The sequence below is a fragment of the bacterium (Candidatus Blackallbacteria) CG13_big_fil_rev_8_21_14_2_50_49_14 genome (assembly GCA_002783405.1).
Lineage (GTDB): Bacteria > Cyanobacteriota > Sericytochromatia > UBA7694 > UBA7694.
This window is the reverse complement of record PFGG01000060.1, coordinates 78,007-120,986: the sequence shown is the minus strand read 5'-3', so window position 1 is coordinate 120,986 and position 42,980 is coordinate 78,007. Positions and strand designations below refer to the sequence as shown.

38 protein-coding genes and 3 tRNA genes (1 of these 41 running past the window's edge) are annotated in these 42,980 nt (G+C 47.6%); 13 read left to right on the top strand and 28 right to left on the bottom strand.

What is annotated here, in order from left to right; genetic code table 11:
* The 3 genes from COW20_14805 to COW20_14795 all read right to left on the bottom strand — a co-directional run.
* Positions 1–1,047: hypothetical protein (locus COW20_14805; protein PIW46880.1), on the bottom strand; the 1,047-nt coding region annotated here is incomplete at its 3' end.
* Positions 1,044–1,814 (bottom strand): transcription antitermination factor NusB, encoded by a 771-nt coding sequence (gene nusB / locus COW20_14800; GenBank protein PIW46879.1) that lies wholly within the window; start codon positions 1,812–1,814, stop codon positions 1,044–1,046. The genes COW20_14805 and nusB, both read right to left, overlap by 4 nt.
* Positions 1,807–2,277, bottom strand: a complete 471-nt coding sequence (locus tag COW20_14795) for a hypothetical protein (GenBank protein ID PIW46878.1) — start codon at positions 2,275–2,277, stop codon at positions 1,807–1,809. The genes nusB and COW20_14795 overlap by 8 nt, the downstream gene beginning before the upstream one ends.
* A gap of 259 nt (positions 2,278–2,536) precedes the next feature.
* Between COW20_14795 and COW20_14790 the strand changes: the two genes are divergently transcribed.
* On the top strand, positions 2,537–5,152 hold the full coding sequence (locus tag COW20_14790) for a hypothetical protein (protein ID PIW46877.1): 2,616 nt from the start codon (positions 2,537–2,539) through the stop codon (positions 5,150–5,152).
* A 4-nt stretch (positions 5,153–5,156) separates the two neighbouring features.
* On the opposite strand, the gene COW20_14785 is transcribed toward COW20_14790, so the two are convergent.
* The 12 genes from COW20_14785 to fsa form a co-directional block, all read right to left on the bottom strand.
* Positions 5,157–5,381, bottom strand: a complete 225-nt coding sequence (locus COW20_14785; GenBank protein PIW46876.1) for a hypothetical protein — start codon at positions 5,379–5,381, stop codon at positions 5,157–5,159.
* 4 nt (positions 5,382–5,385) lie between these two features.
* On the bottom strand, positions 5,386–5,592 hold the full coding sequence (locus COW20_14780) for a hypothetical protein (protein PIW46875.1): 207 nt from the start codon (positions 5,590–5,592) through the stop codon (positions 5,386–5,388).
* Positions 5,593–5,631: 39 nt separating this feature from the next.
* Positions 5,632–7,122, bottom strand: coding sequence for an NADH-quinone oxidoreductase subunit N (locus COW20_14775; GenBank protein ID PIW46874.1), 1,491 nt, complete (start codon positions 7,120–7,122; stop codon positions 5,632–5,634).
* 12 nt (positions 7,123–7,134) lie between these two features.
* Positions 7,135–8,667, bottom strand: a complete 1,533-nt coding sequence (locus tag COW20_14770; GenBank protein PIW46873.1) for an oxidoreductase — start codon at positions 8,665–8,667, stop codon at positions 7,135–7,137.
* The gene (locus COW20_14765) at positions 8,667–10,667 is read right to left on the bottom strand and encodes an NADH-quinone oxidoreductase subunit L (protein ID PIW46884.1); all 2,001 of its coding nucleotides are present in this window, start codon (positions 10,665–10,667) and stop codon (positions 8,667–8,669) included. The genes COW20_14770 and COW20_14765 overlap by 1 nt, the downstream gene beginning before the upstream one ends.
* A 13-nt stretch (positions 10,668–10,680) precedes the next feature.
* The gene (locus COW20_14760; protein PIW46872.1) at positions 10,681–11,007 is read right to left on the bottom strand and encodes an NADH-quinone oxidoreductase subunit NuoK; all 327 of its coding nucleotides are present in this window, start codon (positions 11,005–11,007) and stop codon (positions 10,681–10,683) included.
* Positions 10,997–11,602, bottom strand: a complete 606-nt coding sequence (locus tag COW20_14755) for an NADH:ubiquinone oxidoreductase subunit J (protein PIW46871.1) — start codon at positions 11,600–11,602, stop codon at positions 10,997–10,999. Before COW20_14755 ends, COW20_14760 begins: the two co-directional genes overlap by 11 nt.
* A gap of 82 nt (positions 11,603–11,684) precedes the next feature.
* Positions 11,685–11,757, bottom strand: a tRNA-Thr gene (locus COW20_14750).
* Positions 11,758–11,764: 7 nt separating this feature from the next.
* Positions 11,765–11,847 (bottom strand) — tRNA-Tyr (locus tag COW20_14745).
* 15 nt (positions 11,848–11,862) lie between these two features.
* A tRNA-Thr gene (locus COW20_14740) sits at positions 11,863–11,937 on the bottom strand.
* A 313-nt stretch (positions 11,938–12,250) separates the two neighbouring features.
* On the bottom strand, positions 12,251–12,685 hold the full coding sequence (locus tag COW20_14735) for a hypothetical protein (GenBank protein ID PIW46870.1): 435 nt from the start codon (positions 12,683–12,685) through the stop codon (positions 12,251–12,253).
* A complete protein-coding gene (fsa, locus tag COW20_14730) occupies positions 12,685–13,335 on the bottom strand; it encodes a fructose-6-phosphate aldolase (protein PIW46869.1) in 651 nt (216 codons plus the stop codon). Before fsa ends, COW20_14735 begins: the two co-directional genes overlap by 1 nt.
* Positions 13,336–13,752: 417 nt before the next feature.
* Between fsa and COW20_14725 the strand changes: the two genes are divergently transcribed.
* The 4 genes from COW20_14725 to COW20_14710 are packed head-to-tail and all read left to right on the top strand — an operon-like array spanning position 13,753 to position 18,979.
* Complete coding sequence (locus COW20_14725; GenBank protein PIW46868.1) at positions 13,753–14,397, top strand: hypothetical protein; 645 nt, start codon at positions 13,753–13,755, stop codon at positions 14,395–14,397.
* A gap of 44 nt (positions 14,398–14,441) precedes the next feature.
* A complete protein-coding gene (locus tag COW20_14720) occupies positions 14,442–16,298 on the top strand; it encodes a hypothetical protein (protein PIW46867.1) in 1,857 nt (618 codons plus the stop codon).
* An 18-nt stretch (positions 16,299–16,316) separates the two neighbouring features.
* Positions 16,317–17,522, top strand: a complete 1,206-nt coding sequence (locus COW20_14715) for an L-2-hydroxyglutarate oxidase (protein PIW46866.1) — start codon at positions 16,317–16,319, stop codon at positions 17,520–17,522.
* Positions 17,501–18,979, top strand: a complete 1,479-nt coding sequence (locus COW20_14710) for a hypothetical protein (GenBank protein PIW46865.1) — start codon at positions 17,501–17,503, stop codon at positions 18,977–18,979. Before COW20_14715 ends, COW20_14710 begins: the two co-directional genes overlap by 22 nt.
* Positions 18,980–19,028: 49 nt before the next feature.
* On the opposite strand, the gene COW20_14705 is transcribed toward COW20_14710, so the two are convergent.
* The 4 genes from COW20_14705 to COW20_14690 form a co-directional block, all read right to left on the bottom strand.
* The gene (locus tag COW20_14705; GenBank protein PIW46864.1) at positions 19,029–19,445 is read right to left on the bottom strand and encodes a CBS domain-containing protein; all 417 of its coding nucleotides are present in this window, start codon (positions 19,443–19,445) and stop codon (positions 19,029–19,031) included.
* A gap of 98 nt (positions 19,446–19,543) precedes the next feature.
* Positions 19,544–20,665, bottom strand: a complete 1,122-nt coding sequence (locus tag COW20_14700; GenBank protein ID PIW46863.1) for a hypothetical protein — start codon at positions 20,663–20,665, stop codon at positions 19,544–19,546.
* The gene (locus tag COW20_14695; GenBank protein PIW46862.1) at positions 20,649–22,082 is read right to left on the bottom strand and encodes a proline--tRNA ligase; all 1,434 of its coding nucleotides are present in this window, start codon (positions 22,080–22,082) and stop codon (positions 20,649–20,651) included. The genes COW20_14700 and COW20_14695 overlap by 17 nt, the downstream gene beginning before the upstream one ends.
* Positions 22,083–22,174: 92 nt before the next feature.
* Positions 22,175–22,729 carry a peptidylprolyl isomerase gene (locus COW20_14690; GenBank protein ID PIW46883.1) on the bottom strand — a complete coding sequence of 185 codons (555 nt, stop codon included), beginning with the start codon at positions 22,727–22,729 and terminating at the stop codon, positions 22,175–22,177.
* 2,510 nt (positions 22,730–25,239) lie between these two features.
* On the opposite strand from COW20_14690, the gene COW20_14685 reads away from it, so the two are divergent.
* Positions 25,240–26,916, top strand: a complete 1,677-nt coding sequence (locus COW20_14685) for a glutamine--tRNA ligase (protein PIW46861.1) — start codon at positions 25,240–25,242, stop codon at positions 26,914–26,916.
* Between the two features lie 68 nt (positions 26,917–26,984).
* Here the strand turns inward: COW20_14685 and COW20_14680 are convergent, their stop codons facing one another.
* The 4 genes from COW20_14680 to COW20_14665 are packed head-to-tail and all read right to left on the bottom strand — an operon-like array spanning position 26,985 to position 30,700.
* The gene (locus COW20_14680; GenBank protein PIW46860.1) at positions 26,985–27,614 is read right to left on the bottom strand and encodes a hypothetical protein; all 630 of its coding nucleotides are present in this window, start codon (positions 27,612–27,614) and stop codon (positions 26,985–26,987) included.
* On the bottom strand, positions 27,611–28,396 hold the full coding sequence (locus COW20_14675; GenBank protein PIW46859.1) for a metal ABC transporter permease: 786 nt from the start codon (positions 28,394–28,396) through the stop codon (positions 27,611–27,613). The genes COW20_14680 and COW20_14675 overlap by 4 nt, the downstream gene beginning before the upstream one ends.
* Positions 28,393–29,286, bottom strand: coding sequence for an adhesin (locus COW20_14670; protein ID PIW46858.1), 894 nt, complete (start codon positions 29,284–29,286; stop codon positions 28,393–28,395). Before COW20_14670 ends, COW20_14675 begins: the two co-directional genes overlap by 4 nt.
* A gap of 16 nt (positions 29,287–29,302) precedes the next feature.
* Positions 29,303–30,700, bottom strand: coding sequence for a hypothetical protein (locus COW20_14665; protein ID PIW46857.1), 1,398 nt, complete (start codon positions 30,698–30,700; stop codon positions 29,303–29,305).
* A 323-nt stretch (positions 30,701–31,023) separates the two neighbouring features.
* Between COW20_14665 and COW20_14660 the strand changes: the two genes are divergently transcribed.
* From COW20_14660 to COW20_14650, 3 genes are read left to right on the top strand one after another with little or no spacing between them, the layout of a single operon-like run.
* The gene (locus tag COW20_14660) at positions 31,024–32,424 is read left to right on the top strand and encodes a hypothetical protein (GenBank protein ID PIW46856.1); all 1,401 of its coding nucleotides are present in this window, start codon (positions 31,024–31,026) and stop codon (positions 32,422–32,424) included.
* Positions 32,425–32,874: a hypothetical protein gene (locus tag COW20_14655; GenBank protein PIW46855.1), complete on the top strand. Its 450-nt coding sequence runs from the start codon at positions 32,425–32,427 to the stop codon at positions 32,872–32,874.
* A 7-nt stretch (positions 32,875–32,881) separates the two neighbouring features.
* On the top strand, positions 32,882–34,219 hold the full coding sequence (locus COW20_14650; GenBank protein PIW46854.1) for a hypothetical protein: 1,338 nt from the start codon (positions 32,882–32,884) through the stop codon (positions 34,217–34,219).
* Between the two features lie 53 nt (positions 34,220–34,272).
* On the opposite strand, the gene COW20_14645 is transcribed toward COW20_14650, so the two are convergent.
* From COW20_14645 to COW20_14625, 5 genes are all read right to left on the bottom strand, one after another.
* Positions 34,273–34,833 (bottom strand): hypothetical protein, encoded by a 561-nt coding sequence (locus tag COW20_14645; protein PIW46853.1) that lies wholly within the window; start codon positions 34,831–34,833, stop codon positions 34,273–34,275.
* Positions 34,834–34,840: 7 nt separating this feature from the next.
* The gene (locus COW20_14640; protein ID PIW46852.1) at positions 34,841–35,326 is read right to left on the bottom strand and encodes a hypothetical protein; all 486 of its coding nucleotides are present in this window, start codon (positions 35,324–35,326) and stop codon (positions 34,841–34,843) included.
* 97 nt (positions 35,327–35,423) lie between these two features.
* The gene (locus COW20_14635; protein PIW46851.1) at positions 35,424–35,975 is read right to left on the bottom strand and encodes a hypothetical protein; all 552 of its coding nucleotides are present in this window, start codon (positions 35,973–35,975) and stop codon (positions 35,424–35,426) included.
* Positions 35,975–36,595, bottom strand: coding sequence for an adenylate cyclase (locus tag COW20_14630; protein ID PIW46850.1), 621 nt, complete (start codon positions 36,593–36,595; stop codon positions 35,975–35,977). Before COW20_14630 ends, COW20_14635 begins: the two co-directional genes overlap by 1 nt.
* 101 nt (positions 36,596–36,696) lie before the next feature.
* Positions 36,697–38,958, bottom strand: a complete 2,262-nt coding sequence (locus COW20_14625) for a hypothetical protein (GenBank protein ID PIW46849.1) — start codon at positions 38,956–38,958, stop codon at positions 36,697–36,699.
* A gap of 240 nt (positions 38,959–39,198) precedes the next feature.
* Here COW20_14625 and COW20_14620 point away from each other — a divergent pair, with 240 nt between their 5' ends.
* The 4 genes in view from COW20_14620 to COW20_14605 are tightly spaced (at most 57 nt apart) and all read left to right on the top strand, a layout consistent with a single transcriptional unit that may run on beyond the window.
* Positions 39,199–40,188: a hypothetical protein gene (locus COW20_14620; protein ID PIW46848.1), complete on the top strand. Its 990-nt coding sequence runs from the start codon at positions 39,199–39,201 to the stop codon at positions 40,186–40,188.
* Positions 40,158–41,747: a hypothetical protein gene (locus COW20_14615; GenBank protein PIW46847.1), complete on the top strand. Its 1,590-nt coding sequence runs from the start codon at positions 40,158–40,160 to the stop codon at positions 41,745–41,747. Before COW20_14620 ends, COW20_14615 begins: the two co-directional genes overlap by 31 nt.
* Complete coding sequence (locus COW20_14610) at positions 41,711–42,562, top strand: hypothetical protein (GenBank protein PIW46846.1); 852 nt, start codon at positions 41,711–41,713, stop codon at positions 42,560–42,562. Before COW20_14615 ends, COW20_14610 begins: the two co-directional genes overlap by 37 nt.
* A 57-nt stretch (positions 42,563–42,619) precedes the next feature.
* Positions 42,620–42,980 carry the beginning of a hypothetical protein gene (locus COW20_14605; protein PIW46845.1) on the top strand. It continues 2,210 nt past the right edge of the window, so only the first 361 of its 2,571 coding nucleotides appear in the window; the start codon lies at positions 42,620–42,622; its stop codon lies off the right edge, out of view.

Below are 42,980 nucleotides of genomic sequence, written 5' to 3'. Positions count from 1 at the left end.
GTCAAAAACAACAGCGGCAGCATCTGCGCCTTCATTGTGTCGAATCACAGGGCAGCCGACACGGTTGCCCCAAACAGCCAATTGATCAATCGCTGCAGCACGGAAAGTGTCACCGGCAGCCAACATCACCTTGTAGCCACTGATCTTCAATTTGGCAGCTACTTTGCCCACAGTGGTCGTCTTGCCTGTGCCATTGACACCGACCACCAAAACAATATTCAATTTGCCTTCTTCTACCCGGAAAGGTTCGCTCTGCATTTCTTCTTCAAGATATTTCATCAGGGCAGGAACCACTTCACTGGGCAAAAAGCGACGTTTCTTGGCTTCAGCACGCAGAAAGTCCAGAATGCGATCCGTTGTAGCAATGCCCATATCACTTTGCAGCAGAATTTCTTCAAGCTCTTCAAGCATATCTTCATCTACTTTGGTACGCCCTTTGGCAAGACGGTGCAGATTATCTGCCAGATGATTCCGACTTTTGCTTAAGCGTTCACGAAATCGGGCCAGCCAGGATTGCTTTTCCTGTTGCGGAACACGCGGCTTTTCTTTGCCAATGCCTAACCACAACATGCCTTTAAAACTTTTGAGCCAGTCTCCCTCTTGAGGTTCAGACTCAGAAACCTCTTCGGCAGCTACCACTGTTGCTTCTGATTCTTCTGAAACATCGGGTTCTGACGCAGGGGCACTGAGATCCTCAGCAAGAGCTTCGGACGTCTCGCTGAGAGCATCCGGAGCGGCATGCGTTACAGACGCTTCAGGCGCAAGATTTTCGGCAGGAACAGGCGCTTGTTCAGGCCTTTCAGATTGAGATTCAGAAAGCTCTGTTGCCTGCAAATCAAGCGGGGCTGCTTCAGTTTTTAAAACAGGCGCAGTTTCAACCCGCGCAGCGGGAGCCTCACTTTGAGGCTCTTGGCTTACGCTCTCTGTGGTTTCTGCGGATTCTGCAGCGGCAGGGTCGACCCACCCATCCTCTTTAAACAGATCTTGAACGGGCGTGTTCAAGATTTTCCAAAGACTTTTTTTACGGGGGCGGACGTCTTCACTCATGCGCGATAACTCCGGCGTAATTCTTCGGCCTTTGAAATCAGGTTGCGCAAAACACCGTTTACAAAACGATGAGAATCGCCTGTTCCATATTTTTTCGAAAGCTCAACGGCTTCATTAATCACCACCGGCAAAGGTGTAGAATCACCACCGATCTGATGCACGAAAGGATCATAAAACATTTCTGCCGCAGCCACCCGAATCAAATCCCGGTCAATGCTGTTCATGCGCTCCAAAGGCCATTCAGGAGAGATCGCATCCACCTCGGTATCAATCTGCACCCGGTGTTTGCGATACTGTGCAGCCAACTCAAGCGCAAATTCGCGAATTTGCGGGGTATCCGCCAAAATACGCAAAAGCGGGATCTGCATCGACTCTTCCATAAGATGGCTGGCCCTCTCCATCTGCTCTGTCTGCAGCAGGAGGGCGGCCTGAAAAGCTTTCATTTCTTCAATCTTCTGACGAATCTGACGTTGAGGGTCCTTCGCTGAAAGAACTATTTTCTCCTCCAGTTCAAAGGAAGACAGTTTTTCGTGTACTTCCTGAAGCGCTTTTCCAGAGGTCAAGAGCGCGTCTTCTGCTTCTGAAAGCAAAACCCTGACTGAACGCTCTAAAAGTTCTTCCAGTAAAATCTGATCTGCATGTTCTTCTTGGGATTGTTGCATCAGAGAAGAAACTGTTAAAAAAGCCAACTCACGCCCAATATGTCGGGCATAGCTCAATGTTTTGTGAGGGGGATGAATAGAAACCATAAATTTAAATTTAACCAACCGTTGCAATCGTAGATGTCATAGTCTCCTGGTTTTGTACTGAGGGGGCAGAGGGTTTACGAAAGGTCCAGAATTTATTCAAACCAAAATTCCAAACCAAAACAAGCATCGAGGTCAAAGCCTTGGCCAACATATACCAAACGCCAAGCAAAGAAACAAAGACCCACATCAAAGCCTGTGTGAGCGCCAAACCGCCAAGTGAAACCAGGAAAAAGCGAAAAAATTCAGAGGATACTTGATTGCCTCTGCTCTCGAAGGTCCAGAGACGGTTGAGAATATAGTTATTCACAACCGCAAAGAGAAAAGCCAAAGTCACGAAAAATGGAAAAAGCCAGCTTTTGCGGGGATCTATTCCACTCAAATGCGTAAGCAGATAAAGGGTTCCCAGATCGACTGCTGTTCCTAAAATACCCACAGCAACATAGCGAAAAAAAGTTGTCTGGCGTTTTAAAAACTGCAGCATGAAAATGACGCCTCTTTGTCAAGGATCAAGATAAAAACCGTATACATCATACCATTCCCCTCAAATGAAGGGATATGTTTTAGAGCGCTCTTCTTTTTATATCAAGAAACCTAAATCTTCAAAGCAGATCCTCAAATTTGAACTGCCTAAACCCCCTGTTTTCAGGTAACATAGTAAGTGCAGTTCACAAGCCACACCCGCTAGACGCCACGGCTTGCATCGATTATCAGAACTACCAGTCAGAGGGAATTGAAGCATCATGTCATCAGAGACCGCAGCGGCAGGACTTACTCAACTTTTTGAAACCACATTCAAAAATCAGCCTGAATTTCGCCTCTATATTTCAAGTTATCTTGAATTAATCAAGCAAAGCAACAGTCATTTTGACGAAGCACAGATCAGCCTTGCAGAACAGAATCTTTGGGCCGAATTCTACCGGCAATGCCTGCAAGCGATGGGTGAAGTTTCCTTTGACTGTCTGGTCATTTTAGATGCTTCTGGAAAAATTCTCGGTCTGAACAAACTGGCTGAACGCGTTTTAGGGCGTCCCTCGAGAGACTTAATTGGTGTTTCTGCTTTTGAAAAATTCTTTCCCACAGCCCAAGGCCAGGAATATTACCAATGCGTTCAAGAAGGACAAAAAGACCCCAATACCAATTTATTCTCACGCCGCTGGGACATTGTACTGAATCGCGCCAATGGCTCGATCTTTCCGATTGAACTGCGCCTCAACCGCTTGAAAATTTTTGGAAGTTCGGTGCTTGTCGCGAGTTTCAATGACGTCACCAAACAAAAATGGACCTTTGATGCCCTTCATTTTAATGAAGAACGCTACCGTAAAATAGTCAATGAAAATGCTGATGCTGTGTTTCTGATAGACCCCCAAACAAAAAAGATCACAGAAGCCAACCCTGCTTTCAATGTCATGTTGGGTTATAACGCTGATGAAATGTTCTCCCTGACGCTTTACGATATCATGGAAGGCGAGCCGCTTAAAATTGATGAATGGATCGATTTCCGACGTTTTCGGGGAACTGAACTTTTGGTTCGGGATGAAGCTCGTTTTTTAAACAAAGCCAATCAATGGCTGGAAGTTGAAGTCAGTTGCTCTGTTTTTGAACAGCGCGAAAAACATGTTGTCTGCCTGATTGCCCGTGACACCTCTGAACGAAAAATCTTAAAGCGGCCCCGGCTGCTGCTCGAGAAATTGCAGAGTTCCGGTCTCGAAACCAGCCTGGGAGAGATCAGCCGCCTGATTCAGGAATTGGTGCCTTCCAAAGGCCAAAAAGAAAAATTGTCTGAGCTTAGAACCCTTCACCAACACGTTTGTGAACTGATCGAAGGCGCATTGCCCCCCGAACCTGTCAAAGGACTGACCCAAAATGCCCAGAATGGAATGGTTCTTCCCACCCAGCCCTTCAGCCTGCGCGCGGTCGTCAACTCACTCAAATTCCTCTTTCATCAAACCGCTCAAACCCGTGGATTACAGATTTTTCATTCCGTTGAAGATGATGTACCCGATGCATTTTCAGGTGAGCCCAACCGTCTTCAGCACATTCTTTACCAACTCTTGGACAACGCCCTGCGCCATACGGAACAAGGGAATATTCTGGTCAAGGTACGCTTGGCAGAACAAGACGACCATTCCGCAACCCTGCTGTTTATGATCCGGGATACGGGCCATGGCATTGACGAAACGACCCAGGAAGGCATCCGCCGTCTTTTTGAAACGGGCGCACTTCCCAAAGGACTGACCTTCAAGGGCTTGACACAAGCCAAACAGTATATCAATGATTTAGAGGGAAAAATCTGGTTTAACAGCTTGCGGGATCAAGGCAGCACCTTTCTTTTCAACCTCAAACTCGCATTTTCAAACGAAGAACCCCGTCATATTCCGGATTTTGATCCAGAAACGCCTGCCCCTGCGTTTCTCCCAAGCGCTCCTGAGCCTGTTCAGGAAAAAACCAATACCTCACGGATTCAAACCATTGCCAATGATGAAATCGCTGAAGAAGCAGAGGCAGAAGAAGAGATCCCTGAAGAGACAAGAACCCAGCCGGTAAATGAAAGCGCTCAAACAGAAGCCCACGAGCATTCAGCCGTGCCTGCACTTCCTGTGAATTTTAATCCTGAATTTTTAGAAGGGCTCGAACCCTGTGCGATTCTCTTGGTCGATGATGATCTTGAAACCATGCTTGAATTTCAACAGTTTTCATCCGGTTATCCTGTGATTTTTAGTTATGTAGACAATGGCAGAAAAGCAATTGAAATGTTTAAAGAAAAAGCCTTTGATCTGCTCTTGATGGATTTGAATATGCCCGTGATGAATGGTAGAAAATCAACCGAGCATATCCGGAACTGGGAGAAAAAAGAAGATCGGGGTCAAACGCCGATTGTTGGCCTGCTCTCAGAAGGCGACAGCCCTGAAGACCAGGAGGGATTTATGGCCCTGGTCAAAAAACCACAAACCAAAGAAGAATTACTTTCGGTTCTGGTTCAACACATTCCCCTCTGGGCAGATCAAATCTCCCTGCTTCAGCCTACAGAACCAGAGACTCCAGACTCCAGTTCAATGGAAGCAACGATCGTACACATTGGAGCAGATATGGCAGAACATGCCCCTGCTTTTCTTGAAAAAAGACAACAAGATCTGGTAAGAATCGAAGAAGCCTTAAACAATGGAGACTTTGGCTTGATCCGCGTCCTGGGCAAAAGCATGAAAAGCGCTGGCGGCATTTTTGGCTTCACCGGCGTTACTGAAATTGGAGAAGCCCTCGAAAAAGGTGCAACCGGTTCAAATCAGGAGCTAATCGCAGAAAATCTCATCAAGCTACGCAGTTATTTGGACTCTGTTCAAATTGTGGTGGACAGCTAAAAATTTACGCTTCGGTATCAGTGCCCTGCACTTTGGTAAGTATGCCAATCGGCTGATCAGCAGGGCGCAGAAACAAGCGGGCCAGGAATAAACCCAGCCCGCTTAAAAAGGGAACTGAAAACAAAGCGAAAACCAAAGCTTGCTTGAGTACATACCAGTGCGTTACAAACATCGGAGCCGGGTTTTCGCCCGACTCCACTTCAAAGCCTTGGCGGCGACTTTTTAACATCCGCCTACATTTTAATCATCATATCATGAAGTTTTTCATGTACCCGTTGCAGAGAATCAGACAATCTTTCGGCCTGGGCAATCTGGCCGCATTTGCCATAAAGGTCATCCCAAAAAGCACATTTATCACCTACACAAGGAACTGCCGCATCCTTTGAAAAAGAAGCACGAAAACTCATGATGGGGCATAAGCCCCCTTTTTTTTCAGCCATTGAGAAATTCCCCTCGTTTACCTTAATCGAATTATAGGATTATAACAAGCTATGAATAGATGCGAGAAAATTCAGGACAAAACTTGGAAACAGGAACAGTCCCAGTATACCCACAAGCCCCAAAATACTCGCCATCATCAAGGCCGGATGAGATGATTTTTGTTCAAACTCGGCAGTACTCTGTCCAAAATAAAGCATGCGAATTACGCGGCTGTAGTAATAGAGAGAGACCACGCTATTCAAAACGGCCACAAGAACGATCCACAGGTAACCCGTTCCCATTTGGGTAACAGCCCCAAACAGATAAAATTTACCTGTAAAACCGGCAAAAGGAGGAAGTCCGGTAAGAGACAGCAGACACGCGCTTAAAACAAAGGCAAACCAAGGATAACGGGCACCCAATCCAGAAAAGTAAATAATTTCTGTGCTGCCCATTTGTTTTGAAAGATGGGTAATCGCTGCAAAAGCGCCCAGATTCATAAAGACATAGACCAAAAGATAGAACAAAAGTCCTGAAATCGCCATGTCACGGGAACTTAAATTCGACAGGGCGGCCACCCCTAAAAGCAAGTAACCCGCTTGGGCAATACTGGAATAGGCAAACATCCGTTTGATATCCCGTTGTGCAATCGCCAGGATATTGCCCAAGGACATCGACAGAATCGCCAAGAGAAATACCAGACGCACCCAGACAGGGGTTAGAGAATTATTATCCAGCATTTGCGTCATGCGAATCAGGGCGGCAAAGCCTGCAAGTTTTGAACTGACCGACAGGAAAGCAGTGACAGGCAAAGGCGCACCCTCATAGACATCGGGCGCCCACATATGAAAGGGAACAGCGGCGACCTTATAACCCAGCCCCCCCAAAATCAAGAAAATAGCCACCATCGGTTGCAAAGTCAGATAACCATTTGAATCCAGCAGGCCTTGGGTAATTTGAGAGAAATAGGCATTGATCTGGGCATACTGAATACTGCCAGTCATGCCAAAAATCAGAGAAAGGCCATACAAAAGCAAGCCTGAAGAAAGGGCTCCAAAAACCAGATACTTCAAAGAGGCTTCTGCAGATTTGGGGTTGTCTTTGCGCAAAGCCACCAGCACAAAAGAGGAAAGACTTAAAAGTTCAAGTGAAAGGTAAAAAGTAAGCATTTCGGTGGCCGCAGAAAGAAACATTGCGCCCAAAGTCGCTAAACAAATCAAAGCATAAAATTCAGCCGCATGGCGGATCTTATCCTGAACATATTGCACCGAAAGCATGATCGTCATCAACGCCGAAAGCAAAAGTGCAAAGCGGAAAAACAAACTCATATGATCAGGTGCAAAGGCTCCGTAAAAACGCTCAAGGCCAAAATAGCCCCCAGCATGGGCCCCGACCAGAACCCCCAGGGCAATGCTTAAACCCGCAGCAGAAATAAAGGCCATCACCCCACGTCTCCGGCGTTCGTCCTGATCATTGAATAAATCAGCACCAATCACCGCCAATGCGGTCAGGCAAACTAGAATTTCAGGTATGATGACGGTAAAGTCCACTACTCAACTCCTTCATTTCGGCAAAAGGGATATCAACTGCTCAGCGGCAGGGTTGATCATATCCATCAACAGAGCCGGGTAAAAGCCAAGTGCAACCACCAAGAGGGTCAAAATCACAACATTAAACAGTTCAACTCGGTTCATATCCGTCAGCTCTTGCCAGCGTTGGGGCAAACTGCCAAAGAAAACGCGCTGGGTCAACCACAGGGTATAACCCGCCCCCAAAATAATCCCCAAAGCAGAGCCTACGGTAAACAATTGAATCGCAAAATGGGGAATGCCTTTCAGATGGTTGCCATAGCTGCCAACAAAAATTAAAAACTCACTGACAAAGCCACTCATGCCGGGTGCCCCGACTGAAGCCAAGGCCGCCATCACAAAGAAAGCTGAAGCCAGAGGCATTTTCGCGCTCAAGCCCCCCAAATCAGCAATCACACGGGTATGGGTTCGATCGTAAACCACCCCGACAAAGATAAATAAAAGTGCTGTAATCGTGCCATGGGTAAACATTTGCATAATCGCGCCATCTAAACCCATGGGGTTCATTGCAGCCAATCCCAGGAGCACAAAGCCCATATGGCTGACGCTGGAATAGGCAATCACCCGTTTCATATCTGTTTGCGCAAGCGCAAGCAGTGCGCCATAGAGAATATTGATCATGCCAAAGGCCGCAATAAAAACAGCCAATTGTTTCATCAGATCGGGAAAGAAACCAAAGCCGAAACGGATAATGCCATAGGCACCCATTTTGAGCAAGACACCCGCGAGCACCACACTGATTGCAGTAGGCGCTTCAACGTGCGCATCTGGCAACCAGGTATGAAAAGGCACCATTGGCAATTTCACACAGAAGCAAAGCAAAAGGGAAACCAGAACCAGAATCTGGAAAGAAGGCGCCAGAGTTGCCAAGAGCGAATTATGATTTTCAAGCAACGCAATCACATCAAAGGTATGCGGCTGTGAGAAGAAATAAATGGCCAAAAATGCAATAAACATAAAGGCACTGGCCAACATGGTGTAAAGAATAAACTTAATCGCAGCGTAGCCGCGACGGGGTCCTCCCCACAATCCAATCAGGAAATACATGGGAATCAGTTCAAGCTCCCACATCACGAAAAACTGAAATAAATCAAGGGAAGTAAAAACACCCAAAACAGCTGTTTCCATGATCAGGAGCATCATGAAATACATCCGGCTGCGTTCCTGAATCCCCCAAGAGGCAAAGACCGCCACGAAAACAATCAGAGTGGTCAGTAAAACCATGGGCAGACTGAGACCATCCACCCCCACCTGGTACTGAATATGCATCGCTGGCATCCAAGGCAGGCGATCTACCAATTGAAAAATGGCTTTGCCAGAGGCATTGTGAAGCCCATGCTGATACTGGCTCAAGGCGAACAAAGACAAGAGAAAGGTCAAGCCACTCCAGCCAGCAGCCAGCCAATGGTAAATATGGGAGCGTTGGCTGCGCACGAAAAACAAGGAAAGCGCACCCAATACAGGTAGAAAAATAAGCGTTGTTAAAAGAAATGAATTGGTTTGCATTACATCCCTACCTTTCCAAAGCCCAATTTCAGAAAGGCCAGAAGCAGAACCACCAAAATACTGACCACACTTAAGGCATAATAGGCAATGCGTCCACTTTGGAGGTATTTTAAGGTTTCACTGCTTCCAATCGTAAACAGACCCACTCCATTGACCAAAAGGCCATCCAGAATATATTTGTCAAAAAAGGCGCTGATACGTGCAAAGCCCATTACGACCCAACGTATGAAAAGCAGATAGAGTTCATCAAAATAAAAGCGGTTAAGAGAAGCCTTGTGCAAAGGCGCAAAGCGTTCAGCCAAAGCTTGAGGAGCAAGTGCGGGTTTATCCGAACCATACATGGCCCAGGCCAAACCCAAACCAACCAGAAAAACGAACAGGGAAACGCCCAAAACAACAGGGTTTAAACCGGTATGGGTTGCCACAGCATGGCCTGTAGCTTCATGCCCGACTGGCGAAAAGTGCAGAAAAGAATGAATATGAAAAGCCGGGGGTGTCCAGGGTGTGCCCACAAAACCTGCAAGCAGTGAAGGAATTGCCAAAATCACCAGGGGTCCCTTCATCAACCAACCTGAATCATGGATCTGCTCAGGAGCAAGCTCACCCCGGTAGGAGCCTTCAAAGGTCATAAAATAGAGGCGGAACATATAAAAGGCGGTGAGTACAGCCGCAAGGGCAGCCAATCCAAACAGAGGTGAATGGGCTTCCCACATCGCCAGCAGAATTTCATCTTTGCTCCAGAAACCAGCAGTCAGGAAAGGAAAGCCAGAAATAGAAGCAGTGCCAATCAGACAAGCCAGGGCCGTTACAGGTAAAAATTTACGCAGCCCGCCCATCACACGCATATCATTGGAATGAACAGCGTGAATCACACTGCCCGAGCATAAAAACAGCATCGCTTTGAAAAAAGCATGGGTCATCAAATGAAATAGACCTGCGGTATACCCCAGAGGAATAATCTGAAGATGCCCTGCTTCCGTAGTGGCCTGGTACATGCCCAAAGCCATCATCATAAAGCCCAATTGGCTGACTGTTGAATAGGCCAAAACCCGTTTAATATCGGTTTGCGTAACGGCAATGGCAGCAGCCAGCAAAGCGGTAATACCCCCGATCCAGGCAATCGCATCAAGCACCAGAAAAGAACCAAACAGGGGGCTGGTGGCCTGTGCAAAAAGCGGCATCAGCTTCGCAACCATATAGACGCCAGCAGCAACCATGGTAGCAGCGTGAATCAGCGCACTCACAGGCGTTGGGCCTTCCATTGCATCGGGAAGCCAGACATGCAAAGGGAACTGAGCGGATTTACCAATCGGCCCACAGAAGAGCAGAATGCCTGCCAGCGCCAGAAGTGCCCCAGGCAGTTTACCAGCGGCCACCGCCTCTGTCACAACAGAAAACTGAAGACTGCCCGTCATATAAAACAGAATCAAAATTCCCAGTAAGAAACCAAAATCTCCAATGCGATTGACGAGGAAGGCCTTTTTGGCTGCAGCGGCAGCTTCGGGCTTAAACGTAAAGAAACCAATCAAGAGATAGGAGCAAACCCCCACCAGTTCCCAGCCCATATAAAGCACCAAGAGATTATCGGCCAGCACCAGCAAAAGCATAGAGAAAGTAAACAACGATAGGGCGCCATAATAGCGGGGAATGCCCTCTTCATGCGACATATATTCTGCGGAATAAATTTGCACCAAAAGGCTGATAAACGTCACCACGACTAACATCATGGCGGTGAGATTATCAACCGACCAACCCATCGCTATTTCGGTCTGGCCAGCCGTTAACCAACGCAGAGAACCCTGCAAAGCGTGTCCGGAATCAGCGAATCGTGCCCCCAATAAACCCAAGGAAGCAACGAAAGCGAGTAAAACACCTGTGATTGAAATTCCAATTGCCGCTTGATTGGCTTTGCGCTGAAAGGCAGCCAGGATAAAAATCAAAGTGCCTGCCAAAAGCGGAAAAAAGGCTGGCAGCCATGCATTTTGAGTAAGAAAGGGCATATTCATGATCGGCTTACCATTTCATCAGATGGATCTTGTCCATATCAACGGACTGAAAGTGTTTGTAGATCGAAAGCGCGATCGCCAACGCGACACCGGCTTCAGCAGCGGCAATAGTCATCACAAAAATCGCAAAGACCTGCCCGGTTAACTCATGGGGTGTTACATAATGCGAAAAAGCCACAAAATTAATATTGGCAGCGTTCAAAATAAACTCAATCGACATCAGAACCTTGATCAGATTGCGGGAAGTAATCAGGCCAAACAAACCAATCGAAAACAAAAGAGCCGCCACAAGCAGATAGTGTTTCAGTCCAATATTTAAAATTTCATTGGCCATTTTCAGAAGCCACTTCCTTACGTGCAATCACAATCGCGCCAACTAAAGCCATCAAGAGAATAACCGAAGCGATTTCAAAGGGAATCAAATATTGATTAAAGAAGAGTTTGCCAATTTCAGCAACCGTGTTCAAATCAGCTGGGGTCGTACTTCCTTCGAGATGCCATTGCCCTTTCCAAACCGTTTGGGCCAGTAAGGAAAAAAGGCCTAGAAAAACAAAAATCCCAGCCAGACCTCTGAAGTCTGCGCCATATTCCTGCAGATTTTTACCGCCATTGCGAATCAACATAATCCCAAAGACAAAGAGAATAGAGACAGCACCGGCATAAATCAGAATCTGAGCTGCAGCCAGGAAATCAGCATGCAATGTTACGTATAAGCCCCCCACGCATAAAAAACTAAGCGCGAGCAGAAAGGCACTGCGAATCACATCCCGCAGAAGCACAACGCCTGTTGCAGAAGCCAGAAGGGTGATTGAAAGGAGATAAAAAGCGAGGGTTGTTCCAAAATTGAAAAGAACCAAACTGGTCAGAAGCAAAAAACCCGCAGCGAAAAGCAAACCGAAGACAATTTTGTCTGCAAATCGGAACGTCATGGTTTTACGTGTCCTTGGTGTACTGCTGCTGTCATGATGCTGCTATCAAATATATCTGAGTTATTCTGGATAGAATTTAAAGAGCCCAGAACGAGACTCGAACTCGTGACCTCATCCTTACCAAGGATGTGCTCTACCAACTGAGCTATCTGGGCGTATAAGTGGGAGGAGCTGGGTTCGAACCAGCGTACACGTACGTGAGCAGATTTACAGTCTGCCGCCTTTAACCACTCGGCCATCCTCCCGTATACGTTCGGGGCTGATGCCGATGATAGGAATCGAACCTACAACCTACGGTTTACAAAACCGTTGCTCTACCGTTGAGCTACATCGGCATGCGCACCAACTGCCTGCTTACTTACTAAGCAAAACAAACAGGGTGTGTATGACTTTTGTTTCTTGCCATCAATCAAGCCGAAACGCAGAGATCAAGATCTACACTTTAAGCAAATAAATCTATTTGCGATAGACGCTTTCAAACTGTTAAGTAGCCAGAAACTGCTTCCTATCAGGAAGATTTCAGCCACCGTCATAACAGTAGTACATATTACACGCTTCTCGAACAGACCACAAGTAGACCCAAAAGGATCTTCTCTGAATTCCGCCGAGATGGCTGTGTTCACACGGGTTCAGCGGAATTCAAAGCTCTTAGAGAAGATTGCTGACCACTATCTCCTGGCCCTTTACATTCGCGATCATAATATAACCCCGTTTCTGAGAACGGATTTTTTCAAGGTAGACCGCTTCGATTGAGAAACCTTCCGGCAAATAATTTTTCAAAACCGATTGCAACTCGTTGATATTATTTGCATGGGGATACTCTCCATTGTTCTGAAGTGCAAACTTTTCAAGCCCATGCCTGAGGTCATATAAACCCACCAAGACTTGATTCACAACACCCTCAGCATCAGAACGGGCCAATTTTTCACGCAGTGTATCCACTTCCTGACGTAACTGCCTGTTCTCTTTTTGCAGCTTCTCCATTTGGCGGGCAGGCTGCTCCCATAGATTCTGAAAGCTTTCACAGCCCGATAAAGAGCCGATCAAAAGACAAACAACAGCCGCAGAGAAGAACCTTGACATTATTGCCCCTGGCTGGATTTTTTCCAGTCGGCAAGAAATTTCTCGATGCCCAGATCTGTTAAGGGATGGTAGAAAAGTTGCTTCAGAACCTTATAAGGCACAGTTGAAACATCTGACCCCAATTGAGCCGCACGCAACACATGTTGCGGATGGCGCACGCTGGCAGTCAAAATTTGAGTTTCAAAATAATACTGATCAAAAACTGTACGAATATCTTCAATCAGAGCCATGCCATCCTGACCTGCATCATCCAAACGCCCCACAAAAGGGCTAACATAAGTCGCTCCCGCCAGCGCAGCCAGCAAAGCTTGGTTCGCTGTAAAGATCAAAGTTACGTTGGTCTTGATGCCTTCAGCAGAAAGTTGCTTGGTGGCTTTGATACCTTCAACCGTCATTGGGCATTTCACCACCACATTGGAAGACCAGGTCGCAAACTCATGCGCTTCTTTGAGCATGCCTTCACAATCCAGACTCAAGGCCTCTACACTGATAGGCCCATCTACAAGGGCACAAATTTCTTCAATAATTTCTCGGTGAGGACGGCTTTCTTTGGCAACCAGAGAAGGGTTGGTCGTAACACCAGAAATAATCCCCCAACTGGCGGCATCACGAATCTCATCAATATTGGCTGTATCTATAAAAAACTGCATTTTAAAGGGCCTCCATCTAAACACATGGTAAATTTAAGGTTTCATAATTCATTTCATGGGTATCATGCCCCATGTATACAACCTGGGTTGACAGGGGTACAATGACTTTGAACAGTGAAGCAAAATAGAACCATGTTATATTTTAAAGACTTAAGCTTTTAAACTATAATTGCAAATTCTAAATTTCATTGTTCAACTTGAATGGATATTCAGTATATCACAGGCTTTATCTCCTCCGAGAGAGCGATTATTGGAGAGCAAAGAGAAACTAACTGTGATCAAAAAACTTGACTCTTTGCAAGGATGACTGAATATAATTAATTGACTGCTTGAACGAAATTTCAATATGGCACCGTGATTTATATGAAACTATGTTAAGATATCTTAAGAAGTATTGTGGCAGGAAGTAATCGGACCTTGAAGAAGCAAACGTGTATTAAACTTTCATTTCTTTCCAGTTTTGTTCTATTGACAGGTGTGGCATGTTCAAGTCTGAATAACCCCTTTCATCCCTGGGCAGAGTTACGCATCACCGATGTCGCAGCAGGTACTCAACAAAGTTCAGGTTCATTCGTCGGAATTCGTCAATCCAGCTCAGTTGTGGATGGCATTCCCGCTATTGTCTATACTTATACTGAACCTACTCTTAAAATAGAGAATAAACCCGCACTGCCCCGTGTTGATTTCAAAAAATTTAAAGTCGAATACCTTTTGGCTGATGGGACGTCCCTTCCGATAAAAGAATATCCTTTAAGTCAGACTTTACCTGCAAGTGGAACAGTGGATATCCAAATTAAGATCATGAGTGTTGACACTGATTTACGGAGTGTTGTTTATCCCGGTAATCGTGCCCCTCGTGTCACAGATGGAACCGCATATGTAGAACTCATTGGCAAAGATTTTAATGGCTATGATATTTCTGTCAAAACATCTTTCCCTTTACGTTTTGAATCATTGCTTTTCTCTGACAATAGTCAGATTCCTGTTCCTGCACCGTCTACAACACCTTCTGCCGCTCCTGTAGCAACCCCCAGCCCCCAGATTAATAATATACGCCCCTAAATAAATATGATATGAGACCGCCTCGGAGGAAAAAGTAAAAACCCATGAAAAGTCTTCGCCGCCTTTCGGTTAACAGCCTGGCCTCTCTACTTGTCGCTTTGACACTGCCTATGGCCTGCCAAAACACCTCCGGAGTCCTGACCGGTTCTCAGGCTAGCTCTACCAGCACTTCTGAGGGAGCGATTACTGGGGCGCTTTATACTGGAACTGCGACAGATGGGCGCTTGGTTCCTCCCAAAGAAGTCGTGTCCATTGAGATTCTTGATAAAAATAATAAAGTTTTGTCCACAACTCAAACAGATCAATTGGGAAACTTTTTTCTTCGCAATATCCCCATTCAAGCAAACAATGAAAAAACAGGTGAAGAAGTGATTGTCCGCATTCAACGGGCTGATTATAGCCGGAGTATGCGATTATTTCCTGGAAGAGTTATTAATCTAAGCGCCATTCAAATGGTTTCTGAAGCCCCCAAAGAACAAGCGCAATCGATTACAGGCATTCTACTCGATCCCAATCAAACCCCACTTTCGGGTATCTTGATCAGGGACAAAGAGTTTTCCTTTCGCTCGGCAACCACCGATGCCAATGGACGCTTTGTCCTTGATGTGGTCAGTGATCAAGTTGAAATTGTTTTAGATGATAGTAGCTTACCTTTTACTATCAACGTCAGCGAATTCAAAACCAAGCAAATCGTTACTTTGGACACCAATAATGTACGCAGTGTCAGTGGAATTATCCAAGATAGCACCAATTCAAATATTTTTCTGAACAAAGTTAAAGTAAAGATTGCTGGTACAAGTATTTCAGCAACAACAAACAACAAGGGTGAATTTTCGATGAATGGTGCTCCTCTCGGCCCCTTTACCCTTGAGGCTGAAGCCATTGATGGTTATACAGGCACGGCAATTCAAGTCAGGCCAGCTGAAATCAAGGATGGCAAACCCACTCCAGTAAAACAAAATCTGAATTTGCGACCTGTTGGATCGGTTCAAATTAATTTCAAGGTAGAAGATGCCCCAGGTTTTGGAGATCCCAATAATAATCCCAATATTCCCCCCTTGGGCTGCGTGGTGGGCTTTAACTGCGCAAACTACGACCTGAATGGCGATGGCACAATGGAAGACGTCTACCACAATAGTTTGGGCGTGCGCACAACAGATACAGCAGGAAAACCTGGACTGGAAACTTTGGTCAATATCGAAGGAACCGATATCACGCGTCAGATTTCTTATCCACCTGCTCCCGTACTCGATCTGAAAGGAACAGATGCACTCGGCGAAGTAAAAATCTTTCCTCAAGCCGTAGTGGCACCAAATATTGTTTACAGTATTGTTTTGGACAATGTTCCTGGCGGGCGCCAGAATATCACAATTTCAATGACGGGCATGCAAACCCAAAAAAGTATCAGTGTCTTCATTCCTCCCAAAGACACGATTTCAACCGATTTGATTACCCTTTTCCGAGTTCGTCCTGTAATGGGCGTTGGCGATGTAAAAGGTAAATTGGTGGTCATCAATGAAAAGGGAGAAGATATATCAAGTAAAATCAATTTCAATAATCTGAAAGTTGCTTATGTTGACATTGCTGACAGTGAATATTTTTCACCCACTGGCCCGAATGGCGCCCTTGAAAGGAACCCCGATCTCTTGCGTCGTATCAAGGACTCTTTGACCAATGCAGACCGTTCAGTGCGCTTAAGCAATAATAGCTATTATCTGAAAAACGTGTCCACAGGTTCACGTGTCATGGTTGTGGCCGGTTTGCTAACGGATACAGATGAAGTTTTGGCTGATTGCTTTGTACCCAATTCGGCTACACTTTTGAATGTAAGGCCAGGTGTCGTTAATTTTGCTCCCGATCTGTCACTGACACTGCGCCCCTTGCCTGGCTGCGGTGGCTAAAACCTGAATCGCTGATCTGTGTCAACCCACTTTCCTGACTTCCTGATTATTGGAGGCGGGATCGTGGGTTTGTCTTTGGCCAAAACCCTCAAACACGCCTATCCAGATCTCCAAATTACCTTGCTTGAAAAAGAAAAAGACGTAGCCCAACATGCTTCCGGCAGAAACAGTGGGGTCTTGCATGCGGGTTTTTACTATCCCAGTGACAGTCTCAAAGCACGCCTTTGTGTGGAGGGAAACCGTTCCCTAAAAGCGTATTGCCAAGAACACGCACTGCCTTTAAACCGATGCGGAAAATTGGTGGTGACTCGTTCCGAAGCCGAGATTCCTGGTCTCAAACGCCTGTATCAAAGAGGCTTGGAAAATGGAGTCAAGGTCGAGCTGTTGAATGAAGCAGAAACTCAAAGCATTGAACCCAACGCAAAGACCCATGGTTGGTCACTCTTTTCACCTGACACAGCGACCACCCAACCTCAAAAAGTTTGCCAAAACCTGAAACACGAACTGCTGGAAATGGGGATTAAAATCCAACTCAACCATCAGTATCTGTATCAGCGTAAAAACAGGGTCTATACCAATCAAGGGCTTTATCAGGCTGGCATGGTAATCAATTGCGCGGGGCTCTATGCCGATAAAATTGCTCAGGATTTTGGCTTTGGCTCAAAATACACCTTGCTTCCCTTTAAAGGTATTTATTTGGGTTACAATGGAAACCCAAATATTATCCGCACGCATATTTACCCAGTTCCCGATCCTCGCCAGCCCTTTTTGGGTGTGCATTTTACAAAAACTGCTGATAACCACGTAAAAATTGGCCCGACTGCCATTCCTGCCTTTTGGAGAGAAAATTACCAGGGCCTGAACAATCTCAATTTTCAGGAATTTGCTGAAGTGGTCTGGTACGAAAGCCGATTGTTTCTCGGCAATGCTTTTGGTTTCCGAGATTTGGCCCTGAGTGAAATACGCAAATATGCACGCAGCCATTTCGCACAGTTGGCGCGCCATTTGGTACATGAAATTGATCCCAAAGACTTCAAGCATTTTCTGGCTCCGGGCATTCGGGCCCAACTCTTAAATAAACAAACCCTTGAGTTGGTACAAGACTTTGTAATTGAAGGCGATGTACACAGCCTGCATGTTTTAAATGCTGTCTCACCGGCTTTTACCTGTTCTTTTGCCTTTGCAGAATACCTCAATAAAAATTGGATCTCAAAGATCAGATGAATAAAAGAGCCTTGTTTTTAAGCATCGGCGCAGCTTTCATGCTCCTGACAGCAGTCCTGACCTTCCACACCTTGCAAACCCCATCACACCAACTCGTCTCTCCCCCCTCCTTTACACAGGATCCTGCACCCTCAGCACAAATGGCGGAGAGGCTCTCGCATGCAATCCAGTTTGCGACAGTCTCTGGGGAAGGTTCGCAGAAGCAGGTAGAATTTACAAAATTGCATGCTTTTCTCGCTCAAGCTTTCCCCCTCACCTTTCAAATCCTCAAACCTGAAAGGGTCAATCAAAGCAGTCTTTTGATTCACGTTCCCGGTCTTGCACCAGAACAACCTGCAGCCCTTTTTTTAGCCCATTTGGATGTGGTGCCTGTAGAAAAAGGCACAGAAAATCTTTGGCAAGCCCCTCCTTTTTCGGGTCGGATCCAAGCAGGTCATATCTGGGGACGGGGCGCCATTGACGATAAACAAAGTGCACTGGCTCTGCTGGAAGCCATCGAAGCCATGCTCAAAGCAGGAATCAAGCCAAAACGCTCAATTTACCTGGCCTTTGGTCATGATGAAGAAATCGGAGGCCAACAAGGAGCAGCCGCTATCGCCAAAACACTCCAGAAGCGCAAGCTGAATTGCGGTTTTTCACTGGATGAGGGCTTGGTGATCGTACCTGGCAACATGATTGGAATGAAGCCTCCCATTGCCCTGATCGGCATTTCTGAAAAGGGCTATCTCTCAGTTGATCTCAGCGTGGCTCAAGCAGGAGGACATGCTTCTATGCCTCCCGCTGAAAGCAATATCCAGATCCTGGCCCAGGCCTTGGTGCGTCTTCAGAAAAACCCTTTTCCAGCCCGTCTGAGTGCTGCTGCCCAAGCCATGTTTGCCTGGCTGGCCCCTGAAATGCCTGGTTTGTCAAAAGTGGTACTGACCAATCTTTGGCTCTTTCAACCACTTTTATTGAAACAACTCTCAGCCAAACCTTCTACCTCAGCACTGATACACACCACGGTAGCGCCGACCATGCTCGTTGGCAGCCCCAAAGAAAATATTTTACCTGCCCAAGCCAAAGCCACACTCAATCTCCGTCTTTTACCAGGGGATACACAAGCCCAAGTCTTGGCAAAGCTCAGGCAAAAAATTGCGGATCCACGGGTTAAAATTGACCCTCACCCAGGATTTTCTTCTGAGGCAGCCCCGGAATCAGAGATTGAGGGAAATGAGTTTCAACTTCTCCACCAAACAATTCGTGAAGTTTTTCCAGAAGCGCGCGTAGCCCCCTCCTTGGTACTGGCCGGAACCGACAGCCGACACTACCAAAAGCTATGTAAGAACCAATACCGTTTTCAACCTGTGTATTTAAACACAGAAGATTTAAATCGGATTCATGGCAGCAATGAACGGATTGCTATCACAGCGCATGCTCAGGCCAGCCGTTTCTATTTCAAGCTCATGCAAAATCTCTAAAAAAATAAGGCTGACAAAATTTGATTGCCAGCCTTTTGGTTACAGTGAGTTAATACTGTTCAATCAAATAGCGAATCAAATCAGTGGTGGTCACCAACCCTTTCAAATTGCCATCTTCACCCACAACGGGTACAGCATGAAAGCCTTTTTCCACCAAAAGTTCAGCAACCTCTCGTATCGTCGTTTCCTCAGAAACGACTTCAGGATTGGGCGTCATGGCCTGTTCAACGTTGACAGACTGGTAAATTGCCTGATTTTGAGCCAAATCTTCTTTCGCGATCCCATAGGTCACGCGCATCAAATCTGTCAGACTGACAATACCAACCACGTCCTTTCCACTGACAACGGGAATATGGCGAATCTGCTGCTGTTCAAAAATTTCTTTGACTTCCCATAATGTTTGCTTGGGGTGAACAGTAAACAGACCTGCAGACATAATATGTCCAATGGATTCACGTTTTTTCATAGGACGCTCCTTGATTTCTTGATACTTGAAGTCTAACAGGCCTCAAATCAAGCTTTTTTGCCCCAAGTCAACCTGAAGATTGATGTATATCAAGCCCTTTAGTTGGGATTCCCTAAAAGCAGGCGAGCTCCCTGCTTAAACTCCAAATGCAAAGGTTTATAATAGCGGGGAGCTCCGGGATGAATACTTGAAATTAAGAAACGATGTTGATCTGGCACAGGGTGCAAAACAAAACCTTCTCCCAAATAAAGCCCAATATGCTGACCATAAAGATAGAGATCTCCAGGCTTAAGTTGCTCTGAATCCCGGATGGAGAGAGTCAAGGGTAAAAACTGACGGGGCTTACGCGGCAAAAGAACCCCAAACTGTTTAAAAATATGTTGTATCAACGCGCCATCATCACAACCTTTAATCGTGGTACCCCCCTCTAAATAGGGGGTTTTGAGCCAATAACGCGCCTCAGCAACAAGCTCTTCGGGCAAAAAAGGTTGGCTGGGAATAAACAAACGAAGCGCGGATTTCGCCAAATAAGCAGGGCGAATCCCTTCCGCACCAGGCGCCAAGACTTCATACACATTTTCTCCCGCCCGAATCAAAGGCAAACGCGTACCTGCCAATACGCTGAGCAAGGGCTGTGTTAAAGCTTCATCCTGGTAAAGTTGGGTTTCTGGCTGGCGAATCATAACAGAATCCAAGCCCACCAACTCATCGTATTTCTGCTCCGGCACGGGCAAAACTTCAGGATAGGCAACCCAGCTGATATAGCGATCAGAAACCGATTGAACCAAAGCCCAATCTCCCTGCGTTTTTAATATCCGCAGGAGAGTACCAAAAAGCAATTGGGTTTTCAAAGGGGATGCTGGATTCGGTTCAGCAAAGCCATCCAACCAGGGCGTGCGCACCCAGGCATAGGGCGTGCTGATCTGTCGAAAAGGAAAAAGCTCCACCTGGTCTACCAAAGGAAGATGAAACTGATGAAATCCCGCTAAAAGCAATAATTTTTGCTCAACATCGCCTACTTTTCCGCGCAAAATGAGTTTTCCTTTTTCAAGAAAAGCGTCTACCTCAAAATAACTCATTTCAGCATCTGAGCTGCTGCGCTCACGCACCAATTGGAGCGCGGTATTCAATTGTTCGCGGGTAGGAACTCCTTGATAGGTTGCGGCCTGCAGGCACAGGGCCAGAAGCCCTGTGCCCAGCCATTTAATAAGCTTTGGCAAATAAAACCTCGTAGCGGGCAGGCTCACCAGAGAAGAGGCAAACCCCCGGATCTTCGGGTTGTTCAAAGGGAATGCAACGGATAGTCGCTTTGGTTTCTTCCTTGATGCGGGCTTCCACCTCTGCACTGCCATTCCAACCTGCTCTGACCCAGCCTTTTTCAGCCGCGATAAGCTCTTTAAACTCTTCGTAGTTTGCAACCGTAAAAATATGCGCATCGCGAAAAGCTTTGGCTTTGTCATAAATGGCCTGTTGAATCGTCTCAAGCAATTGGGGAATGCTCTCCGTCAGACCGGCCATGGGCAAGGGTGTTTTTTCACCTGTATCACGACGTGCGACCATCACCTGCTGGCTGTCGACATCACGGGGGCCAATTTCAATCCGCAGGGGTACGCCCAGCAATTCATATTCGGCAAACTTCCAGCCAGGTTTTTGCTTGTTATCGTCGTCCAATTTGACAGCAACTCCCTGGGCGGCCAAATCACGCCGAATTTGATCTGCTGCCTCAAGCACACGGGCCCATTCTTCTTCACTGCGGGCAATCGGCACGATCGCCACTTGGATACTGGCCATGCGGGGAGGCAGAACCAAGCCCTTGTCATCACTGTGAGCCATAATCAGGGCGCCAATTAAACGGGTGCTTACCCCCCAACTGGTTGAATAGGGGGCCTTCAATTCGCCATCGCGATCCTGAAAGCGCACTTCAAAGGCCTTGGCAAAATTTTGGCCCAGATTATGAGAGGTTCCTGCCTGTAAGGCTTTGCAATCCTGCATCATCGCTTCAATACAATAGGTAGTCACTGCTCCGGCAAATTTTTCAGCCTCTGTTTTGCGTCCTTTGATCACGGGCAGGGCCATATGCTCTTCGGCAAAGCTGGCGTAGACATTGAGCATTTTCATGGTTTCTTCTTCAGCTTCTTCGGCTGTGGCATGCGCGGTATGCCCTTCCTGCCAGAGAAACTCGGTTGTACGTAAAAACAAACGGGTACGCATTTCCCAACGCACCACATTGGCCCATTGATTGATCAGCAAAGGCAGATCACGGTATGACTGGATCCAATTTTTATACATGCTCCAGATAATCGTTTCAGAAGTGGGACGCACCACCAGAGGTTCTTCCAAGAGTTTTCCTCCCCCATGGGTGACCACAGCGGTTTCAGGTGCAAATCCTTCCACATGTTCGGCTTCTTTCTTCAAAAAGCTCTCAGGAATAAACATCGGGAAATAGGCATTGACATGCCCTGTCTCTTTGAACATCTTATCCAAAGCAGCCTGCATTTTTTCCCAAATTGCGTATCCATTGGGGCGAATCACCATACAGCCTTTCACAGGCGCATAGTCAGCCAATTTGGCATGATTGATAATATCCAGATACCACTTGGAGTAATCCTGAGCACGGGGTGTAATTTTGGCCATGATTCGAGTCCTTTATCTTAACTAGGGTTAACCTTGTCCATGATACCTGAAACCAAAGGCATCAGGGGAGAAAGTACCCGATAGACGAACGAAAATCAGGGAATACTCACCAATTCAATCTCAAAGATGAGAGTTGAATCAGGCGGAATAATACCCACCGTAGCACTGCCATAGGCCAGATGGGGTGGGATTGTCAAACGACGCTTGCCACCAGCCTGCATACCGATTAAGCCCTGCTCCCAGCCTTTAATGACCTGATTGGCTCCGACCGTAAAGCTGAAAGGCTGACCACGGGTATACGAGTTATCAAATTCGGTGCCATTGGTCAAGGTGCCAATATAATTCACAGTGACAGCATTGCCTGTGGCAACAGCAGGCCCCGTTCCAACCACCAAATCTTGAACCAGCAACGGAGGCAGAATACTTGTAAAGCCCCCTTGATAGGCCCCGGCATCAGGTGGAGAGGTGCGCGCTACACCCAGGATATCGGCGGCAGGCATACCTGCCGCCAAGCCAGCTCCCAAAGCAGGACTGGTATCCGAAAGACGCATTCCATCATCTGAAGTCAGATACACATCATCGGGGCCATCCATATCTAGAAAATTGACAAAATAGGGATCCGCCAGTTGATTCCCAGAACCTGTCGCCATTGACAGGTCACTGACAATTGAATTGCTGACGCTTAACTGACTGTCTGTCGACTTATTAATAGGTTTGGTTTTATAGGGGTTCCAGACAATACTGCTGATCACCGAAGGCCTTCCCACATAATCAGCATAGATTTCAGACCCCGTATTATTGGCTGAATTATTGTACATGGTGACGTGGCGGATGACTGGCGCAGCCTGAGAGCTGACATAAATCCCCCCCCCAGTCACAGAGGCAAAATTATTGGAAAGCATCGTATTCGTTAAAGTGGGAGCCGAGTTACTGCGAATCGCAATTCCGCCCCCGTTACGAGCCGTATTATCGGTCAAAACCAAACGGTTCATTTGAGCGATGCCAGCAGAAGCCTTGTAGAGGTAAATCCCCCCCCCATAATAGGTGGCAATATTTCCCTTAAAAACAGACTCTTGCAGATTGATTATTGAATTATTATAGGCATAAAGGCCAGCACCATTATCTGCTTTGTTGTTTACAAAGGTGAAACCCGTGATGCTAGGAGAAGAAGCATCTACATTGTAAATCCCGCCCCCAATCGCCGCACGGTTATTTTCAAAACGGCCCTGATTGAGCGTGGGAGAAGCTCCATTGCGGTTACAAAGCCCGCCCCCAAAATATTGGGCTGTATTCGAAGTAAAACTTACATTGGTAAATACGGGAGAAGCTCCCTCATTAAAAACCCCTCCACCATGCTTGGCAGAGTTGAAGGCGATGGTGCTATTACTCACACTGGGAACTGAACCTGGAGCATTATAGATAGCGCCTCCAGCCTGCCGGGCAAAACAACCATTCATTGCCACATTGCTCAGTTGAGGTGAGGCCCCCTCAGAATTATAAATTCCGCCGCCCAAATAATTGGCTCGGTCTTCTAAAAATCTCACTTTGTTGAGAATGGGGGAGGTGCCTTTATTATAAAGCCCGCCGCCACGATCGTGCGGAGCCACACCATCGGCATTGCCACCGGCAATCGTCAAGCCATCTAATGTGACATTATTGGCCCCAATGACAATATGGTATGAGTTTTCTACCATATCGCTGAAATTAGCATCACTGTAATCGTCATTTCGAGCCAAATCGCCACTTAAAACGGTTTCATGCAAATCGAGATTGCGCTGACTGGGATCCGTTTCAGTTCCGACAAAGCCCCCATAAATCGTGGTTCCTGCCTGAAGCAAAAAAGACTTATTGCGATCACCTGTCGGCGTAGGCAAGTAAACACCTTCGGTAACCCAGACCTGATCACCCGCCTGAGCAATATAAACTGCTGTATCCAAACGGTTCATGGCAGAAGCCCAAGAACTGCCATCTCCACCTGCCGCTGCAGCATTGACATAAAGCGTGCGTGGGCCACCCGCATAGGATTGTAAAGTAAAGGTGTCGGCAGAATAAGCGGGTCCACCAGGATTGCTCACGGTCAAAATACCTGAACTGAAACCATTGGGCACCTGAGCTGTAATTTGAGTATCGCTATCTACGTTAAAGGAAAAGGCTTCAATCCCTGCAAACTTCACAGAGGTCGCGCCCGTAAAACCAGAACCCGTAATCACGACAGGATCCAATACTGCCCCTGTTGTCGTGCTTAAAGCTGCAATCACAGGTGGGGCCACAGCAGGTGTGGGGCTTGCCACAGGAGCTGCTGAAATATCTCCCCCCGTAGAAGTCAATGTTGCGCCACTGAGTTGCGCCTGAACCTGGGGACAAGCAGGAAGCGTCGTTGAGGTGGCGCCCGTTGACTTCAGCTGCACCGTCACCGTCGTGCCCGCCTGAGCAGTAACGTCAATATTATAATCAACAAAGCCCAATTCAGCGCCTTGGCTATCACGGAATGTGGTTTGACCAGTGGTCGTGCCCACAGGCAGATCATTCAGGGTATAATTCAGCCCCAAGGTATCGGCTGCCAATTGTTGAACCGTATTGGAAAAAGTCAGGAGCGTTTGGGTTCCTTGATCCTGAATCTGAATACCCGCCTGACTCAGATTGGTCTGGGCCTGGGCAGAGAGTGTGCCTGGCACCGTCAGAACGGTCTGAACAGAAGTCAATGCCTGCTGACAAGCTGCCACATCCGTAATCTGCTTGATTCTAAAACTGCCCAAAAGTGCGGGATCCAGCTTAAAGGACAGGCGAACTGCGCGCGGAGGCAACGGAGCAACGGGAGTAACTGGAGCAACCGGTGTTTGAGTCGAAGAAGAGGAAGGCAGAATAACAGGAAGGACAGATGGCTGAATTTTAGAGGCAACGGTAGGAGCCCCAGAAGGGGCACAGGCCGCTACGGTCAGACTGAGCAGGGTACTTCCCGCCAAGAAACGAGAATACCCTTTTACTGTTTTGCGTATCGATTTCCGCATGTTCAACTCCCGGCTGCGCAAGGTCTATTCTGAATTGTATCAGGATTAGGGTGCGAAAAGGGAATCTTCATTCTCTTGAAGCCTACTCTGGGCTGCGTCATAATGAATATTCAGCGTCTATTCGCTAAAAAACAGAACTTCAAAGAGGCAAGATGAGCGAGAACGAACTCCCCTCCCACTTTATTCAGGACATTATCAATGCTGATCTGGCCAGCGGAAAACATCAAACCGTGATTACACGTTTTCCACCAGAACCCAACGGTTATTTGCATATCGGACATGCCAAGTCCATCTGGCTGAATTTTGGTTTGGCGCAAAAAAATGGCGGCCGCTGCCATCTGCGTTTTGATGATACCAATCCCGCCAAGGAAGAAGTAGAGTATGTAGAATCCATTCAGAAAGATATCCGTTGGCTGGGATATGATTGGGATTCTCATCTCTATTTTGCTTCAGATTATTTTCAAAAACTCTATGAATTCGCTGTCGATCTGATTCGTTCTGGCAAAGCCTACGTCGATGATTTGACCCCAGAACAAATCAGAGAATACCGGGGAACCCTGACAGAGCCGGGTAAAAACAGCCCTTGGCGGGAACGCCCTGTGGAAGAAAGCCTTGATTTATTCGAGCGTATGAAAGCCGGTGAGTTTGAAGAAGGCAGCCGAATTCTACGTGCCAAAATTGATATGACACACCCCAATATGAATCTGCGTGACCCAGCCATTTACCGCATCAAAAAAACGCATCATCACCGCACCGGCGATGATTGGTATATTTACCCCATGTACGATTTCGCCCATGGGCTCTCTGATGCGCTTGAAGGCATCACCCATTCGATCTGCACCCTCGAATTTGAAGATCATCGCCCACTTTATGACTGGTTTCTGGATCAATTGGATGTGCCCTGCCATCCACAACAGATTGAATTTGCGCGTTTGAACATCACCCGTACGATTATGAGCAAACGCTATCTGCTGCGCCTGGTTCAGGAAAATCATGTCAGTGGTTGGGATGACCCCCGTATGCCCACCCTGTCTGGCATGCGTCGGCGGGGCTTTCCACCGGAAGCCATTCGCACCCTGTGTGAGCGGGCTGGGGTCGCCAAAAGTAACAGCATGGTCGATATTGCCATGCTCGAATCTTTTGTAAGAGAAGCCTTGAACCAAACCTCGCTGCGGCGGATGGTGGTGATGGATCCCGTAAAGGTGGTACTCACCAACTATCCCGAAGGCCAGGTTGAAACCTTTGAAGCTGAAAACAACCCTGAAAACCCAGAAGCAGGCACACGCCCGATTCAGTTTTCACGTGAACTTTATATCGAGCGTACGGATTTTATGGAAGATCCTCCCAAAAAATTCTTCCGCCTCGCGCCCGGACAGGAAGTCAGACTGAAACACGCCTACTATATTACCTGTCAGGAAGTGATCAAAGACGCGCAGGGACAGATTACCGAACTGCGCTGCACCTATGCACCTGATAGCCGGGGGGGCTGGACAGAAGATGGCCGCAAAGTCAAAGGCACGCTGCACTGGGTCAATGCCCAGGATGCGATTGAGGCCGAAGTGCGCCTTTACGACTATCTTTTCAAAGAAAACCCTGATTCTGACGCCGATTTTGCAGATCAGCTCAACCCCGATTCCTTGAAAGTGGTTTCGGCACTGGTTGAGCCTGCGCTGAAATCAGCCCAGGCAGGCCAACAGTTTCAATTCCTGCGCACCGGTTATTTTTGCCTGGACAGTGACTCCAGCGAAACAAAACTGGTCTTCAACCGCACGATTGGCTTGGTGGATAGCTGGGCCAAAATGCAGAAAAATCAAGGCTCCCCAAGCTAAATACACTGCATAAAAACACCCCTGGATTCTGAGAGTAGAATCCGGGGGTATTGAGAGCTTGACGCGGATTATTCTTCCCAGCGCTGCGAAACAGGCCCGCCGTCGCCAGTCTTGCGTAAAATCACCTGGTAACCCTGGTGCAGCAATTGATAAAACCCCTGATAACAGGCCAGAAAACTGTCAATCGCCAAAGCCGGATTCCAGGCCGGATCTTGAAAACGCCGATAGCCATAATCATCACAGCAGAGCAAACCTTCTGGCTTTAACAAACGCCAGGCCAAAACCAGATCGCTGAGCACATAACGCGCACGATGTGATCCATCCAGATAAATCAGGTCGTAGGATTCAGCTGGTAAACCGGGCAAAGCGACTTCAGAACTTGCCTTGATTTTTATCAGACGGGCTGGGCTTTTTTGCAATGCCAAAGCCGTATTGCTGTCAAAGCGGGCTTCTGCCCAGGCCAGCATGACCTCTGGTTCAAACTCAATCATTTCAGGAGTCACCTGCCAGGGGTCAATACAGGTTAAAGCAGCTTCTGGCCCCGTTAAGACCTGCTCAAGAAACCAAACCGCTGAACGCCCCTCAAAACTGCCAATTTCGAGAATCTTTAAACCTGTTTGACCTGCCAAGGGCAGAATCCAGGGTTCCAACTCAGACAGGTAGGGACTGAACCAGTCGTAGTGAAAAAGATAAGTCATGGGGTGTTTTCAGATATTTGAAAAGTGTGAAGGCTTTTTCCGGCCAGCACAAAGCCACTCCCCACCAATAAAGCGGCAAGGGCTTGAACAGCCACCACTGAATACCCTGTGGGCAGGTCGAGATAATAGGAGCCCAGCAAAGCTGCCAAATTGAGTAAAATGCCCAAGCCCCAGGCCCACAAGAGCGTAAAGCGAGAGCCCCCAAAGAAATAGAGAGAAATCAAAGCCGGACCAATCAACAAGACAAAAACCACCAAGACTCCCGCCATTTTCACAGAACTGGTGACTGTAGCCGCAAAACTCAGGAAAAAAATCAATTCCCGTAAACGTCCCTGCAGTTTGCGGGTGAAATAGAGAAGGGAACCTAAACCCGCATAGATCAAGGCTGTTTTACCAACTTCAACCAAAGGCGTAAATAAAATATCATAGGCCATCAGGTTTTGGATCTCTTCCATGCCATGGGGGGATTTGGCCAAAAGCAAGAAAACGCCAGCTATCGCAGAGGCGTACATCAGCCCAATCATCGGTTCGGCCTGGTGACCACTGCGGCGTGAAAGCGCGCCAATCAAAAGCCCTCCTGCCAAAGCAAAGCCCAGTGAAACCGGATACATGAATTTTCCATCCCACAGAACAAGGGTCAGTGCGCTGCCAAAGGCTGCCCACTGGCCAATCGCAAGATCTGTAAAAATAATCCCCCTGCGGATAATTTCCAAGCCGAAATAGGAGTGAATCCCCAACAAAACCACAGAAACCAGAAAAGCGGGCAGCAAAAGCTCGATCATGGCACCAACCGGGTCACCAGCGTATCATAAAACGAAAACAGATCCCGGGCCTCAGGAACCGCTCCTACATCATGCGGCAAAGTCACAAGACGCAAGCCTGTTTTCTCTGAAACAAAACGGGAAGGATCTTCTGGATTGTAAACCCCCCGCAAATTCAAGCTGATTTTTTCGCCTTTGACCAAGAGCACGGTTTCCTGCATATAGGCCGGGCTGGGCGGAATGCCCGGCAAGGGTTCAATCGTTTTGAACAAAATCAAGCCATAGCGCTGCAGCAAATAATCGTGAAGGCGGTGATACTCCAATACTTTTTGCCCCTTGAGCCGCGCGAGTTTCTGATCCCAAACTTTCAGTTGGGATTTCCAGCGCTTGAGAAACTGATCGCGATTGGATTGAAAAACAGAGCAGGAGGAGGGCTCCATTTGGCAAAGTTTATCTGAAATAGCTTTGGCCAAGGGGGGAATATTGTGAGGATCGGTAATAAAATGGGGGTTTCCCTGCGGATGTACGTCTCCCATGGCACGGGATACACTTTGCGGTTTTTGAATCAAGTGTACAAAATTGGAAAGCTCCAGAAAACCGGGTTGTCCGGGTTGAATCTTGGCGTTATTGGCCTGTCTTAGCAAAGGCGGCAACCAACCAATTTCCAACTGCGCTCCGTTGATTATCAATAGATCGGCTTTGCGCAAACGGGCAATCAGAGAAGGGCGTGCCACCACAAAATGCGGATCCCAATCGCCACGTGCCAAGGCATTCGTTTGCAGTTGATTTTTGCCAATCTCTTTGACCAATTCAGAAATATAGGGATAGGCAGTCACCACTTCCAGACGCGCAAAAGCAGGTGCAGACAAACTTAGAAAAGCAAAAACTGTAAAAACACAGCGTTTGAACATGAAATAAGGAACTCCTTTAAAAATTGTGAGCACCGTGGGCTCCCATCGACAGGTTCAGCTGCAAAAAAAGCTCATGAACAGGGGTCGCTACGCCCGCAGCCAAACGACTCTGGTCTAAATTATACTCAAGTCGCAGACGCGAAAACTCGCTGGGATGAAATTCAAGCATCGCGGCATAGCGCGGCAAAAGGGTCGGCCCTGCCGTCAAACTCTGATTTTGCCAAGTCTGATTCTGGGTGATCAAATCCAGGCGGGCTCCCGCCCGCCATTGCCAAGCAAAGCGCCAAACCAGCTCAGAATACAGACCCGACTGTTCTTTGCGCAAGGTATAGGCCTGCCCCCCTTGCTCCTGTTGGCCGTCTAAAGAACGGTGCAAAAACTCTGTTTGCCAAAGTACTTCACGATAGGAATCCTGAAACCATCGCAGGGTTAGATCTGCACCATAGACACGGGCTCCTCCCGCAAAATTGCCGAGGGCAGAGGGGTTTGAAGATTCGACGGCAGCCTGGCGTGCCCCCCCTTGTGCCAGAGAAAGCCCTCCCAAAACAACAAACTGCTCGCCCAAATCCACAGAGCCTTTGGCATAGGCCACCAACAAATTGGGCAGGTTATTTTCAGCGATTTGGGTTTGTCCCAAATGGACTTCTGACGTACCAAAACTTTCACTGTTATTGCCCTGTAAAGCTTCTATGCCCAGATTCAAAAAAAAGTCAAGGGGAGCCACCCAATTCACTTGCAATCCCATTTCATTCAAGCCCTCGGAACCGAAAAGGCCGTCATAAACCAAGGGCCGCTTTGCGAAATTCCAAAAATGCTCGTGTTGATTGTTGAGTCGGCCAAAATGGCTGAGGAACTTCCCCCCCTTCAACTGAAAATTGCCAGGCAGCCCTCGGGTAGAAAAATAAGCCTCCTCTATCTCAAAACCCTCTGGTTGAAGATGAAAAGAGGCAAAAGCATCAAAAAAAGGATCAATCGGAGCCTGCAAGCTCAACTCGGCATAATTGAAGTTCAGGCCATTCTGACTGCCCATACCATGTTCAGAAGGCAGTCCCTGTAAACTGAATGGAGAAACAAGTCCAGAAGCATCCTGATTGGAGAGCGAACGCCCGCCCGCCGAAGAATCTAAAATCAGGGAGATATTCGGAACAAAGATTTGCTGATTAAAAGGCGAACTCAAAAGACTTTGCGACTGAAGCGTGTTTAGATCCGTCTCAGGAGCCGGATTTTCAAAACCAGACTCTTCTTCAGAGGGCTCCTCTTCAGAAGGTTGATCTATCAAAGTCGAATCAGAATCTTGAGCAGACTGCGTTTCAGCTTCTGAATTTTCTGTTTCTGCAGCGACAGGAGAAATCAGACAGAAAAAACTAGCCAAAACCAAAACTGTTTTTGAAAACGGCTGTAATTTAAAGCTCATTTTAAAATATATTTTCCACTTACAGACTTTAAGTTTAATGCAAGTCACTTGCATTAAGAAATTATATCACAGAAATAAATTGATAATAAACCATTATAAAATGGGTGATTATTATTTTTGAAAATAATTCTATTTTCAATTTAATTGTATTTAAATTCAAGCATCTGAAACGCTCAAATTCTTTCCAATAAAAAGATCACAAATTCAGATCCACATGGTAATGAGGCTCTAAAGTTCAGGGTTTGTGTTTAGTTTTGGATCTGTAGTATGATGTTATTAAGTTCTAAAGATTTGAATATCAGGCTAGGAGTGGCATTTGAACTATGGCGGTTACACGAATCCAGCGTAACAGTACGAATCCTCAGACAACTGAGACCAATGCCCGTGAGCATACAACCTCAAAGACATCGGGCAATGGAGATGCCACCCCCGCAAAAACCCAGTTTGATAATCCTGTCGCCAAAAACGAACTGGTCAAGGGCAATCAAGGTGGCACACAAGAGTCGACCCCTTCTGGTCAGACCAATGTTTATAAAAGTGAACAAGCCACCCGTCACCAATTGGATGTCAAACCTCCCGGTGAAGAATCAGCCCAGTTCAAGGGAGATCATTACAACCCTTCTTCTACCATTACCCGTGGCAAAGAAACCGATACCAACCAGGGCGATGATCGTGAACACAAAGTCAAACGCAAGAATGAGCGTGATCGTGACGAAGAGGATGCGGAAAATGAAGGTGGTGGAGAACGCAAACGGCGTCGGCCCCGCCAACCTGGCGCAAAACGCAGTGGCGGAGGAAATATTCCCGGTGCTGGTGCCGGTGTCCCTGCTGTGGTCAGCGGTGGGGGCGGGGGCGTTTCATCCTTAAGCGCTCCCAGTGCCTCAGATGGTCGCCGGGTTAACTTGGGAACCATGAAAGGCGCAACCGTACTGGATGGACAATCTCAGGATCTTTTCCAACCCAGTACCTCAACCCAATCGACCGCAGCGAAAGCGCAAGAACGCAGTATTCGTGAGCAGATTTCAATGTACAGTCTGGGGGCTGTCGGTGCCGCCGTATTCACGGCTGTCGCAGCCAATGCCGATCCCAATGGAGACAATGGCATGGGCGGCAATATGCAAAAAGTGCTCTTGAATCAATCGATCGAGGCCATGGCTGAAGCCCCCGATATTCTTTCTGCCCAATACCGTGAAATTGTACGGGAAATTGTGCAAGGCACTCTGCAGGCCGCCAAGGAAAACGATATTCAAACCCAGGCCGCGATCAAAATGCTGGTCACCAGCCTGATGGCGGTTTCACCCCATGATGACGATCCCAAAATGATGTGTGAAGCCCTGAAAGTTATTTCCTCTGAAATTCTCTATGGCAAGCTGAATGTCGGCTACTCGATGAAATTGGCGGCTTATGCACTCGGGGGCGCGCTGTTCATGCTCTCGATCTATTATAAGAACTATCAGAAACGCGTAGACTATACCAAACAACTCGAGCAAAAGCTGAAATATGCCTGCAACGATGGTATTTGGGAAGCGACAGGCGAAGTAACGGGCTATTCTGAAGAACATGCCCGCTCCAATACCGATCGCTTTGTGGCGGGTCGTATTGAAGAAGAAAAAGAATTTCAGCGCAATATGTTCAAAGGCATTCTCTTGCTTCCACTTAAAAAGATGGAAAACGTACCCTTTGTGCGCAAACTTTTATCAAGATTCCAAAAAGGGAGTATCTAGATGTCGGCAGATTCGGGTGAAGAAAAGCTGGAGCAAGCTTCTCCCTCACATGAAGAAGCCCCTTCCCCCACATCAACACTCTTTCTGGAAGGAGAGATCCGTGTCAAAGCAAGCATGTCAATGCTCTTCTCTGATATTCTCAGTCAAGAGCTTTCGGCATCTATTGCCGCACCCGACTCCATTTCTGTTTTACAAAAATATTTGCGTAACAAGCCCCTTGATCAACTCAATCCCAGCGAGTTAAAACCCTTTCTAGAAAATATTCCTGCTCCCATTGCAGATGTCATCAAAGAAGCTGTTTTTTGCAGTGGTGCCGCGATCAAACGCATGCAATGCAAATATCCAATCAATATCGGGGACCGTTTTATTTTTCGTGGCTCTGGCCTGATGGCCGATCTCGAACTTCTTGATGGCAAAGTGGTCTCTATCCAACCCTTGAAAAAACGTTAGCGTTGGCATGAACCAGCCCTCTTTGCCGCTGCAGCAGGAGCGCAGCCCCCTCGCTGCAGCTGAAAATCCAAGTTTTCAACAGGTGATTCAGCAACTGAAATCTGAAGATCTTGAACAATTGAATGCCGCCGTTCAACAACTTTTGGAATGGGGCACAGAAATTACCCCCCTTCTGATTGAGAATCTGGTATCTATCGATGAAGAAATCCGAAAAAACGTGGCCTGGGTCTTGGGCTATCTGCGTGACCCGGCAGCCATAGAAGCCCTTTTTCGTTCCTTGGTGCATGAACACAGCACCGAAGTAAAACTGAGCGCAGCCTGGGCCTTGCGTAATTTTTCAGCAACGGAAATCTATCCCCATATTTTTACAAAGCTCCCTCCGCCCCGCAATTTAGACGATGTGATCGCCTATCTGGATAGCAAAAGCTGGAAGGCCCGCTGGTACAGCTCCGTTTTGCTCTCAAAGCAAAAAGTGGAGGATTGTTTACCCCAACTGATCAAACTGGCCGAATCAGATGAAAATTTGATTGTGCGCTGCAGCGCAATTCTGACCCTTGCCAGTTATCCGGGACAGGAAAGTGCAGAATGCCTGTGTAATTTACTCAGTGATATCAACGACTTCATCAAAATTGAAGCCGCGACTGTTTTGGCGCTTAAAAACTACCAAGCGGCCATTCCCTATCTGCTCAAACAACTCCAGGCTTTTAATGAGAATGTGCGTGTCAGCGTGATTGCTGCCTTGGGAGCCCTGGGTGACAACAGTGTGATTGGGCCACTCTGCCAGGCTTTGCAAGACCCTGCAGACTTGGTTCGCATCAATGCTGCCATGGCGCTTCTGGATATTTCACAACGCCTCAGAAGGCCGCATCAGCAAATGGTGAAATATCTCTTAAAAGCCCTCAAAGACAAAAATACCTACGTGGTACGCAATGTCGCGCGTACACTGGGCATGGTCGGCAATGAAGAAGCCGTCACGGCGATCATCACCATGCTCAAGCAGGAGCAAAGTGCTGCGGTAACAGCCAATCTCACCCTGGCGCTGGGTCTACTGCAAGACCACCGCTCGCTCAAAATTCTGACACGGCTCTTACGTCACAATCAGTGGGAGGTGCGCTTTGAAGCCGCCAAAGCGTTGGGCAACCTTCAAGACCCCAAAGCCTATGGCCCCCTGATTCAAGCACTCAAAGATTCCTCTTTATTGGTCAGGGAGCAGGTGATATTCGCCCTGGGCAGGCTGGGCAATCGCAAAGCCATCGTTCATCTTGAAAAGCTCAAACTCCAACACCCCTATGGAACCGTCAACAAAGCAATTGGCATGGCCCTTGAACGTTTGCTGGAAGCCTAAAAAAACAAAGAACCCGGCCACAAAAGCGACCGGGTTCTTTATCTCAATCTAGATTACTGGTATTTAGCTTCCTGCTGATGCACAATTTCATCCAGAATCGGGCTGTAATGTGCCTCGTCTTTCTGAATCATCTTGCTCAGCACCAGATGGGCAAAACGTGGGATATCCGTACGGTGAAGCCCAACAGGGGACACAATATGGTAAAGCACGCTGTCAGGGAAAATAAACAGAGAATCGTCTTCAATTGTTGCCAATTGTTCGGGATCATCAATTTCCAGATTGCGGTAATCTCCCTGAAAAACAACCACGCGACCACATAAGCCTGACTGGCCCTGAACTTCAACAGAGCAGAGTTTGATATCTGGCATTGAATAAACAGAAGAAAGCGAATCTCCCATTTTCACAACAATATAATCTCCTGAGGGAGCCTTATACATTTTGATCTGGTTGGGGTCTCCACCATAGGTTTGAAGGTCGGCCTTCATTTCATTGATCATCTCTTCAAAGACCTTAAAGAGATAGCTCACTGCATGACGATGATATTCTGTAAGTTTCTGTTTTTCACGCAGTCGATCGCGTAGAATGAGTGCGAGTTCTTTAGTTTCCTGGCTCATAATACCCCTAATTGTCCTGAATGCTTATTGGTATAATTGTCGGTTCTTTGCCTTTGGGCTTGCGCATGGTACGAGAGCGAAAGGGATTGGGTAAATCCTGAAAGGTTTCACGGACACTGCCGCCCAAAACCTCACTCCGTTTTGCGACTTCTTCAGTTTCATCCAAAGCAGCACGGGCCACTTGTCCTATTCCCTGAATCAGTTCCGCACAAAGTTCAACGCCATCCTGGATACTTTCTTTCAAAAGCAGTTTGCCAGTATGCCGAAAATCCTGATGCTGTTCTTCGAATTTGTGAAACAGAAGATTGATTTGTTGCCCCAGTTCTTCGCCACGCTTAATAATGCGCGAAGTTTGCTCAAGCGCATCAATCACCAGATCCGCTCCCTGGTGCAAACTTTGACGGATCGTTGTCTCAATTTCACGTTGAAAAGGCTCAAAAAGCTGAGAAGAATAGGTTGAACCTGCAGAAGAAGCTTGCTTTTGCATCGTCATAGAAAAACCCTTTGTGGTTAGTCACCGGAACATTCCTCATCTTAACATAGACCTCCCCTCTTCACATACCCCGAAGCGACGGGTCTGAAACACAAACTCAAAACTGAAACAGGCCTACTTGCAACTGCCAGGCAGAACCCTTTGGCTGGCGCTCAGAAATTTCTGGTAAAGGGGCAGATTTTTCTGAACGGTTCAGATCTTTTTCAAGTTGTAAACCATAGGCGTCAAAGATATTCCAGATATACAGCGTTAAACTGCCCAACAAAGCGGCCAAAATAAAAAAGGGCGTGGCTTGTTGTAAATCACTGCCATTCCATCCCGGAAGATTGAGCGCTTGCAAACTGGCCATGCTCAAGGTAGCCAAAACCCAAGGCGCAATCAGAGTTCCAGCCATAAATCCCCAGCCACGCAAAGGCTCGCCCAAAAAAAGCTGGCCTGCGCCAGGTAAAAAAAACGAGGCACTCCAACAGGCCTCGCCACAAAAGGGGGCTTCAAGAGCCGGCGTTTCAGAAAGGGGCAAGAGCGCCAAACGATCCTGGGGTTCTAGAACATAGCGTTGTGGGGCGTGAAACTCCAACGCATACAAAGGCAAAGAAAAACACTGCCACCCCAAAACACAGGTCAGTAAGAGCGTAAAGAAACGCAACATCAATAGAGCACCTTCCAGGCCTGCCCCGCCCCAGGCGGAACAGTATTCAAGGCTTCAAAATGAATATCGGGCACAGAAACCGCAGCGCGTACAGATTCTGTGATCAGAATTTCGCCAGCTTTGGCGATATCTTCCCCTAATTTAGAAGAGGCATTGACCTCTGTGCCAAAAACATCAGCGTCACCAATTTTCAGTACAGGCCCATAGCCCAGCCCCACACAGAGCAAAACCTGTTCGACCTCTGGCAAACCGGCATTGTATTCTGTCAGCGCATGCTGCATGGCCAAGGCGCATTCCAAAGCTTTTTGCGGACGCTTAAAAATAACCAAGAGACTGTCACCTTCCTGCTTCAGCAAAATACCATCATAGGCATCAATACAGGGGATGAGCAGACGTTGAGATTCAAAGATGGTCTGTAAAAAATGAATAATGCCAAACTCATTCACGCGGCGCGAAAAACCCGCCAAATCGGTGAACATCACCGCCCAGGTCTCGCCAAAAAGATCCCAAATACGCTCATCCAAAGCCTGTTTATCTGTGCCAGGCTGAAGCCGTGCCTCAATCAATTTTTCAAGGCGGTCCTGAGAAGCTTGAGATTGAATGCGAAGTGAATAAGGCATGTAAACTCCCCCTTGGACAAGGACACAATAGATCTTCAAGTGAATAAAAGCAAGATCGATTGTAACATGCTTTGAATGGCGCTGCTTGGTCTGAACCCTGCTTAGCGAGGCAAAACACCGGAGGCGAAGGTGCCTTGTTTTAACTGCGCTTCCACTCCCGCCAACTCTTGTTCAAAGCAAACAAAATCGGCTGAATTCGTATTGCGCAGATCATAACGAAGCGCATAATAGCGTTCAGTCAAAGGCACGAGCGATTCCGCCAAAACCGACTGCATGCGAGCCAAAGCCGCCACCCGTTCTCGGGGTGTGAGAGCCAAATCGGTTTCAATTCCCAGAAGCCGCTCCCATTCAGAAAGATGGTTTAAATAACGTTCAATCAAGGCTTTGCGGATTTTTTCCTGGGCATAAGCAGGAATCCAAAGTGGCGACACAGCACGCCGGGCCCAACGACTCCAGAGAAACACGCCCACCAAGATCAACCCAATCAAAAGCACCACACCTGTAATCAACACAGACAGTGAAAAACTTTTGAAAAGCAAACCCAATAACTGAAGGCCTCCCCCTAAAAGCCCCACTAAAAAAGCCGTCACTGCGCCCAAGGCATTTTTCAAGCCCTGGGGCAAAAGAGCGGCAAAGAATTTCGCCAATTGGGAGGCATTGTTTTCCTGATACACCGTAGGTTGCGCACGATAAGCCAAATAACCTGGGGTCGCATCAAAAGAAACCCAGCCCTGATAAGGAAAATAAATTTCTGTCCACCCATGCGCATCACTGCTGCGCACCTCAAAATAGCCAGTAATCGGATTGTACGTTCCTGCGGTATAACCGGTCACCAAACGGGCGGGCAGCCCCAAAGAGCGCGCCATCAGAGTCAAGGAAGAGGCAAAATGTTCACAATAGCCCGCCTTTTGCTGAAAAAGAAAATAATCTACTGTATCCACATTTTCTGGAAACTCAGGGATATCCAGGCGATAGGGATAGTTTTGTTTTAAATAGGCTTCCAAATCACGAACGGCTGCATAGGGCCCCTGACTGTGACGGGTGATTTGACGGGCCAAAGCCTTCGTTCGTGGCGAGAAATTCTCAGGCACCCGATAATAAACGGGATCCTGGGGTTGTTTAGACAGTTGCTCCCAGCTGAGCTGTCGCAATTTCTGCTCACTGAAAACAGGAATTTCAGAGATCACGGTATAGGCCGTGCCTTCAAAAAGCTCAATCGGGCTTCGTAAACTGGCGTATTCATCGCGCAAAACATAGGTCGTTGGGAAATAAATAAACTCAGCATAAGGAGCATGAAAGATCAGATTGCTCTGGTCTTTTTCAATATAAAAGGTTTGAATCAAACGCTCGCGCGGTACAATATTTTGTTTTAAATTGCGTGTTTCCCGTATCCAAATCGGGGATTGACTGTTCTCAAGACGCGACAGTTTCATCGGCCAGGTCATGCTCCAGGCCTGGCCATCGTATACGTCAAAGGCCATTCCCCGCCAATAATTTGGCCGATTGCTTCTCACCCGCATCACGATTTCATCGGAGAGTTTACCGCGATAGTTCAAATCAAGTTCGGTACTGAAACCATAATAGGCCATGGGGTCGAAGCCATTTTGCTTGCGGTTTTTTGCACGGTTTTGATTTTTGGAGCCTGTTTGTGCTCCCTTGTTATAGGCCTTGTTTTTAATTTCCCCCTGAAAAACTGGCAAATTCTTAATCTGAAGTGAAACAGGAAAACTTTGAAACTTCAAACCTTCGTAGCGGGGCATAAAAACATAAGCCAGCAAAGCCCCTGCCAAAGACAAACCCATAACAGGCAAAAGCAGCCGTGCTCCCAGCACGGGTTTCGGCCAGGGCACCTGTTGGCTAGAAAGATGACTGGCAAAAAGGCTGCTCAGCGCAAAAAGGGCATAGGGCATGAGAAAATAGCTGAAACTGCCATCCCGGCTGAGAGTTGCCGCCACACTGATCAAAATCAAAGCAACCCAAAGCGAATAAAACAGATCTTTACGCCGTGGAAGGTCAAAACTATGCAAAACCTGTAACCAGATCAAGAGATGTGCCAGCGGAATTCGGGCATCAAAGATATTTTGCGAAATTTCAAGCATAAAATTCGCAAGCGCGACCATCATCAGTAAAGCCAAGATCAGCTTGATCCACCAATTTTTTGCCCTGCGGCGATGCCAACTCAACCAGGAACCTAAAAAAGTCACCAAAAGAGCAGTCAAACTGAGCGAGCCAGGACTCATGGCACAATAGGTCGTTGCAAAGATCGCAACGGCGACAGTCAAAAAGACAAGCAAACGGGGAAGCAGAGCATCTTCTACTTCTCGCGGCCTGTAACCATCCTGTTGAAAAAAGAGTTTAAACATGAGAATTTTCTTCGCTCATCATAGTATAGAGTACAGGCAAAATTCAATTCCCAGAGCTGACAAGATAGGGATCAAGTTAAGTTATAATACATTGCAGGCAGGTATTCTGCAGACCTGAAGCATCACCCCCCTTGCCTTATCAATCTAAACAACGGCTCACGCCGGAAATGGCCCGATATGTCTGAAAAAAAGCGACCCACAACCGATGAATTATATACACGCTCCCAATGGAGCGATAATATGTCGTTTAGCCGCGAAGCCATTCATGAGAGCCAAAAGAAAAACACCAAACAATTGTCTGCGCCCAAGGGTGAAACCCCAGAAAAACCGAGCACAGCACAACTGCCTGCCCCACCTCCCTTGCCAGGAATACCTTCTGCAAGTCAGAGCAAAATTGCGCCGCCCCCGATCGCAACTCCCGCAGCAACAACAGCGGCCTCGCCCCCCAAACCCTCAGCGACCACAGCCAAAGCAAGTGCAGGCAAACGCAATAGCCAAAGCCCCAATCACCTCGACCATTATGTCTCTGAAATGAATCAGGAAATCAACCGGGTCTCTGATGTTGTTGGCAACAGCCTCGACAGCTTGGGCGATCGCATTTCTGACGCTTTTCGCCGTTTGTTTGAACCCATCGCCCAAACCCTGATGGGCTTGGCTGAAGCTTTCGCGCAAACCCTGCATAAACTTACAGTGGGGTTGGTAAAAGCCATTCTTCAGGAATTTACCTTTGTCTTGCGTACCCTGACAGATAAAATACTGGGCGGAAAACGTGTGGCACAGGCCCCCACTTTCACAGAACCCGCAAGAGGCACAGCCCAACTCAGTGCAGTTGCAGAAGAAGACGACAGCAAAATTCCCAGTTTTCGCAGTGGTTTTGGCACCTTGGTTGAATTGCGCGTCTTCTTTTCAACCATCCACAACCGTCCTTTCTTAACTGAAAAAGATATCCGGGATTTTCGTCCAGGCAATAAACGCCTGGAATATGAATGGATGACGCGTGCAATCGAAGAAATCCGCAACTGCGCCCCCTATGGTCAAAAACTGCCAGCTCCCCCCAAAGGCACCTATATGGGGATTCCGATGCAGGATGTTCTGCGCAATATTACCTATTCTGATCTTGAAAGCTTTCTGGTTTTCGTCAGCAACCGACCCCAACCTTTCCAACAAAAGCCGTTAAAACTTTCCGAGGCATATGCAACATGGGCACACAAAGGCGCTCCCGACCATTAATTAAAACTTATTTTTTACTGACATTTCTGATAACACCCGCTCTCTTTGCCGCAGATAGTCGTGATTTAGAACAAAAAGCTTATCAAGCCTATACCCGCCGCAATTATCCCGAAGCAATTCGGCATTACCAGGCCCTGCAAAAGCTAAGACCCATGGATGCCGAGATCTGGTATAACCTGGGCGTGGTTTATCACTATAATAAACAGCCCCAACAAGCCATTACTGCCTATCGGCAGGCCATTGAGCTCAAAACAGATTATTTTGACGCCTATAATAATTTAGGCGTGGTCTATATCGAAACCAAATCCTGGGATCGGGCCATTGAAGTCTATCGTTTTATCGTGCGCCAACGCACCGAAGATCCCGACGTCTGGTTCAACCTCGGCGTCTGTTACGCACAATCCAATATGCCAGAAAAGGCCATGGATGCATTTCGCAAGGTACTCGCTTTGCAGCCTGGCCATCCAGGCGCACAACAACAGCTCAAACAGTTAGAAAAAAAATATCCACGCCTTTCTCCCGCCAACCTTGAAAAGCAAGACAGTGCCCACTCTACAGAAGCGCTGCGCTTGTATGAAACAGGGAATCAATTCAAAGCGCAGAAAAAATGGAAAGAAGCGATTCAAGCCTATCAAAAATCTGTGCAATACGATCCCCGCCTCAGTGAAGCCCATTATCAACTGGGCTGGATTTTTAACCAAACAGGCAATCACCATGCCGCCCTCGCCGCACTGGTTCAAGCCGTTGCTTTGGTTCCCACCCATGTCAGCGCACACCACCAGATGGCGATCAGTTACGAACGCCTGGGGCAGCACGGCAAGGCCCTTGAAATACTGAATAACCTGCTCATGATCCGCTCTGACTACGCACCCGCACTTTATGATTTGGGCCGTCTCTACGAAGAAAGCAATCAACCTGAGCAGGCCATCCGTGTCTTCGAACAATTGGGCAAACAGGACAAAAGCTATTCAGACACACTCTATCATCTGGGCAAACTTCACCTGCAGCAAAACAATCCTGATCTGGCCGAAGCCTATTTTCATGAAAGTACCCGCCTCAAACCCAATCTGGTCACCGCCTGGATCCAATTGGGAAAAATGGCCTGGCAAACAGGCCAAACCGAAAAAGCACAGGAATACTTTAACCAGGCGCTTAAGTATTCGCCGCAAAACCCAGAATTACATTACACCCTGGCCAGCATGTATTTTCAGAGCAGCGGGAGTGAGTCTCAAACCCGCAGCATGACCTACCTCAACCAGGCTCTGAATATCAACCCCACCTATACCGACGCGCTGGCTCTGCGGGGCGTGCTGCACTACAACGCGCAACGTTATCCCCAGGCCATTCAGGACTTTCAAAATGCCTTGCGCCAAGACAGTCAAAGGGCCGACCTACAGCGCAATCTGGGACTGGCACAGGTCAAAACAGGGCAGGCGCAAGCCGCGATTCAAGCCTTTGAAAGCTATCTGAAACTCGAACCCAACGCCACGGATCGGGTCACTATCCAAAAACTGGTTCAGGAATTGAAACTCGTTCTGCAAAAGAAATCTTCGCGTTGAGCACATCCACCTTGCTCAAGGCTGAAAATCTGAGTTTTCGCGTTGCCGAAAAACAATTGCTGAACCCACTCCATTTGGAAATCAAAGCGGGAACGGTCACGGTATTGGTTGGGCCCAATGGGGCAGGAAAATCGACACTGCTCAAACTTCTAGCGGGTGTATTAAAGCCCAGTACCGGTCAAGTCAGGCTTTCGGAAAAACCTCTCGCAGACTGGTCGGCTCAAGAACGGGCCCGCCACCTGGCAGTCATGAACCCCCGTGAGCCCTTGCCCTCTTTTCCGCTCACCCTGCGGGAATATGTCAGCCTGGGTCGCAGCCCCTATCAAGACTGGCTGGGAAGAATGCGCCCCCAGGATCTTGAATGTCTGGGGAGTGCACTGCAAGACTGCGGATTGGTTCGGTTTCAAAACCGGGATATTCGCTCGCTCAGCAGTGGAGAATGGCAAAAAGTGCAATTGGCACGCGCTTTGGCTCAAGCCCCTCAAGTTTTACTGCTCGATGAGCCGACTTCGCATCTGGATATTCAGGCAGAGGTCGAAGTCATGCATCTTTTACGCACCCTCAGCCAAACCGGTCTTGGCATTTTTGTGATTTTACATGATTTGAATTTAGCTGCCCATTTCAGTGATCAACTGCTTTTGCTGCATCAGGGCCAACTTGAAGCCCAAGGGCCTGCAAATACAGTATTAAGACCTGAAGTGCTTGAAAGAATTTACGGCCCCTATTGGGAGGTTGAACCGGGCAAAGCGGGCAAGCCACTGCTTCGCCCCCACTATGAAGGCCAAGAAAGTGCTTCCTGGAGAAAGGAACTCTGAGTCAGATTTCTGCGTCCTCAAAAAAACCAGCCACTTCAGCCAGCGAGGAGTTTTGCAATGCGTCAACGTTTTCAGCCTGTTTCTTCGGTTTTAGCCCTGAGTTTACTCTTCGGGCTCAGTGCCTGCAATAACCAGACCGTCACCGCCAATCCCGTGATTGTGGTGCAGCAGGCCCAGCCCACCCCTGCGCCCGTCCTTCTGAGCGGCCCGTTTGCCGTCTTGGGCGGCGCCCCTCTAGACCCCACCATTGGCCGCTTTTGCAGTGGGCAAACCGTTGAAGGCGAACAGGGCTATGCCCGTGAAACCGCTCAGGAATACCGCCTGCTGACTGAGAAACTGCTGAATTTAAAGGGCTATTATACGGGCCCCTCCCCGATTCAAGGCCCAGGCAATATCTTTGGGGCCCCTACACCAGTAC

What these genes read in the sequence shown, in the direction of transcription:
- COW20_14795 (PIW46878.1), bottom strand. Translation starts at nt 2,277, where the DNA reads ATGCTGCAGTTTTTAAAACGCCAGACAACTTTTTTTCGCTATGTTGCT.
- COW20_14790 (PIW46877.1), top strand. Translation starts at nt 2,537, where the DNA reads ATGTCATCAGAGACCGCAGCGGCAGGACTTACTCAACTTTTTGAAACC.
- COW20_14785 (PIW46876.1), bottom strand. Translation starts at nt 5,381, where the DNA reads ATGTTAAAAAGTCGCCGCCAAGGCTTTGAAGTGGAGTCGGGCGAAAAC.
- COW20_14780 (PIW46875.1), bottom strand. Translation starts at nt 5,592, where the DNA reads ATGGCTGAAAAAAAAGGGGGCTTATGCCCCATCATGAGTTTTCGTGCT.
- COW20_14770 (PIW46873.1), bottom strand. Translation starts at nt 8,667, where the DNA reads ATGCAAACCAATTCATTTCTTTTAACAACGCTTATTTTTCTACCTGTA.
- COW20_14765 (PIW46884.1), bottom strand. Translation starts at nt 10,667, where the DNA reads ATGCCCTTTCTTACTCAAAATGCATGGCTGCCAGCCTTTTTTCCGCTT.
- COW20_14760 (PIW46872.1), bottom strand. Translation starts at nt 11,007, where the DNA reads ATGGCCAATGAAATTTTAAATATTGGACTGAAACACTATCTGCTTGTG.
- COW20_14755 (PIW46871.1), bottom strand. Translation starts at nt 11,602, where the DNA reads ATGACGTTCCGATTTGCAGACAAAATTGTCTTCGGTTTGCTTTTCGCT.
- COW20_14735 (PIW46870.1), bottom strand. Translation starts at nt 12,685, where the DNA reads ATGTCAAGGTTCTTCTCTGCGGCTGTTGTTTGTCTTTTGATCGGCTCT.
- fsa (PIW46869.1), bottom strand. Translation starts at nt 13,335, where the DNA reads ATGCAGTTTTTTATAGATACAGCCAATATTGATGAGATTCGTGATGCC.
- COW20_14720 (PIW46867.1), top strand. Translation starts at nt 14,442, where the DNA reads ATGAAAAGTCTTCGCCGCCTTTCGGTTAACAGCCTGGCCTCTCTACTT.
- COW20_14705 (PIW46864.1), bottom strand. Translation starts at nt 19,445, where the DNA reads ATGAAAAAACGTGAATCCATTGGACATATTATGTCTGCAGGTCTGTTT.
- COW20_14690 (PIW46883.1), bottom strand. Translation starts at nt 22,729, where the DNA reads ATGGCGACAGGTTCTGGGAATCAACTGGCGGATCCCTATTTTGTCAAT.
- COW20_14685 (PIW46861.1), top strand. Translation starts at nt 25,240, where the DNA reads ATGAGCGAGAACGAACTCCCCTCCCACTTTATTCAGGACATTATCAAT.
- COW20_14680 (PIW46860.1), bottom strand. Translation starts at nt 27,614, where the DNA reads ATGACTTATCTTTTTCACTACGACTGGTTCAGTCCCTACCTGTCTGAG.
- COW20_14675 (PIW46859.1), bottom strand. Translation starts at nt 28,396, where the DNA reads ATGATCGAGCTTTTGCTGCCCGCTTTTCTGGTTTCTGTGGTTTTGTTG.
- COW20_14670 (PIW46858.1), bottom strand. Translation starts at nt 29,286, where the DNA reads ATGTTCAAACGCTGTGTTTTTACAGTTTTTGCTTTTCTAAGTTTGTCT.
- COW20_14665 (PIW46857.1), bottom strand. Translation starts at nt 30,700, where the DNA reads ATGAGCTTTAAATTACAGCCGTTTTCAAAAACAGTTTTGGTTTTGGCT.
- COW20_14660 (PIW46856.1), top strand. Translation starts at nt 31,024, where the DNA reads ATGGCGGTTACACGAATCCAGCGTAACAGTACGAATCCTCAGACAACT.
- COW20_14655 (PIW46855.1), top strand. Translation starts at nt 32,425, where the DNA reads ATGTCGGCAGATTCGGGTGAAGAAAAGCTGGAGCAAGCTTCTCCCTCA.
- COW20_14650 (PIW46854.1), top strand. Translation starts at nt 32,882, where the DNA reads ATGAACCAGCCCTCTTTGCCGCTGCAGCAGGAGCGCAGCCCCCTCGCT.
- COW20_14645 (PIW46853.1), bottom strand. Translation starts at nt 34,833, where the DNA reads ATGAGCCAGGAAACTAAAGAACTCGCACTCATTCTACGCGATCGACTG.
- COW20_14640 (PIW46852.1), bottom strand. Translation starts at nt 35,326, where the DNA reads ATGACGATGCAAAAGCAAGCTTCTTCTGCAGGTTCAACCTATTCTTCT.
- COW20_14635 (PIW46851.1), bottom strand. Translation starts at nt 35,975, where the DNA reads ATGTTGCGTTTCTTTACGCTCTTACTGACCTGTGTTTTGGGGTGGCAG.
- COW20_14630 (PIW46850.1), bottom strand. Translation starts at nt 36,595, where the DNA reads ATGCCTTATTCACTTCGCATTCAATCTCAAGCTTCTCAGGACCGCCTT.
- COW20_14625 (PIW46849.1), bottom strand. Translation starts at nt 38,958, where the DNA reads ATGTTTAAACTCTTTTTTCAACAGGATGGTTACAGGCCGCGAGAAGTA.
- COW20_14620 (PIW46848.1), top strand. Translation starts at nt 39,199, where the DNA reads ATGTCGTTTAGCCGCGAAGCCATTCATGAGAGCCAAAAGAAAAACACC.
- COW20_14615 (PIW46847.1), top strand. Translation starts at nt 40,158, where the DNA reads ATGGGCACACAAAGGCGCTCCCGACCATTAATTAAAACTTATTTTTTA.